Source organism: Spirilliplanes yamanashiensis, assembly GCF_016863475.1.
In the GTDB taxonomy this organism is placed as follows: Bacteria; Actinomycetota; Actinomycetes; order Mycobacteriales; family Micromonosporaceae; genus Spirilliplanes; species Spirilliplanes yamanashiensis.
The window spans coordinates 167,027-208,554 of sequence record NZ_BOOY01000029.1 but is presented as its reverse complement, the minus strand read 5'-3'; the positions used below and the strand labels follow the sequence as shown (position 1 = coordinate 208,554).

The following is a 41,528-nucleotide window of genomic DNA, read 5'->3' as shown; positions in this document are numbered from 1 at the left end:
GGGTCAGCGCCTTACTTCGGCCAGCTCGACTCGATGTCGTTGAGCGCCTTGTCGACGTCCTTCTGGCCGCCGATCCACGCGACGGAGTCCTTCCAGAAGCTGCCGGCGCCGACCGCGCCGGGCATCTGGTCGGAACCGTCGAAGCGGAAGACCGTGGCCTGGTACGCGAGCTGCGCGACCTTGCGCGTGGTCTCGTCCGGGTACTGCGACGCGTCGAACGTCTTGTGCGGCGAGATGTAGCTGCCTTCCTTCGTGCCGCCGTTGAACTGCGGGCTCGTCACGAAGGACATGACCTTCTTGGTCGCGTCGTCGTTGCTGAACGCCGCCGCGAGGTCGCCGCCGCCGAGGACCGGCTTGTCGGCCGCCGTCGTGCCGGGCAGCAGGAACACGCCCACCTCGGAGTCGAGGCTCTCCCGGATGCGGTCCGGGAAGAAGCCCTTCTGCGTGATGAAGTTGCCCTGCCGGTGCAGGAAGCACTTCGGCGGGTTGTCGAACATGGGGTTGGCGGCGGTGCTGAACGCGTTGCTGATCATCGAGGAGCGCCCGCCGAACGTGTTGCCCTCGGTAAGGGTGAGCTGCTCGAAGGTCTGCGCCGCCTGCTTGACCACCGGGTCGTTGAACGGGATCTCGTGCTTGACCCACTGGTCGTACTTCTCGGGCCCGCCGATGCGCAGGACGTAGTCCTCGATCCAGTCGGTCACCGGCCAGCCGGTGGCGGGACCGGCCTCGATGCCGACGCACCAGGGCGCGGTGCCGCTGGCCTTGATCGTGTTGGTGAGGGCGATGAGCTCCTCGGTGGTGGTGGGTTCCTTCCACCCCTTGGCCTCGAAGGCCTTCTTGGGGTACCACACGAGGCTCTTGACGTTCATCGACATCGGCGTGCCGTAGATCTTGCCGTCGGCCGAGGTGCCGGCGTCCAGCTCGCCCGGCACCAGCGTCGACTTGAGCGCGTTGACGTCGACGATCGTGCTGAGGTCCTGCAGCTTGCCGGTCTTGGCGATGTCCATCATGACGCCGGGCTGCGGGAAGAACGCGATGTCGGGCAGGTTGTTGCCGGCGACCCGGCTGCGGATGAGGGTGTCGAACGACTGCGACGCCTCGGTGTACTTGATCGTCACGCCGTTCTGCGACGCCCACTGGCCGAGCGAGGCCTGGAACGCCTTGGACTGGTCGCCGCCGAAGCCGAAGACGATCTCGACGGTGGTGTCGCCGTTACCGGTGTTGCCGCTGCCGCCGCCGCTGTCGCCCCCGCCCTCCTCGAGGCACGCGGTGCTGAGCAACAGCACGGCGGAGGCCGCCGCGACGGACTTCAGAACCTTCCGGGTGTGCATACCGGCTCCTGTTTCTGGTCTCCCGCCACGTCCTCGGGGCATGAGGCGCCGCCGCCGGGGGGTGGCGGGGAATCCGGTCTAGGGTTTGGTAGATGTCGGTCGATTAAGGCTCTGACCTGCGCTGGTAAGCAGGACCTGGTCGGCTCGGTAGACAGCCTGTGTCGATTTAGTTACTCCTATCACACAAGCTGCGCCCCGGCCCGGTGCCTGTCAAGCCCGCGTTTCAGGTTTGTTACGCACAGTCTTGAGGACGAGCCCGCGCACCGCATCTCGAGATCCGTTCCGGGCGTATCGTCACCCCATGCCCGCGGCGAGGAGCCGACGCGACGCCCGAAAGCCACGCCCCACCATGGCCGACGTCGGCCGCCTGGCGGGCGTGTCGCCCACGGCCGTCTCGTTCGTCATCAACGGCCGGGTCGGCGAGATCAGCGACGAGACCCGCGACCGGGTCCTCGACGCCGTCCGCCAGCTCGGCTACCGGCCGAACCGCGCCGCCCGGGGGCTGCGCACCCGCCGCTCGCACACCATCGGCGTGGTCACCGGCGCCCTCGACACCGACCCGGCCGTGGCGCGCACCGTCGCCGGCGCCCACGACGCGGCCGCCGAGCTGGGCAGCCGGCTGGTGCTGGCCTGCGACCCCGGCGGCCGGGGCCTGCGCGGCACCGTCGAGGACCTGCTCGACCGCCAGGTCGACGCGCTGCTCGTCGCGGTCGGGGGCGACGCCGGCGGGGACCTGCCGGCCGGCGGGCCGGTGCCCGCGGTGCTGGTCAACGTGCCCCCGCCCGCCGAGCCGGGCGCGCCCGCCGTGCTGGCCGACGAGCACGCCGCCGGGCGGTCCGCCACCGCGCTGCTGCTCGCGGCCGGGCACCGGCGCATCGCCGTGCTGTGCGGCGGGCCGCACGGCTGGCCCACCCGGGAGCGGCTGGCCGGCCACCGCGCCGCCCTGGCCGCCGCCGGCCTGCCGGGCGACCCCGGCCTCGTCGTCGCCGGGCCCGACCGGGTCGACTCCGGTCACCGGCGCGCCGCCCGGCTGCTCGCCTGCGGGTCCCCGCCGACCGCGCTGCTGTGCGGGTCCGAGCGGGTCGCCACCGGCGCCTACCTGGCGATCGCCGCGGCCGGGCTGCGGGTGCCGGACGACGTGTCGGTGGTCGCCTTCGACGACGGCAGCGGCCTGTCCGCCGAGCTGCGCCCGGCGCTGTCCACCGTGCACCTGCCGTTCCGCGAGATGGGCGCGCGGGCGGTGCGGCGGCTGCTGCTCGCCGCGCCGGACGGCGCGCCCGGCACCACCCGGCTGCCCTGCCCGGTGATCCGGCGCGCCTCCGTGGCCGGCCCGCCCGCCGCCCGCCCGGCGGGGTGACGGCGGCCCGCCGTCGCGTGCTGAGCGTGGAGATCGCGGTTACATTGAGCGCCTGTCGTCCACCCCGGCGTTCGGAGGACTCCGATGCTCGACGCCCTGGGCGCCCGCCTCGCGGCCGAGGCGGAGTCGGCGCTGGGCCGCGCCGAGGGGCGCGCGTTCCTCGACCGGCTCGCCGTGCGGGCCGTGGACATCGAGCCGCCCCTGCGGGAGCTGTACGGCGCCGGGCACGACGTCGGCGCCCTGCTCGAACGCCTGGTCCGGCTGGCCCTGAAGGCCGCCCGGCAGCGCCCCGACCCGCTGCGCGAGCTGGACCGCCGCCGCGAGATCGACCCGCACTGGTTCCAGCACCCGTCGATGGTCGGCTACGTCGCCTACGTCGACCGGTTCTGCGGCACCCTGCGCGAGCTGCCGGCGCGCCTGGACTACCTCGGCGAGCTGGGCGTGCGCTACCTGCACCTGATGCCGCTGCTGCGGGCCCGCCCGGGGGAGAACGACGGCGGCTACGCCGTGCAGGACTACCGGGCCGTCGAGCCGCACCTGGGGACCATGGCCGACCTGGAGGACGTGGCCGGCGAGCTGCACGCCCGCGACATGAGCCTCTGCGTCGACCTGGTGCTCAACCACACCGCGATGGAGCACCCGTGGGCGCGCCGCTGGCTCGCCGGCGACCCGGCGTACGCCGACTTCTACACCGCCCACCCCGACCGCGAGGTCCCCGACGCCTACGAGCGCACCATCATGGAGGTCTTCCCGGACCGGGCGCCGGGCGCGTTCACCTGGTACGACGAGGCCAACGGCGGGGCCGGCGGCTGGGTGCTCACCACGTTCTGGTCGTACCAGTGGGACCTGAACTGGACCAACCCGAACGTCTTCGCCGCCATGGCCGACACGGTGCTGTGGCTGGCGAACCGGGGCGTCGACGTGTTCCGGATGGACGCCGTGCCGTTCATGTGGAAGCGGCTCGGCACCGACTGCATGAACCAGCCCGAGGTGCACCTGCTGGTGCAGGCGCTCAAGGCGCTCACCGCTGTGGCCGCCCCGGGCGTGCTGTTCAAGGCCGAGGCGATCGTGGCGCCCGACGAGCTGGTCGGCTACCTCGGCGCGCACGAGCGCTACCGGCCCGAGTGCGAGCTGGCCTACCACAACCAGCTCATGGTGATGCTGTGGAGCGGCCTGGCCACCCGCGACGCGCGCCTGATGACCCGGTCCCTGCAGCGGCTGCGGCCGATCCCGCCCACCACGGCGTGGTGCACCTACCTGCGCGGCCACGACGACATCGGGTGGGCGGTCAGCGACGTCGACGCCGCCGCCGTCGGCTGGGACGGCTTCACCCACCGCCGGTTCCTCAACGACTTCTACAGCGGACGGTTCCCCGGCAGCTTCGCCGACGGCGCGCTGTTCCAGGAGAACGAGGTCACCGGCGACGCCCGGATCTCCGGCTCGGCCGCGTCGCTGGCCGGCATCGCCGCCGACCCGGCCACCGCCGTGCGCCGGCTGGTGCTGCTGTACGCGGTCGTCTACGCCTACGGCGGCATCCCGCTGCTGTACATGGGCGACGAGCTGGGCATGGCCAACGACCTGTCGTACCGCGACGACCCGCGCCGCGCCGACGACAACCGCTGGATGCACCGGCCGGTGATGGACTGGGCGGCGGCGGAGCGCCGGCACGACCCGGACACCGTCGAGGGACGGCTGTTCGGCTGGTTCGCCCGGCTGGCGCGAGCCCGCCGGGCGCTGCCCGCGCTGGCGTCCGGCGGGGCGAGCGCCGCCCTGGACACCGACAACCCGCACGTGTTCGCGTTCTGGCGGCGGCACCCGCGCAGCGGCGACTTCCTGTGCCTGGCCAACCTGTCCGAACAGGACCAGAGCGTCGGCCTGGCCCCGTTCGCCCGGTTCGGCTGGCTGGAGACCGCCCTGTCCAGCGACGGCCCGCTGCGCGTCGAGCACGGCCGGGCCCACCTGCCCGGCCTGGGCTTCGCGTGGCTGGCGGAGGAGTGAGCGCCGTGGCGCCCACCGTGCACCACCTGCGTGCCGCCGGGGTGAGCCTGGTCCTGGACGCCACCGGCGACGGCCTGCCACGGGTGGCGCACTGGGGCGCCGACCTGGGCGAGCTGGACCGCACCGCGCTGGCGGACCTGGTCGCGGCGGCCGAACCGCAGGTCGCCTCGAACACGATGGACGCCGTCGTGCCCGTCAGCGTGCTGCCCGAGCAGTCGGCGGGCTGGCTGGGCACGCCGGGCGTGGCCGGGCACCGCGACGGCGCCGACTTCTCCACGAGGTTCGTGGTGTCCGGCGTCGACGCCGGGCAGCCGGGCCGGCTCGTCGTCACCGCCGCCGACGACGCCGCCGCGCTGGGCCTGGTCGTCGAGGTCGAGCTGACCCCGGCGGGGCTGGTGCGCCAGCGGGCGACGCTGACCAACACCGGCGCGGGCGCGTACACCGTCGAGGCGGTCACCCTGGCGCTGCCGGTCGGCGGCACGGCCGCCGAGCTGCTCGACCTGACCGGCCGGCACCTGCGCGAGCGCAGCCCGCAGCGGGCGGCGTTCCGGGCCGGCACCTGGACCCGGGAGAACCGCCGCGGGCGCACCGGCACCGACGCCACCCTGGTGCTGGTCGCCGGCGAGGCAGGGTTCGGCTTCCGGTCCGGCGAGGTGTGGGGCCTGCACGTCGCGTTCAGCGGCAACCACCGCACCCTCGCCGAGCGCACCCCCGGCGGGGTGGCGCTGCTGGCCGGCGGTGAGCTGCTGCTGCCCGGCGAGGTGCGGCTGGCCACGGGCGAGGCGTACGCGACCCCGTGGGTGTACGGCTCCCACGGCGCCGGCCTCGACGAGCTGTCCGGGCGGTTCCACCGGCACCTGCGCGAGCGCCCGCACCACCCGCGGCGTCCCCGGCCGGTCACCATGAACACCTGGGAGGCCGTCTACTTCGACCAGCGTCTCGACACGCTGGCCGCGCTGGCCGACGCGGCCGCCGCCGTCGGCGCCGAGCGCTTCGTGCTGGACGACGGCTGGTTCCGCGGCCGCCGCGACGACACCGCCGGGCTCGGCGACTGGCATGTCGACGAGACCGTCTGGCCCGACGGCCTGCACCCGCTGGTGCGGCACGTGCGCGGCCTCGGGCTGGAGTTCGGCCTGTGGGTCGAGCCCGAGATGATCAACCTGGACTCCGGCCTGGCCCGGGCGCACCCGGAGTGGATCCTCGGCACCGGCGGCCGGCTGCCGCCCGCGTCGCGCCACCAGCAGGTGCTCGACCTCGGCCACCCCGCCGCCTTCGCGCACCTGCTCGACCGGCTCGACGCCCTGCTCACCGAGTACGACATCGGCTTCCTGAAGTGGGACCACAACCGCGACCTCGTCGAGGCGGGCACCGCCGTCACCGGCGGCGCCGGCGTGCACCGGCAGACCCTGGCCGTGTACGCCCTCATGGACGAGGTGCGCCGCCGCCACCCGCGCCTGGAGATCGAGTCGTGCAGCTCCGGCGGCGGCCGCGTCGACCTGGGCGTGCTGGAGCGCGCCGACCGGGTCTGGGCCAGCGACTCCATCGACGCCCTGGAACGCCAGCAGATCCAGCGCTGGACCACCCTGCTGCTGCCGCCCGAGCTGCTCGGCGCGCACGTCGGGTCGCCCGTCGCGCACACCACCCGGCGCACCCACCCGCTCGACCTGCGGGCCGGCACCGCCCTGTTCGGCCACTTCGGCATCGAGTGGGACCTGACCACGGCCTCCGCGGCCGAGCTGGCCCGGCTCACCGAGTGGGTGGCCGCGTACAAGGAGCTGCGCGCGCTGCTGCACACCGGCACGGTGGTGCGCGCCGACCACCCGGACCCGGCGCTGCAGGTGCACGGCGTCGTCGCCGCCGACCGCTCCCGCGCGGTGTACGCGCTCGTGCAGCTCGCCACCGGCGTGCACGCTCCGCCCGGCCGGGTGCGGCTGCCCGGGCTCGACCCGGCCGCCCGCTACCGGGTGGCCCCGCTGCCGCCGGGCGACCGCGTCGACGGGCCCGGCATGACGCCGCTGCGCTGGTGGGCCGAGGGCGTCACGCTGCCCGGCGCCGCCCTGGCCGCGGCCGGGCTGCAGGCGCCGATGCTGTTCCCCGAGCGGCTCGTGCTCGTCGAGGCCGCCCGACTCCCGTAACCGTGCCACGGTCGGGTCGCCGACCCCGCCGGAGGCCGCGGCGTGCTTCGATGTGCCCACATCGTTCTGGGGAGGATCGAGTGGGTGTTTCGAGACGGCTCGCCGCCACCGCGGCGGCTGCCGTGATGGGGGCGGGCCTCGGCGCGGTCGTGGTCGCGCCGGGCACGGCGTTCGCCGCCGCGTGCCCGAAGGGCGAGTACCAGAAGGCCGTCGAGGCCAACCTGAAGAAGCTCGGCGGGTTCGGCAAGGTCACCGTCGACGGCAAGCAGTCCGCCGCGGACTGCGCCGCCATCAAGAAGTTCCAGACGCGCTACGGCATCAAGCCCGTCCAGGGCCGCGCCGGGCCCACCACCAACGACGTGGCGAAGCGGCTGGCGAGCACCAGCACCGCGGCGTGCAAGGCGCCCAAGAAGGGCACCACGTTCTGCGTCGACCTGACGCACCAGACCACGTTCGTGATGCGCAACGGCAAGGTGCACCTCAAGCCGACGGTCACCCGCACCGGCATGAAGGGCTACCGGACGCCGACCGGCACGTACAAGATCAACAAGCGGACCATCAAGGAGTGGTCGAACCCCTACGAGGTGTGGATGCCGTACTGGCAGCGCTTCGTGCGGGGCATCGGCTTCCACCAGACGACCACCTACCTGCACGACGGGTGGCGCGGCTCGCACGGCTGCGTCAACCTGCTGCCCGCCGACGCCAAGGCGTACTACGACCTGGGCAAGATCGGCTCCACCGTCAAGGTGTTCGGGCGCCGTCCCGGCACCTGACCGGCGGCGCCGCCCGCCCCGGCCGCCCGCAGGCGGCCGGGGCCGGGCGCTGCCGGCCCCCGTTACGCTACGGCCGGCAGCCGGTGGGCCAGCCGCGCGAACGTCTGCAGCACGTCGTGCACCGGGAAGGCCTTCTCGTCCCCGGTCGCGGTCACGATCCGCAGCCCGGCCCGGTCCAGCGCGTACGAGACGTCCTCGAACTGGCTGATGGTGTCGTCGTGGTGCACCACCGTCAACGCATCGGCACGCAACATGTCCCGGGTACCTCCTCGTCGGCGGTGCAACGTGACCTGGATTACGTTCCGTGAGCGCAGGCAGTTCACCGCCCGTGATAAATCGGCCGTCCGGCCGAGTCCGCCGGACTGCCGGTCAGGGCGCCGTCCGACGGGTAGCCTCGCTGTGAAACCACTGCTCAGGTGACCGGTGCGGGCGACGAACGACGGGTGTGATGAAGAGGACCGCGATGCATCCGCGCGACCGCCACGCAGCCTCCCGCGCGGTCGCGTACCTCTGCCTGGCGGCCATCCCGTTCATCATCGTGTCGCTGCTGCTGGTGCCGGAGTTCCTCGGCACGGGCGTCGCCGCCGCCGTCAACGTCGTCGTCCTCAACGCCCTGCTCGGCGCCGCCGCGTTCGCCTGCTGGCGGATGCCCGACCGGCTGCCCGAGTGGTTCTGGGTGGCCATCCCGGTCGGCGCCGCCGCCGCGATCATGTGGATGGATCTCGTCACCAAGGACGCCGGCGTCACCGGCCAGCTGTTCTTCCTGTGGCCGGTGCTGTACGCGGCCACCTTCCTGCGCCGCCTCTACGTGTACATCGTGCTGGTCGCGGTGCTCGTCGCCGAGTGCGTCGTCACCTTCGTGATCCTCACGCCCGCCAAGGCGGCCGCCGACGTCGTCGGCCTCATGACCACGCTGGCCATGTCCGCGGTCATCATCGTCTTCCTGCGCGAACGCCGCGACCAGCTGTTCGAGGTGCTGGAGTCGCAGGCCCTGGCCGACCCGCTGACCGGCCTGCCCAACCGCCGCTCGTTCGACCGCGACCTCGCCCAGCACGCCGCCTGGGCCCGCCGCCACGGCGGCCCCATCGCGCTGCTCACCGTCGACCTCGACAACTTCAAGACCATCAACGACACGTGGGGACACGCCGTCGGCGACCAGGCCCTGCAGTCGGTGTCCCGGGCGATGCGCGAGGTCGTCCGCGAGACCGACGTCGCCGCCCGCCTCGGCGGCGACGAGTTCGTGGTGCTGCTGCGCTCCGACATGCGCGGCGCCACCCGCGTCGCCGAGGCCCTGGCCGCCCGCGTCGCCGCCGCCACCGACGTCCCCGGCGGCGCGCCCACGCTCAGCATCGGCATCGCGGTGCTGCCGGACAACGCCGACACCGTCGACGGCCTCGTCGCCGCCTCCGACGCCGCCCTCTACGAGGCGAAGGTGCACGGCCGCAACCGCTACGCCTGCGCCCGCCCGGCCGCCCGCGGCCCGGTCAGCGACCACGCCCGCTGAGCGCGGGGTCCGGTCGCCCCGCCGTCATCCCGCCGCGCGGGCCGCGTCCGCGTGGATCTCGGAGCTGAGCCGCGGCGACGGGCCCCACCCGTCCCGCAGCACCCGGATGTACACGGCGTCCAGGCACACCTCGAGCCGCCCCACCAGGTCCAGATCCTCGGGGTCCGCCAGCCGCATCGCCCGCCCGAAGTGGTCGAACGCCTCCAGGTAACGCCCCTGATCGACGCAGCACCGGCCCGCGTTCTCGTGCGCCACGCTACGCACCGTGTCCGGCACGTCGGCCGTGACGATCGCGTCGAACAGCGCGTCCGCCTCCGCGAACTCCCCGCGCAGCCGCAGCACCTGGGCCAGCTCCGCCTGCGCCAGCGCCACGGCCTGCGGCTCCCCGCCGGCCTCCCCGTGCGCCAGCGCCAGCCGGGCCGCCGCGGCCGCCCGGTCGACGTCGCCGAGCAACCGGCACACCTCGGCCCGCAGGCACAGCACCCGCGCCCGGGTCATGTTGTCGTGGGCGGCGGTCAGCGGCACGGCGAGCCGCTCCGCGACCTCCCGCAGGTGCTCCTGGTCGTCGACGACCTCGCGCAGCGTGGACACGTCGAGCCGCCACCGGATGTCCCCGACGATCTCGGCCGGATCCGGCGCGGGCGGCTTCACCGGCTCGGGCTCCGGCTCGGGCGCTGCCGCCTCGGGTTCGGCCTTGTCGGGGGCGGGCTCGGTCTTCGTGGTGAACCAGCCGTCGCCCGTGCCCGCCGTCTCCGGCCGGTCGTCGACGGGCCGCGGCGCGGGCACGGCCCCGTCGGCCGCAAGCGCCGCCCCGAGCCCAGCGGGAACCTCGTCGCCGTCGGCCACGGGCGCGGCCACAGGCGCGGCCAGGGGTGCGGCCACGGATGCGGCTGGCGCGGCCTCGGGTGCGGCCTCGGGTGCGGCCTCGGGTGCGGCCACGGTTGCGGCCTCGGGTGCGGCCACGGTTGCGGCCGGTGCGGGCTCGGCGGGCTCGGCGGGCTCGGCGGGCGGGGCGACGGCGGGTGACACCGGCACCGGCGCGGGGGCCGGTGGGGTGGGCAGGGTCGCCGCGCCCGGGCCGGCCGCCTGCCCCGGGATGCGCGGGGCGAACGCGGGCGCGTTACCGCCGCGCAGTTTGCTCGGCTCCTCGCGGATGTCGTCCCGGGTCCGGACCGCCTCACGCGCGGTCTGCGGGGCGGCGGCCGCCCACGACGTGCCGGCCACCCCCGCGGCCCAGTCCTCGGGCGTCAGCGGCCCGCGCGGCGCCGGCACGGCGGCGCCCGCCGGGCGCGGGGCGAACGCGGCGGGCCGCTCCTCGACCCGGGCGCCGCCCGGGGGAGTGCCGGCGAAGGCGGCCGGGGCCTGTGGCGGGGCCGCGGGGCCGCCGGAGGCCGGCCGCGCCCCGGGGGTGAGCGGGACACGGGCGGCGGGGCCGTGCTGCTCGAACGCCTCGCCGGTCACCGCGGGTGAGACCGGCGCGGGGGAGACCGGCGACGGAGACACCGGGGCGGTCGGCGAGTCCGAGACCGGCGCGGCCGCCGCGGGCGAGACCGGGTAGGTCCCACCCGCCGCGGGCGAGACCGGGTAGGTCCCACCCGCCGCGGGCGAGACGGGGAAGGTGCCGGGCCCACCCGCCGCGGGCGAGACCGGGTGGGTGCCGGGCCCGGCGGGCGCCGGCGAGGTCGGAACCGGCGCAGCCGTGGCCGGAGGGGCCGAGGCCGGCGCGACCGGTGCGGCCGGTGCGGGCGCGGAGACCCGCGCCGCGGGCACGGCCGGCGCGCCGGGCGCCGGGCGGGGCGGGGGTGGCGCCACGACCGGCTTGCGCGGCGGGCCGGTCGGCGACTGGGCGATGACCCGGGCGACCTGCGGGGTGTGCGACGCGATGACCTTGGGCACCGGGGGCGTCGTGGGGGTGGCGGTGACGCGCAGCCCGGCGGCCGGGGCGGCGCCGTCCTTGACCCTCGGGGCCGGGGCGGCGTCCTCGACGGCGACCACCTTGGGCTTCACCGGGCCCTCACTGGCGACGACGCGCGGCACGACCGTGGGCTCGGCCGCGGCGGGCTTGGCCGCGGCGGGACTGGGCGGCGGCACGGGCGAGACCGGCGCGGGCAGGACAGGCGCAGGGCGTTCGTCGTCGCGGACCCAGCGGGCCGGGGAGTCGGCGTCGCGGTCGTAGCGCGTGTCGAGGTCGGCGGGTTCGTCGCGGTACGGGTAGACGTCGTCGAGCGGGTCCCGGTAGGCGGCGGGCGGCCGGTACGCGACGTCGTCGTCGGCAGGCAGGTCGTAGGGCAGGTCGCCGGTGAGCGGGTCGTACGCGGGGTCGGCGGACCGGGCGTCGCGCAGGTTCCGCAGGTCGCGCAGGTCGTGCAGGTCGCGGGCGTCGGCGTACTCGGCGTCGCGGTCGCGGGCGTGCCGGCCGCGGGCGGCCGGGGGCGGGACGGGGCGCAGCCGCGGCACCTGGGCGCGGCCGGTGACGGGCAGGCTGGGGACGCGGGCGCGGCCGGCGGGCGGCGGGTTGCGCCGGCGGCGGCGTTCCGGGTCGGGGTCGCGGGCGCCCCAGCGGGAGTCGACGGCGGCGTGGACGTCGCTCCAGTCCTCGTAGTCGTCGCCGTACATCTGCTCGTCGAAGCCGAGCTCGTCGTAGCCGCTGTCGTCCCAGGCGCCGCGGTGGTCGTCGGCGCGGTCGTAGCGGCCGGCGCGGGGTTCGTCGTAGGCGCCCGGCGGGTCCATCGGCCAGTAGGCGTCCTCGTCGAGGCCGTCGTCGTCGTAGTCGTCGTCGGGGGAGGGCAGCGATTCGGGCGGCAGGGCCCAGGTGCGGCGCACTCCGGCGGCGTAGTCGGCGGCGGGGTCGCCGGCGGGGCGGTCCCAGCCGCCGCGGGCGGCGCGGCGGCGGTCGCGGCGGGCGGCGAGCTCGTCGGGCGGGCCGGTGACGGTGCTGGTGAGGTCGATGTCGGCGGGCGCCCAGCGGGGGGCGGGTCCGGCGAGGCCGTCGGCGGTGCGGTCGTCCGGCTCCCAGCCGTCCCGCCGGGGGCTCACCGCGCCCCCGCCGTGTACGCGGGCGCGGGGACGCGTGCGCTTAAGGAACGCACACCGTGGAGCTGCACCGTCGCATCACCCTCGTCGCGTGTCGTCAACCGTCAGTTACGTCATGCCGCCGTTTCCGCGTGGGGGTTGGAAGGCTAGCCGCGCGATTGGGGCGTCCGCCACACCTGAGCGGGCCGTTCCCGCCATCGGACGAGGACAGATGGGGACCGACAGTCCCGAAAGCCGCATGCCGCCGCCCGGTTCCGGAACCGTTTCTCACGGTGGGTAGCCGCAACGGGCGCGTAACACCGGCCGGTCACCCTGCGCCGGGATCTCGACGGCGATGGATACCGCGGGTGGGCCGGGGCTGCCGGTCGGTGACACTTAAACCGCAGCTAAGGCTACCGAAAAGAGTCTTGTCAAATAGACACCGGCAAGATCTGGACATCGGTCGTAAGTGGTCTTAATAATTACCCGACCGTCGATGTCTCTGTGGAGGACGTCATGCGCCGCTCCCGTTCCCTGATACTGTCCGTGGCCGTCGCGGTTGCCGCCGCCGGCACGGCCCTCTACGTCGTCAGCCCGGCCTCCGCCGCGGCCACCACCGCCACCTTCAGCAAGGTGAGCGACTGGGGGTCCGGCTGGCAGGGCGAGTACACCATCACCAACGGCGGCACGTCCGCCCTCACGTCCTGGCAGGTCGAGTTCGACCTGCCGTCCGGCAGCTCGGTCGGCTCGTACTGGGACGCGCTGCTCACGTCCAGCGGCCAGCACTTCACCTTCACCAACCGCAACTACAACGGCACGATCGCGCCGGGCGCGTCGGTGAAGTTCGGCTTCCTGGGCAGCGGCTCGGGCACGCCGTCCGGGTGCAAGCTCAACGGGGTGAGCTGCTCCGGCGGCAGCGGCCCGACGACCGCGCCCACGACCACCGCGCCGACGACCCCGCCGACGACGAAACCGACGACCGCGCCGACCACGCGCCCGCCGACGACCCCGCCGGTCACCACCAGCCCGCCGACCGGCACGCCGGTGTCGCGGAACGGCCAGCTGCGCGTCTGCGGCCGGCAGCTGTGCAACGCGCAGGGCAAGGCGATCCAGCTGCGCGGCATGAGCACGCACGGCATCCAGTGGTACGCGGGCTGCGTCACCGACGCGTCGCTCAACGTGCTGGCGAACGAGTGGCGCGCCGACGTGCTGCGCATCTCGATGTACATCCAGGAGGGCGGCTACGAGACCGACCCGGCCGGGTTCACCGCGAAGGTGCACGACTACATCGAGAAGGCCACCGCCCGCGGCATGTACGCGATCGTCGACTGGCACATGCTGACCCCGGGTGACCCGAACTTCAACCTGGCCCGGGCGAAGACGTTCTTCACCGAGATCGCCTCGCGGCACAAGAACAAGAACAACATCATCTACGAGATCGCCAACGAGCCCAGCGGCGTGAACTGGAACTCGATCAAGTCGTACGCCGACCAGATCATCCCGGTGATCCGGGCGCAGGACTCCGACGGCGTGGTGCTGGTCGGCACGGAGGACTGGTCGTCGTTCGGCGCGTCGGGCGAGAACAAGGGCGTCGAGCGCATCAAGGCGAACCCGGTCAACGCGTCCAACATCATGTACGTGTTCCACTTCTACGCCGCCAGCCACGACGACTACTACCTGAACACCTTCCGCAACGCGATCGCGAACCTGCCGGTGTTCGTCACCGAGTTCGGCACGCAGAAGGCCAGCGGCGACGAGGAGAACAACTTCGCCCAGTCGCAGAAGTACCTGGACCTGATGAGGGACAACAAGGTCAGCTGGGTCAACTGGAACTACTCCGACGACCAGCGCTCGGGTGCCGTGTTCACGCAGGGCACCTGCGCGGCCGGCGCGTTCTCCGGCACCTCCCGGCTCAAGCCGGCCGGTGCCTGGATCCGCGAGCGGATGAGCACGCCGGACGACTTCTAGGCCCGTACCGCACGGCGGCCGGTCATCCCCGCGGGGTGGCCGGCCGCCGCCGCGTCTAGAGGGTGTCCGCCGCCGCGGGCAGGACCAGGCCCGCCGCGGCCAGGGCCCGCAGCAGGGCGCCGAGCTCGTCGCGGCTGAGGCGCCCGTCGGGCGGGGGTACGGGGTGCGGCACGCCGAGGGCGTCGGCGGCCTCGATCGCCCGCGCGCCGATGGCCGCCTCGACGGCCCACATGCGCTGCGCCCGGGTGCCGAGGTGGGCGGTGCCGGCGAGCTGGCCGTGCAGCCGGACGAGCCGGCGCAGGTCGGCGGCGAGCTGCTCGATGGGCCGGCCGAGCGGCTGCGGGCCGCGCGGCTCGCGCCGGTCGGGCAGCCGGCCGGCCAGGGCGGCGAGCCAGCGCGGCGCGGTGAGGAACGCGGCGCCGATGAGCGTGGGCGCCGTCACGATGAGCAGGAACAGCGCGGCTCGGCCCAGCGTCATGACCCGCTCCCTCCGGCCGGCCGGGGCGTGCCGGGCGCACGCCGCTCCCTTCCGACGATCCGCGCTCGGGCCCGGCCGGTCAAGCCGGATCGACGCTCCGGCATAGATCATGTGCGCAGGTCAGGACCACGGCGGCAGGTCGCGGACGCGGCCGCGGGGAGCGAGCCGGGTGGCGGGCATGGCCGGGGCGGGCAGCGGCGGCCCGGCGTAGCCGTGCACCGCGCCGAACCGGGCGCCCGCCGCCCAGTCCGCGCGGGCGGCGACGATCTCGTCGTGGTCGCGGCCGACGAAGTTCCACCACATGACGATCCGCTCGTCGAACGGCTCGCCGCCGATCAGCACCAGGGTCGCCGGGCCGTCGGCGGCCACCCGCAGCGCCGTGCGCCCGGCGCCGAGGTAGAGCAGCGGCCCGGCGGTCAGCTCGTGGCCGTCGACGCGGGCGCCCGGGCCGTCCACGACCAGCAGGGCGTACTCGAAGCCGGGCCGCAGCGGCAGGGTGCCGGCGCCCCCGGCGGTCAGCCGCAGCTCGGCGCCGACCAGGGGGCTGTGAGTGGCGGCGGGCGACGCGGCGCCGTCCAGCTCGCCCATGATCACGGTGGTGCTGAGCCCGTCCGCGGCGAGGACGGGCAGGTCGGGGTGGTGGGCGAACGCCGGGTCGGTGTGCCGGGCGCCGTCGGGCAGCGCCACCCACAGCTGCACCCCGTGCAGCACGCCCGAGTGCGCCGCCGGGGTCTCCTCGGAGTGCGCGATGCCCCGCCCGGCCGTCATGAGGTTGAGCTGGCCGGGCTCGACCTGGCGCAGGCTGCCGACGCTGTCGCGGTGCAGGATCTCGCCGCGCAGCAGCCAGCTGACCGTCTGCAGGCCGATGTGCGGGTGCGGCCCGATGCGCATGCCCGGCGCGCCGGGGGCGATCGGCTGCGGCCCGTACGCGTCGAGGAAGCACCACGCCCCCACCATCCGCCGGCCGCGGTCGGGCAGGGTGCGGCGCACGGTCATGCCGCGCGGGCCGCCGAGGGCGACCTCGTGGCCGGGCAACAGCTCGGGCCCGCCCGGGGCGTCGGTGTCGTCCACGCCCGAAACGTACCGCCGTCCGGCCTCAGGCGGCGAGTGACGCGGGCACGGCGACCGGCGTCGTGGCCGGCGTGATCCGGTCACGTCCCGCCCGCTTGGCCGCGTACAGGGCGGTGTCGGCGCGGGCGACGAGCGCCTCGGCGGTCTCCGCGCCGTCCCACAGCGCCAGCCCCGCCGAGAACGTCTGCCCGCCCGGGGTGGCGCCGCGCAGCCGCTCCATGATCTCGGTGGCCTCGCCGAGCAGGGCCCCGGGCAGCAGCACCGCGAACTCCTCGCCGCCGTAGCGGGCGATGAGGTCCTGGGTGCGCAGCCGGCCGGCCCACGCGTCGGCGGCCTCGCGCAGCAGCCGGTCGCCGGCCAGGTGGCCGTGCCGGTCGTTGTACTGCTTGAAGTGGTCGAGGTCGAGCAGCGCCACCACGACCGGCTCGTCGCGGCGCCGCGCGTGGGCGAGCGCGGCGGCGATGCCGGTGTCCCAGGCGCGGCGGTTCGGGGCGCCGGTCAGGCCGTCGCGGTTGGCGATGGCGGCCAGCTGCGCGGCCTGGCGCTGCACGTGCATGACGAGCCCGCGCATCCGCAGCACCACCAGGATGAACAGGACCATCGCGCCGGCGGCGATGGGCAGCCAGTCGATGCGGGTGGGGTCGGTCAGCCCCTGCTGGAACAGCACCGCGGGCGCCAGCAGGGAGGCGAGCGCCAGCACGGTCAGCCGGCCGGGGCGCACGCCGGGCGTGGTCCGCAGCCCGGTCGCCTGCCGCGTCGCCGCGGCCGTCCGCGCCGCCGAGCCGTGCCACGCCGCGGCGGCGAAGCCGAAGTACGAGCTCATCCACAGCATCTCGGCGACGAGGTTGAACACGCCGGAGTCGGTGGTGATCAGGCCGGTGAAGATGGCGTCCGCGCCGAGCACCGCGACCACCGCGAACGACATCAGCCAGTAGCTGACGGTCCGGGCGCCGCGCGAGGTGTACAGCCGGATGAGCAGCACGATGAGGACGAGGTCGCCGCCCGGGTACGCCAGCGAGATCCCCTTCTGCAGCGCCGGCACGCCGCTCTCCTGCGTCATCGGCATGATCACGTAGACCCAGGCGAGCAGGCTGACGCCGGTGGACACGATCGCGGCGTCGATGAGCCCGCCGCGGTCGCCTCCGCGGGTGCGCCGCCGCACCAGCAGCAGGATGCCGGCCCCCAGCAGCGGGTAGCCGGCCAGGTAGACGACGTCCGCGGGGGAGGGGAACGGGTCCAGCCCCTGCGCCTCGTACCAGGAGAACAGCAGGTCGCCGCCCGCCCAGGCGAGCTGCCCGGCGCCGATCAGGTACCAGACGGCGCGGGTGCCGGGCGCGGCGCGGCGGGGCGCGGCGACGCCGATCGCCAGCACGCAGGCCAGCACGAGGACGTTGTAGTAGGTGGTGCTCGCGGTCGACTCGGCCGGGAGCAACGGGTAGCCGGCGATCGCCGCGACACCCGCGGCGGCCCACCAGCGCCACGCGCGGTTCTCCCTACCCACGTCCGGTAGGTCGGCAGGCGCGCCGGTCACCTGAGTGATGTCGGCGCCACCCGCGCCACCCGGGCCGGACGGCCAGCAGCGCCCAGCCCACCGCCAGCACCGCCACCGACCCGGCCGCCGTGACCGGCACCACGACCAGGGTGGCGGTGCGCCCGGCCAGCACCCCGGCGAACCCGACGGCCGACAGCCCCAGCACCCCGGCGGTGCACAGCGCCATGCCGGCGGCGGCCACCGCCGTGCCGCCGCCGCGCAGCGGCCGCACCCGCGGCCGGTCGGCGCCGCCGAACAGCGCCACCAGGCCCGCCGTGATCAGCGCCAGCGCGCCCAGCCACAGCGGCCGCGACAGCCACCACGCCCCGGTGCCGGGGGCCGGCAGGTCGGCGTGCAGCGCCAGCACCACCGTCAGCAGCAGCACCAGCGCGCTCAGATGCCACAGGAACGCCGTCATCGCCGCCCCGTTGGCCGCCACCACCGCCCGCCACACCCGCCGCCGCGCCAGCAGCCGCCGCGCGGCCGGACCCGCCAGCACCGCCACGCCGACCAGCCACAGCGCGTGGCAGTACAGGGCGAACGTCGGCGGGGACATGTTCGACACCGGGGCGCCGGGCACCCCCACCATCGACACCGGGTACGGGCCCAGCACCGTCAGCGCGGCCACCGCGGCCAGGCCGCCGAGCGCCAGCGGGCCCGCCGCCCGGCGCAGCCCCGCCGAGCCCCAGAAGAAGCCGAGCTGGTGCACGGCCACCCAGACGAACGCCACGTTCAGGTACGCCGCCGCGCCGTACCCGCCCGCGAACCGCAGCACGTCGACGGCCAGCGCCGCGGCGCCCAGCGCGGCGGGCACCGCCCACGCCCGCCGGCCGAGCCGCTCGTGCAGCCGCCACAGCGCCGGGGCCAGCGCCACCAGCCCCAGGTAGACGCCGAGGAACCACAGCGGCTGCGCCACCGTGCGGGCGGCCGTGCGGACCAGCCCCTCGTCGTGGCCGGCCAGCTCCAGCCACGCCGCCGCGGCCAGCCACACGCCTGCGAACACCGCGGTCGGCCGCAGCAGCCGGTCGGCGCGGGACCGGGCGAAGTCGGCGTACCCGCCGCCGCGCCGGCGCACCGACCGCCACGCGGTGGCGTGCGAGAACCCGCCGACCAGGAAGAACAGCGGCATCACCTGCAACAGCCAGGTCGCGGCCTGGGTGGCCGGCACGATCGCCAGCAGGTTGCCGACGCGCTGGCCGGGCAGGATCGAGATCATCAGCCAGTGGCCGCCGACGACCACGGCGAGCGACAGCACCCGGAGCAGGTCGACGTAGCGGTCCCGGGTGTCGGGGGTGGCGTCGGCGAGGACGGCGGCACGCTGCATGACCGCCAGCCTCGTCGCCCGGCGGCGGCGCCGACAGGGTGCGCGTACTCAGATCCGCCCGGTGCGCGTAACCTGACCCGGTCCGTGCCCCCGCACGACGAGGAGTCACCCGGTGCGCCCCCTCCGCCCCGCGCTCGCTCTCGCCGCCGTCGCGGCCCTGCTCGCCGCCGGCTGCGACGCCGGCCCGGAACCGTCCCCGGTCGCCGCGTCGGCTGCTCCACCGTCTGCTGCTGCGCCGTCCGCCGCACCGCCGCCGGCGAGCGCTGCGCCCGCGCCGGAGAGCACCGCCAGGCCGGCCGAGCTGCCGCTCGGCGGGCGGCAGATCTTCCCCCGCTACCGCGTGGTCGCCTACTACGGCACCGCCGGCAACGCCGCCCTCGGCGTGCTCGGCGAGGCGTCGCCCGACCGGATCGTGCCCCGCCTGCGCGCCGCGTCCGCGAAGTTCAAGGGCGACCGCACCGTGCAGCCCGCGTTCGAGCTGATCGCCAGCGTCGCGCAGGCGAAACCGGGCGGCGACGGCGACTACAGCCAGATGATCCCCATGGACCAGATCCAGCGCTACGTCGACGCCGCCCGCCGGCACAAGCTGCTGGTGATCCTCGACCTGCAGCCCGGCCGCGGCGACTTCCTGCCGCAGGCCAAGGCGCTCGAACGCTTCCTCGTGCAGCCGCACGTCGGCCTCGCGCTCGACCCGGAGTGGCGGATGGCGAAGGGCGCGGTGCCCGGCCGCACCATCGGCTCGGTGCGCGCCGCCGAGGTCAACCGGGTCTCGGCGTACCTGGCCGGGCTGGTGGCCGAGCACGACCTGCCGGAGAAGCTGTTCGTGCTGCACCAGTTCCGGGCGTCGATGCTGCCCGACGTCGCGAAGATCACCGAGCGGCCGGGGCTGGCCATGGTGCAGCACGTCGACGGCTTCGGCACCCGCGCCGAGAAGGACGCCACGTACGCGCGGCTGCGCCGCCCGCAGCAGTTCCACCTGGGCTACAAGCTGTTCTACGACGAGGACGTGCGCCGCTACGGCCCGGCCGACGTGCTGCGGTTCAAGCCGGTGCCCGAGCTGATCAGCTATCAGTGACCAGCGTCATCGACCCGATCACCCGGGTCACGCGCACCTCGATGACGACGCGGCGCGGGTTGGGGCGCGGCACCCGGTAGCGCTCGGCGTACCGGCGCTCGGCCTCGGCGACCGCCTCCGGCTCGGCGCGCACCACGGCCAGGCCCTCCACGGTGGCCCAGCGCCGCCCGTCGACCTGGCAGATCGCCACCGGCGCGCCCTGCGGCCCGGCGGCGGCGACGTGCCGCGCCTTCCACGACTCGCCGGAGGTGATGACCCGGGCCAGGCCGGCCTCCGGGTCGAGGGTCGCCCCGACCGCGACGACATGCGGGGTGCCGTCGGCGCGCAACGTGGTCAGCGAGCAGAGGTGCCGCTCGGCCCAGAAGGCCACCAGGCCGGGGTCGCCGAGGTCGATCGTGTGCCGTCCCATCAGTACGCATGCTCCCGGTCGCAGGGCAGGACGCCGGCGTCGACCGCCCGCAGCAGCGCCGCGTGGTCCGACTCCACCTGATCCGCGTAGGACCGGGCGAACCGGCACAGCGCCTCGTCCAGCTTGTCGCCCGAGCCTACGTACCCGGCGATCATCGACGCACCGCTGGTCCGGGCGTGGCTCTTGGCCAGCAGCGAGCCGCAGATCCCGGCGTAGTCGGCCAGCGCGTCGGCGGAGATGCCCTCGACGGTGATGGCGCCCTTCATGTCGCGGAACTGGCGCACGTAGTACTGCGTCTCGCCGACGGCGGTCCAGCCCAGCAGCGGGTCGCTGACGGTCTGCAGCGCCTGCTGGTACTCCACCACCCGCTGGCCCTGGTGCGAGTGCCGGGCCTGGTCGCCGTGCTGGAACGGCGCGACCACCGACCGGCGGGCCTGCTTGAGCTGCAGGAACAGCACGTCGTCGGCGCTGGAACCTTCGAGCAGCGCCACGTAGGCGCGCAGCCCGACCGAGCCCACGCCGACGACCTTGTGCGCCACGTCGACCAGCGTGTAGCCGCCGAGGATGCGCGCCCAGTGCGGCGGCAGCGTGCGCAGGTAGGAGTCGAGCGCCTCGGCCAGCCGCTCGGCGTCGTGCGGCTGCGGCCGGGTGATCAGCGGCGGCTCCTGCACGATGCGCAGCCGGCCGTCGTGCTGCTCGGTGAACCGGGGCAGCGCCCGGTCGCTGGTGCGCCGGCGGGCGCGCCGCTCGGCCCGGCCGATCTCGGCGCGCAGCTTGGCGCTCTCGGCCGCGCTGCGCATGCCCTCGACGTCGAGCCGGTCGAACGAGCGGGCCAGCAGCGGCTGCTCGCTGAGCGTGGCGAGCTGCACCCGGTACGACGACACGCACTCCTGCACGGCGTTGGCGCAGTCCTTCTCGGCCGACCCGTTCTGCCGGCCGGCCACCCACACGCTGACCACCAGCCGCCGCAGGTCCCACTCCCACGGGCCGGGGTGCGCCTCGTCGAAGTCGTTGAGGTCGAAGACGAGCTGCCGCTCCGGGGACGCGTAGAAGCCGAAGTTGCCCAGGTGGGCGTCGCCGCAGATGATCGGCGTGATGCCGGTGTACGGCAGCGCCGCGAAGTCGGCGGCCATGATGTTGGCCGAGCCGCGCAGGAACGCGTACGGCGACGCCGCCATCCGGGCGATGCGCACCGGGATGAGCCAGTCGACGCGGCCGGCGTGGGCCGAGCGGATCAGCTCGACCGGGTCGGCCCGCCCGGCCGGCGGCGACCAGTCGGCGAGCGACGTCCGCGGGGTGGCGTCGCGCAGCGCGCGGCCCATCTCGTAGCGCTCGCGGCGGGGGCGCCCGGCGCGGCGCAGCGTCACGTAACCGGCGTGGTCGCCCGTCGCGAAGACGGTGTGGCCGGAGTCGGGGCGGGTGTCGGGGCGGTGGGCGGCGTCCATCACCGCCGAGCGTACGGCCCGGCGGCGGCGGCCGGGCCGCGCGGCGCGTCAGCGGGCCGCGGCGAGCCCGAACGAGGTGGGCGTGACGCCGGGGAACACGTCGGTGAGCGCGCCGACGCCGCACCGCTGCTGCAGGATCTCGCCGATCACGGCGCGGTAGTCGGTGGTGGCGGCCAGGTCGCCGGCCACCAGCCGGTCCGGGGCGAGGCCGGGCCACGTCCCGTACACCTTGCCGCCGCGCAGGCCGCCGCCGAGCAGCAGCATGGCGTTGCCGTACCCGTGGTCGACGCCCTTGGAGCCGTTCTCGGCGACCCGGCGGCCGAACTCGCTGACGGTGACGACGGTGACGCTCTTCATGCCGTCGGCGCCGAGGTCGGCGGCGAACGCGGCGAGGGCGGTGGCCGTGGCGGTCAGGTTGTCGAACATGCGCTGGCCCTTGACGGCGGTGCCGAGGCCCTCGTGCATGTCCCAGTCGCCGGAGTCCACGGCGGCGGCGCGCAGGCCGACGCCGCCCTTGATGAGCCGGGCGACGTCCTTGAGGGCGCCGCCGAGCGGGGTGGCGGGGTAGACGGCGCCGTTGGCGGGGGTGTACCCGGCGGCGCGCAGGGCGCCGGTCCCGGCGAGCGCGGCGTCGGCGGAGCGGGCCACCGCCGCGAGCGGCTCGGGGGCGTCGGCGTAGAGGCCGCGCAGGGCGGCGGCCATCTTCCGCTTGCTGCTCTCGCCGGCGAGGGTGAACCCGTCGACGGACGGCAGGGCGATGTCGGGGGCGGGCCCGGCGAGCAGGCGGCCCGGCATGGCGGAGCCGACGGAGGCGCCGGACAGCGGGTCGGTGGCGCCGGTGGCGGTGAGCAGCCGGTCGAGCCAGCCGGTGCGCACGGACGTGCCGGCGGCGGCGCGCTCCATCTCCTCCATGGCGGCGAAGTGCGAGCGGCTGGGGTTCGCCTGGCCGACGGCGTGCACGGCGGCGAGCTGCCCGCCCTGCCACAGCGGCAGCAGCGGCGCCAGCGCCGGGTGCAGCCCGAACATGCCGTCGCCGGCGATGGCCTGGGCCTTGGGCAGCGCGATGGTGGGCCGCGCCGCGTAGTAGGCGGGGTCGCCGATCGGGGCGATCGCGGTGAGGCCGTCGAAGCCGCCGCGCAGCGACACGACGACGAGCACGTCGCCGGGCGGGGTGCCGGCGTCGGCGAAGGCCAGCCGGGTGGACAGGCCCTCGCCGGCCAGGCCCGCGAGGGCGCCCGCGGCGCCGGCGGTGAGTGCGCGGCCGAGCAGGCCGCGCCGGGACATGGCGGTCATCTCTTCGCAACAGGTCACAGGATTCACCTAACGGAGAAGGCGGGCGCGTCCAGGACGAGCGCGATCAGGTACGGCAGGTGGCCGGCGACCGCGGTGTCGGTGCTGCTCAGAGAACTGGTCGGCAGCTTGCCGGTGACACTGAGCACCGCGGCGGTCTGGGCCGGGGGCAGCTTGACGCCGATCAGCCGGACGGCGAGGGCGTCGACGAGGCCGCCGTAGGTGACGGGCCGGACGGGCACCAGCGCCTTGAGCAGGTCCGCGGGGCGGGTGAGCTGCTTGGGGTACCAGCCGGCGGCCAGGTTGAGGTGGCTGTTGCAGCGCAGCAGGAACGCCGACGGCGACGCCCACGCGGCGGCCACGTCGGGGAAGCCGTTCGGCGGGCTCCACCGCATCGGCGCGTGCCCGGCGTTGACCAGGCCGTTGTACAGGGCGTCGAGGCCGGCGGTGCCGGTCGCCTCGGGGCCGAGGCCGAGGGCGCGGACGGTGGCGGCCAGGTCCTCCAGCGGCGTGCGGGTCTTGGCGCCGACGGACGCGGCGAACTCCGACGAGGTGAACAGGGCCCGCAGCACCGGCACGATCGCGGTGCGGTTGTCGAGGTACACCTTCGCGAGGGCGTCGACCAGCGTCGCCGGCGGCTCGTCGGCGACGAAGCGCACGACCAGCTTGCGGGCGATGGTGCGGGCGGTGGCCGGGTGCATGGCGAGGTGGTCGAGGTACGCCAGGGCGGCGCTCTCGCCGTCGGCGACGGCGTTGGCGTGGCTGAAGCCGAGGATGGACACGGCGCCGGTGGCGTGCCGCGCGGTGTCGTAGACATACGTGCCGGCCGACGAGACGGTCATGCCGGACAGCAGCCGGGCGCCGTGCTTCACGTCGTCCTCGCTGTAGATCAGCCCGACGGTGTGCAGCTCCAGCAGCTCGCGGGCGTAGTTCTCGTTCGGCTTGGACCGGGTCGACGAGCGGTTGTCGAGGTAGGTCAGCATGGCCGGGTGGCGGGCGCTGGCCTTGAGCATGTCGGCGAACCGGCCCAGGGCGTGCGCGCGCACGACGGTGCGGTCGTAGTCGCAGCGGCTGTCCCACACGCCGCTGGACGGGGCGGCGACGTGCAGGTGGTTGCGCCAGAACTCGACGACGGTCTCCAGCAGCTGCCGGTTGCTCCAGATCGCCCGGGCGACGGTGGCGCGGCCCAGCTGCTTGAACCCGTCGTAGGAGTTCTTGGCCAGCTGCGCGCGGGTCCGGGTGATGTCGAGGCCGACGAGCGGCAGGCGGGCGAGCAGTCCGTCGCAGGCGGGGTCGGCGATGGCGGCCGGGTTGAGCTGGCGGTCCAGCCAGGCGCTGACGCCCAGCGCCTTGAGCTCGGCGATGCTCTGCGGGGTGGGGCCGTAGGTCGCCCGGCGCAGCAGGTGCAGGGCCTGGTCCTCGCCGACCAGCGAGCGGTTGGTCACCTCGGCGGTGGCCGTGGCGGCGGCGGCCGGCGCGGCACCCAGCAGGCTCCCGGCGAGGGCGGTGGCGCCGACGGCGGCGGCACCGGCGAGGACGTGGCGGCGGGTGGTTTCGGCGACCGTCATGGCGCTCCGATCGGGGTGCCCGGCACCCCGCTGAGCGGTACCCGGGCGGCGCAACCCACCCGCCACCGGTCCACGCCCGGCCGGCACCCGGCCGGGCGCGGTTCCGGTTTCGCGCAGCTGTCGCCGGGGGCGGGGCGCGGCCGTAGAGTCGGCATCGTGACTCTCACGGTGCGCACGCCGGCCAGCTGGGTGGTGGTCGGCCTCGACAACGGCGGCACCTGCAACAACGCGACCGTGCTCGACGCCACGGGTCGCTATCTGGTGGACCGCCTGGTGGAGAACCCCAGCCGGGTGCTCGAGGGACCCGCGGTGGCGGTCGAGTCGCTGGCCGAGGCGTTCGAGAACATCCTGGAGCTGACGAGCACGCCGCGCACGCTGGTGCGGGCGGTGGGGCTGGACACGCCCGGCCCGGCCAGCGCCGACGGCGTCATCTCGTCGAAGGGCTCGACGAACTTCTCGGCCCCCGAGTGGTTCGGCTTCGACATCCGCACGGCGCTGGAGACCCGCATCGGCCTGCCGGTGGTCTACCACAACGACGCCAACGCGGCCGCGCTCTACGCCCACCACGCGCACTTCGGCGAGGACGCGGCGGTGCGCTCGTCGGTGGCGGCGATCGTCGGCACCGGGCTCGGCGGCGGCGTCGTCGAGCAGGGCCGGGTCATCAGCGGCGTCGCGGGCATGGCCGGCGAGCTGGGCCACGTGCAGATCCCGCTGCACGGGCTGCTGGAGGACGACCAGCCGGTGCCGCGGTGCAACTGCGGCTTCCTGGGCGACGTGGAGAGCATCGCCTCGCTCACCGGCATCGCCAACAACCTGCTGCCGTACTGGCTGACCCGGTTCCCGGACCACGAGCTGGCGGCGCAGCCCGTCGCCCGGGCGGCGAAGCTGCTGCGCGGCTACGGCGAGCGCGGCGACCCGCTGGCCCGGGCGGTGTTCGGCCAGCAGGCGCAGGCGATCGGGCGGCTGTTCACGATCGCGGCGAACTTCACCGACCCGGCGGCGTACTTCCTCGGCGGCGGGGTGGTGGAGGCCGAGCCGGCGTTCCGGCAGTGGTTCCTGACCACCGTGCAGGAGCACACGCAGCTGCGGCTGGAGCAGGCGCGGGCGGCCGCGTTCGCCCTGGTGCCCGACCTGGACATGGCGGGCGCGCGGGGCGCGGCGGTGGCGGCGCTGAGCTCGGTCGCGGCCTGACACTGTGGACGGGCATGCGACATCGAGACGGGTAGATTTCGTCCGCGCCCTTCAGTAGCGTTCCCGTTGCCGTCCGTGGCGGGAGCCCGGATGAGGCTGAAGGGGGACACTTCATGCGCCGAACCGTCGCGACTCTGGGAGCCTGCCTGCTGGGCTTCGTCGCGCTGACACCCGCCGCAGCGGCCACCGCCGCGCCGGCGGGCGGCTCCGCACCGAGCGCCGCGGACGCCGCCGCGCTCGCCGCGGGCATCCCGGTCGCGCCCAAGGCCGCGGCCGGCGCCGCGCCCGCGGGCCCGAACCCGTTCCTGGCCCTGCTGCCCGACCCGGCGAAGGCCGACTACTCCGGCTGGGTCAACCGCCTGGAGAAGCAGGCCGCCGCGGAGGCCAAGCAGCGCGCCCGCGCGTCGCGCGCCGTGGCGCTGCCGCCGCTCGTCGTCGACGAGGACGAGCCCGCCGGCACCTGGGGCGGCAACGACGAGCCGTCCGCGGGCCAGCTCGTCCGCGACTTCGGCACCGCCGCCGGCAAGAACCCGAAGGCGCGGGTGCTCGGCGCCCTCAGCCCGCAGCGCCCGAGCCCGGCCAGCCGCACCCCGTTCAGCGAGGACAACGGGTCGATCACCCTGGCGTCCGACCTGGGCCTCGGCGGCAGCACGAACGGCGTGCGCATCCCCGGCTCCACGATCGGCGACGGCCCACACGGCACCGCCGGCACCGGCACCGGCGACTTCGACTTCTACCGGATCGCGGCCACCGCCGGGCAGGTGATCGTCGTCGACGTCGACACCCCGGCCAGCGACCTCGACTCCATCGTGGTGCTCTACGACGCGGCGGGCGCGCCCGTCGCCCGCAACGACGACGTCGGCCTCGACCGCGACAGCTACCTGCGCTTCCCGGTGCCCGCGCCCGGCCCGTACTTCCTGGTCGTCGCCGGCTACGGCAACCTGCCCGCCGACCCGTACGACCCGGCGAGCGGCGACCGCAGCGGCAGCACCGGCCTGTACGACGTCACGATCAGCGCGACCGTCGACGACCGCGACTTCTACGCGGTGAAGCTGCGCAAGGGCGACGTGCTGGGCGCCAGCGTCAAGGGCGCCGCCACCCAGCTCGACATCTACGACACGCTGCCGCGCCTGGCGCACGGCTCCGGCCAGGACGCCAGCGCCCTGTACCCGATCGAGTCGCCGCTGCCCGGCGGCGGCAACGCCGTCACCGAGCACGTCGCGGAGGAGGCCGGCTGGCACTTCGTGGCGGTCAGCGCCGCCACGGCGGGCAGCTACGACATCACGGTCGAGGCGTACCGCCCGGTGCTGGAGAAGAACAAGCCGGTGCAGACGCTTTTCCTCGACTTCGACGGGGCGCGGGTCAACACGGCGGTCTGGGGCGGCCCGGGCGTCGTGCAGCTCAGCCCGTTCGCGGGCTTCCTGTCGCGGTGGGGCCTGACCCGGCTCGACGAGGACGCGGTCATCGACGCCGTCGTCGCCGCGGTGGAGGAGAACGTCCGGCAGGACCTCATCGACTCCGGCCTGAACACCCGGTTCAAGATCAAGGTGACGAACAGCCGCGACCACGCCGACACCTTCGGCAAGCCGAACGTCAGCCGGGTCATCATCGGCGGCACCGTCGACGAGTCCGGTGTGGACACCATCGGCATCGCCCAGACCATCGACCCGGGCAACTTCAACACCCAGGAGACGGCGCTGGTGCTGCTCGACTACCTGAGCGAGCCGGCCGGTGAGTCGTACACCCTGAACACCTACCTGACCCCGGCCAGCGACCGGATCGCGTTCGTCGGCCGGGCGTTCGGCAACGTCGTCAGCCACGAGGCCGGGCACTTCTTCGGCAACTGGCACGTCGACCAGTTCAACCCGCACCCCGACCTCATGGACCAGGGCGGCAACTTCCCGAACATGTTCGGCGTGGGCCCCGACGGCGTCGGCGGCACCGCGGACGACATCGACGTGGACTTCGGCCACGACGACTTCAACCCCGGCGAGGGCTTCACCGGCGTGGAGAACACGCTGGGCCGGGTGGTGTTCGGCGTCACCAGCTGACACCCCGCACGCACGAGGCGCCGCGTCCCCGCAGCGGGGGCGCGGCGCCTCGCGGTGCCGGAGGGTTACGCCTGGGCGGTGCCCGTGCCGGCGCCGGCGATGGCCGCGTCGACGTCCGGGTACAGCTCGAGGTGCTCGCCGAGACCGAGGGTGTCGAGCAGGCGGCGCAGGAACGACGAGGGCCCGGCGAGCCGGACCCAGCCGTTGTGCTCCATCGCCCGGCTGTGGCCCGTGACCAGCACGCCGATGCCCATCGAGTCGACGAAGTCCAGGCCGGCGACGTCGACGACGACGTGCGGGGCGGGGCGTTCGACGAGGCGGCGGAGGTTGGCGCGCAGGGCGGGCGCGGTGTCGATGTCGAGGGAGCCGCGCAGCGTCAGTACGGCCGTGTTCGGGGGGCGGTGCGCGACCGAGACCTGCATGGTGTCGCTTCCGGTGAGAGGGGTGAACGGGGAGGGGGTCGGAGCGGACGGGGGTCCCTTCACCCTAGGCGCTCCCGGCGATTCCGCTGTAATCGACACGGATTGATCTTGCGCGGCGGCCCGGTAGGGTCGACGGGCGGCCGGCCGAACGGTGGCCGGGGGAGGGGTGGTCCGGTGCGCGTCGGCGATCTGGTGGAGGACTTCGAGCTGGCGGACCAGACGGGCACCCCCCGCCGGTTGACCGACCTGCTGCGGGACGGACCGGTGGTGCTGTTCTTCTACCCGGCGGCGATGACCACCGGATGCACCAAGGAGAGCTGCCACTTCCGCGACCTGGCCGCCGAGTTCGCCGCCGTGGGCGCCCAGCGGGTCGGGATCAGCCGCGACGCGGTGGAGCGGCAGGCCGAGTTCGCGGACCGGCACGGCTTCGACTACCCGCTGCTGTCCGATCCTGATCAGGCGGTGGCGGAGCGGATGGGGGTCCGGCGGCGGCTGCCGCTCGGCGCGCTGAGCAGCCGCCGGATGACGTTCGTGATCGGCACCGACCGGCGGGTGGTCGACGTCATCCACAGCGAGCTGAACATGACCGACCACGCCGACCGGGCCCTCGCGGCGCTGCGGGCCCGGCCGGCGCGGCAGGCCTAGAGGTTGTTGCGCCAGCTGCGGCCGCTGCGGTTGATCAGCCGGTCCGCGTCCGTGGGGCCCCAGCTGGCCGCCTCGTAGGTCGGGATCGGCGAGTCGTCGTTCGCCCAGCGGTCGATGATCGGGTCGACGATGCGCCAGCACTGCTCGACCTCGTCGGTGCGGATGAACAGCGTCGGGTCGCCCATCAGCGCGTCGAGCAGCAGCCGCTCGTACGCCTCGGGGCTCTCCTCGCGGAACGTCGCGTCGTACGAGAACTCCATGCTGGCCGTGCGCACCCGGAACGAATGGCCGGGCACCTTCGCGCCGAAGCGCAGGCTGATGCCCTCGTTCGGCTGGATGCGCAGGATCAGGGCGTCCGCGTCCAGCTCGGTGAGCTGCGCGCCCGGGATCGGCAGGTGCGGCGGGCGCTGGAACTGCAGCGCCACCTCGGTGACACGGGCCGGCAGCCGCTTGCCGGTGCGCACGTAGAACGGCACGCCCGCCCAGCGCCAGTTGTCGACGTTGAGCCGCATCGCCGCGTACGTCTCGGTCCGGCTCAGCGGGTCGACGCCCTGCTCGTCGCGGTAGCCGGCCATCAGGTTGTCCCGGGTGCCGCCGCGGGTGTACTGGCCGCGCACCGCCAGCTCGTCGATGTCGCGGTGGGTGGGCAGCCGGATCGCCTGCAGCAGCTTGACCTTCTCGTTGCGCACGGCCTCGGCGTCGAACGACGCGGGCGGCTCCATCAGCGCCAGCGCCAGCACCTGCAGCACGTGGTTCTGCACGATGTCGCGCATCGCGCCGGCGGTCTCGTAGAACGAGCCCCGGGTGCCCACGCCGAGCGTCTCGGCCACGGTGATCTGCACGTGGTCGACCCAGGACCGGTTCCAGATGGGCTGGAAGATCGCGTTGGCGAAGCGCAGCGCCAGCACGTTCTGGACGGTGTCCTTGCCCAGGTAGTGGTCGATGCGGAAGACCTGCGGCTCGTCGAACGCGGCGTGCACGGTGGCGTCGAGCGCGCGGGCGGTGGCCAGGTCGCTGCCGTACGGCTTCTCGATGACCAGCCGGGCGAAGCCCTGCTCGTGCGTGCGGTTCAGCCCGGCGCCGGCCAGCCCCTCGATGACGTGCGAGAACGCCTGCGGCGGGGTGGACAGGTAGAACACCCGGTTGCCGGACGTGCCGCGCTGGGCGTCCAGCTCGTCGAGCAGCACCGCGAGCCGCTTGTAGGTCTCCGGGTCGTCGTAGCCGCCGGAGACGTAGCGCAGCCCGCCGTCGATGCGGGCCAGGTCGCCGAGGCCCTTGTCGCCCAGGACGGTGCGCTGGAACTCCGCGTCGTCCATCGGGGTGCGGGCCACGCCGACGACGGCGAACTCGCGCGGCAGCCGGTTGTGCCGGGCGAGGTTGGCGACCGCGGGGATCAGCTTGCGCCGGGTCAGGTCACCGGAGGCGCCGAAGATGACGATCGTCGCCGGCGGGGCGTTACGGGCGTCACTGTTCTCCGGCTGGAACTGAAGGGCCTGGTCCATCGTGCGTCGTCCTCCGAGCGCGGTCGGTCACCGTCGAGCAAACCTTACGCAGACGGGTGGGCGGCGGGCACACGCCCGTCCCAGCATCTGCCATGATCTTGCGTGACCCTGATCGCTCCTGCGGGCGGGTGTGGGTCATGCAGCGCGGGGCGGGGAGCCGCCACTCCCCGCCCCGCCCCTGCCGGGCCGACGGTCCTGTTGCCGCAGTTGGCCGTCGTCGCCCTCCTCCCGCTCCGGTCAGGGACCGTCGCGGTAGCTCCAGGACGTCACGCGGGGGCCGGCCACCGCCGGCTCACGCGCACCGTCGTCGTCCTGGACTTCCTTACCGACCGGCGCCGCCCCCGGCGCCGGGTCGTCCGTGTGCCGCCATTCGCGGCGGGCCCGCAGCGTCGCCACGACGCCGAAGGCCGCGAAGACCGCCGCGGCGATCCAGCCGGACACCGCCCACGCGCCGGTGCCGGGCTCCTGCACGGTCGGCGTGATGGCGGCTTCGTCCACCGGGTCGAGCGGCGCCACCACGGCCGGGGTCAGCTTCATCGCGACCCGGGTGGCCCCGAAGTCGGTGGCGCCGTTGCCCGTGGCCGGGCCGGTGCTGCCGTCGGCGTACGTCGGCTGCACCGTGAACACGATGTGGTCGGCCTCCGGCAGCGGACCCATCGCGATCCGCAGGTCGGCCTTCTTCCCGGGCTGCAGCGCGCGGCCGGGCATCGCCGTCCACACCACGGTGGCCGTGGCCTGGTCGATCATGCTGCCGTGCAGGCCCGGCACCGGCGGGTCGAGCCGCCGCGTCGTCAGCCGCGGCGCCCAGTCCTCCGCCGACAGCGGGTAGACCTCCGGGATCGGGTGGTTCGCCGGCAGGGTCAGCGTCACCGTCGTGATCGCCGACGACGGGTGGTCGTTGGTGATCGTGAAGTCGCCGTTGACGCCCGTGCCCTGCACGGCCGTGTTCGGCGAGATCGTGACGCCGGCGGAGGCCGGGGCCGCCAGGCCGATCAGCACGGCCGTGGCGGCGCCGGCCAGCACGCCTGCCCGAGAAGCGATCCGGTGCACCCTCACGGCAGATAGTTCGTACCGCGGCCGGGAATGGTTCAGCCGCGGCGCGAGAAATTTCCGCGCCCGGCATGATGGGCCGATGCGCGACGTGCCCATCGACGGCGAGATGATCCGCCTCGGCCAGTTCCTCAAGCTCGCCGACCTCATCGACACGGGCGGCGAGGCGAAGTGGCGCATCGGCGCGGGCGAGGTCCGGGTCAACGGCGAGGTGGAGGACCGGCGGGGCCGCCAGCTGTTCCCCGGCGACGTGGTGAGCCTCGGGGACGCCGCCGCCCGCGTCGCCTGAACCGATCACCCGGCGTGTCCGACATGCCCGCCCATTGATCCCCCGCGCCGTCACGCAGTGCCGTCGCGAGCGAACACCTGGCATCCTTGAACCCGTCGCCACCTGCGCGGACACGGGGGTGGCGGGGTTCCGGGGAGGGTCATGGCGAAGCACCGCGCCGGCCGGCGCACCGCCCGCCGATGGCTGACCGTGACGGCGGTCCTGATCGTCGCGGCGGCCGCGGCCGGCGTCGCGCTGCTGCGCCGCGACGGCGGCCGGGACGGGCCGTCCGCGGCCGCCCCGTGCACCCCGCTGACCGTCGTCGCCGCCACCGCGTACGCGCCGGTGCTCACCGCGCTGGCGCCGGGCCTGGCCGCCGGGACGGACTGCGTGGCGCTCGCGGTGGTGACCGCCGACGGGCGCACCGCCGGTGACGCCGCCGCCGCGGCCCCGGCCGACGTGTGGATCCCCGACGACGGCGCCTGGGCCACCGAGGCGGGGGCGTTCACGCCGGCCCGCGACGCGGCGGGCGCCGGCACCGTCGTGGCGACCAGCCCGGTGCTGATGCTCGCCCGCGACGCCGAGCCGCCCGCCACCTGGCTCGCGCTGGCCCGGGCCGTCGCCGAGGGGCGGCGCACCCTCGCGCTGACCGATCCGGCCCGCTCCGGCGCCGGGCTGGTCGGCGCGGGCGCGGCCGCCGCCGCCATCCGGGCGGACGCGGGCGCCGACGCCGCCGCCATGTGGCTGCAGCGGGCCCGGCGCACCGCCCGCAGCACCGCCGGGCCCGCCCTGCCCGCCGCCGGCCGCGAGGTGGGGCTGGTCGCCGAGCACGCGCTGGGCGCCGCCGGCCCGGGGATGCGCGTCCGGCCGGGCGGCGACGCGTCCGCCCTGCTGCGCTTCACCTACCTGCCGAGCGCGGCCGCCGCCGCCGACCCGCTGCGCACCGGCGGCCTGGCCCGGCTGCGGGCGGCGCTCACCGGCCCGCCGGCCGCGCCCGCCCTGGCCGCGGCCGGGCTGCGCACCCCCGACGGCGCCGTGCCCGCCGGCGGCCGGGCCGCGGCCGACCTCGCCGCCGCGCCCGCCGCCGACCTGGACGGCCCGGCCGTCGACCGCGTGTTCGCCGCCTGGTACGCCGCCGACCGCCGCGCCGACGTGCTGGTCGTGCTGGACACCGCGGCGGGCACCGCGCGACCGGCCCCGGGCGGCGACGAGCCGCTGCTGACCGACGCGCAGCGCTGCGCCCAGGAGGTCGTCGACGCGCTGCCGGCCGACGCGCGCGCCGGGCTGTGGACGCTGGCGGGCCGGCGCCACCGGGTCGTCGTCCGGCCCGGCCCGCTCGACGCCGGGCGCCGGGCGGCGCTGGCCGGCGGCCTGCACGCGCTCGCCCCGGCGGGCCGGGCAGGACCGCCGGACGCGGCGGTGCTCGCGGCGTACACCGCCGCCCGCGACGGCTGGCGCCCCGGCGTGCCGCAGCGGGTGCTGGTGGTGCTCGACGGGCGCGGCGCGGGCGCGGCCGGCCCGGCCGACCCGGACCGGCTGGCCGCGGACCTGGCCGGGGCGCGCGCCGATGACCGGCCGGTCGACCTGGCGATCGTGGTGTTCGGCGGGACGAACGCGGCGGTCGCCGCGCTGGAGCGGGCCGTCGCGCCGGTCGGCGGCTACGTCGGCGCGCCGCGCACCCGCCCGGACCTGGCGGCGGCCTTCGCCCACCTGGCCACCGGCGGGCTGCGCGGCTGAGAGACGGCCGATCGCCGGGGTGACCTGCGGCGATTCCATCACGTGGTACGACTGTGACGCTCTGTTGACAGGCGTCGATCTCAGGCATGTACTGATGACCGGATTGTTTCCGGGGCAATAACGGCACCCGGCGACAGCCTCACCGAGGAGGCGGCATGGTCCTCGCACGATTGCGCCCCGCGCTCGCGGCGGCAGCGGCATTCCTCACGATGGGCGTCACGGGTTGCGCCGGCTGGGGCGGCTCGGACGCGGGCGCCGGCGGCGCCGAGGCGATCGACGTGCTCATGGTCAACAACCCGCAGATGATCGACCTGCAGAAACTCACGGCGCAGCACTTCACCGCCCGCACCGGCATCCCGGTCAACTTCACCGTCCTGCCCGAGAACGACGTCCGCGACAAGATCAGCCAGGAATTCTCCAGCCAGGCCGGCCAGTACGACGTGGCCTCGCTGAGCAACTTCGAGATCCCCATCTACGCCAAGAGCGAGTGGATCGCCCCGCTCGACGGCTACATCGCCGCCGACCCGGGCTTCAACCAGCAGGACGTCCTCGAGCCGATGCGCCTGTCGCTCACCGCCGAGGACGGCAAGGTCTACGGCCAGCCGTTCTACGGCGAGTCGTCGTTCCTCATGTACCGCAAGGACGTGCTGGAGCAGCAGGGCGTGCAGATGCCCGCGAACCCCACCTGGCAGCAGGTCGCCGACATCGCCGCCCGGGTCGACGACAAGGTGCCCGGCATGAACGGCATCTGCCTGCGCGGCCAGCCCGGCTGGGGCCAGGTCTTCGCCCCGCTGACCACCGTCGTCAACACGTTCGGCGGCACCTGGTTCACCGCCGACTGGCAGGCGCAGGTCAACGCCCCCGAGTTCAAGCGGGCCGTGCAGTTCTACGTCGACCTGGTCCGCGCCCACGGCGAGGCCGGCGCGGCGCAGGCCGGCTTCACCGAGTGCCTCAACAACACCGTCCAGGGCAACGTCGCCATGTGGTACGACGCGACCAGCGCCGCCGGCTCGCTCGAGGCCGCCGACTCGCCGGTCAAGGGCAAGATGGGCTACGTCGCCGCGCCGGTCGAGAAGACCAAGAGCTCCGGCTGGCTGTATGCCTGGTCGTGGGGCATCCAGCAGGCCAGCGACAAGAAGGACAACGCCTGGAAGTTCATCTCCTGGGCGTCCAGCGCCGAGTACGAGCAGCTGGTCGGCCGGGAACTCGGCTGGTCCCGGGTGCCGGCCGGCAAGCGCGCCTCGACGTACACCAACCAGGAGTACCTGGCCGAGGCGTCGGCGTTCGCCGAACCCACCCGCGCCGCGATCTCCAGCGCCGATCCCCGCAACCCCGGCGTGCAGCCGCGCCCGGCGATCGGCATCCAGTTCGTCGACATCCCCGAGTTCACCGACCTCGGCACCCAGGTGTCGCAGGGGGTCAGCTCGGCGATCGCCGGCCAGATGAGCGTCGACGAGGCACTCGACCGGGGTCAGGAGCTCGCCGACGACGTCGCCGAGCGCTACCGGTCCCGGCTGTAGCCGCCGCGATCGAGAGGAGAGACGCCATGACGCTCGCGGTCGAGAAGCCCGGGCCCGGCACGGCCACCCCACCCGAACGCCCGTCCGGCGCCCGCCGCGCGTCCGCCTGGGCCCGCCGGGCGCCGCTGCTGCCCGCGCTCGTGTTCATGATCGTCGTGACCCAGCTGCCGTTCGTGGCGACGCTGGTCATCTCGTTCATGGACTGGAACGCGTACTACCCCGACGAGATCGGCTTCGCCGGCTTCGACAACTTCCAGCGGGTCCTCACCGACGTCAACATGCGCGACGCGGTGTGGACCACCATCCTGCTCACCGCCAGCGTGGTCATCATCAGCCTGCTGCTCGGGCTGGGCATCGCCCTGCTGCTCGACCGCTCGTTCCGCGGCCGGGGCGCCGTGCGCACCATGATGATCGCGCCGTTCCTCGTCGTGCCGGTCGCGGCGGCGCTGCTGTGGAAGCACGCCCTCTACAACCCCGAGTACGGCCTGTTCAACGGCGCGCTGACGTGGCTGTGGGGCCTGTTCGGCGCCGACCCGCCGCAGCCCGACTGGATCTCCAGCATGCCGCTGAGCGCCATCGTGGCGTCGCTGGTCTGGCAGTGGACGCCGTTCATGATGCTGATCCTGCTGGCCGGCCTGCAGAGCCGCCCGCTGGACGTCATCGAGGCGGCCCGCATCGACGGCGCGACCAGCTGGCAGATCTTCACCAACATGACGCTGCCGCACCTGCGCCAGTACCTGGAACTGGGCGGCCTGCTCGGCTCCATCTACGTGGTGCAGAACTTCGACGCGGTCTTCACCATCACCTCCGGCGGCCTGGGCACGGCGAACCTGCCGTACGCGGTCTACCAGACCTTCTACAACGCCCACGACTACGGCCGCGCCTCCGCGGCCGCCGTGGTCGTCGTCATCGGCACCATCATCATCGCGACGTTCGCCCTGCGGACGGTGTCGTCGCTGTTCCGAGAGGAATCCGGCCGATGAGCGTCACCGATACCGCGCCCGTTCCGGCCACCCGCACCGAGGCCGGCGAGCCGCGCAAGCCCCGCAAGCCCCGCAGCGGCGCGCTGCTGAGCCTGCTCGCCTGGGTCGTCGGCATCCTGTTCGTGCTGCCCGTGGTGTGGATGGTGCTGACGTCCTTCCACAGCGAGGCCGCCGCCGCCACGAACCCGCCGTCGGTGTTCGCCCCGCTGACCCTGGAGGGCTACCGGTCGTTCTTCACCGGCGGCGCCAGCCCGTGGCCGCCGCTGCTGAACTCGCTGACCGCCAGCGTCATCTCCACGATCATCGTGCTGCTGCTGGCGATCCCGGCCGCGTACGCCCTCAGCATCCGGCCGGTCAAGAAGTGGACCGACGTCCTGTTCTTCTTCCTGTCGACCAAGATGCTGCCAGTCGTGGCGGGCCTGCTGCCGCTGTACCTGTTCGCCCAGAACACCCGGCTGCTCGACAACATCTGGCTGCTGATCGTCTTCTACACCTCGATGAACCTGCCGATCGCGGTCTGGATGATGCGCTCGTTCCTGTCCGAGGTGCCGGTCGAGATGCTGGAGGCGGCGTCGGTCGACGGCGCCGGGCTGGCCAAGACGCTGCGGTCGGTCATCGCGCCCGTCGTCATGCCGGGCATCGCGGCCACCGCGCTGATCTGTTTCATCTTCAGCTGGAACGAGCTGCTGTTCGCCCGGGTCCTCACGGCGACGGTGGCGCAGACGGCGCCGGTGTTCCTCACCAGCTTCGTCACCAGCCAGGGCCTGTTCCTGGCGCAGCTGTGCGCGGCGGCGTTCGTCGTCTCGCTGCCGGTGCTGGTCGCGGGCTTCGCCGCCCAGGACAAGCTGGTGCAGGGCCTGTCGCTGGGCTCCGTCAAGTAGGACAGTGTGGTGATGACCGAGACGATGGCCGGGGTACGCCTGCCCGGCGACAGCACCGTCGAGCACGTCACCGTGGCCGTGCCCTCCCCGGGGCACGGCCAGGTGCTGCTCGCGATGAAGGCCTCGTCCATCTGCGGCAGCGACATCCGGGCCATCTACCGCGAGCACCTCGGGCACGGCGCCGAGGCGTACCGCGGGGTGATCGCCGGGCACGAGCCGTGCGGCGAGGTCGTCGCCGTCGGTCCGGGCGTGCACCGGATCGGCGTGGGCGACCGGGTGGCGGTCTACCACATCGCCGGGTGCGGGCAGTGCGACGAGTGCCGGCACGGCTACCTGATCGGCTGCACCGCGCCGACCCGCGCCGCCTACGGCTGGCAGCGCGACGGCGGGCACGCCGAGTACCTGCTCGCCGAGGAGCGCACCTGCCTGGTGCTGCCCGACGAGCTGTCGTTCGCCGACGGGGCGCTGGTGTCGTGCGGGTTCGGCACGGCGTACGAGGCGCTGCTGCGGCTGCGGGTCTCCGGCCTCGACCGGCTGCTCATCACCGGCCTGGGCCCGGTCGGCCTGGCCGCCGCCATGCTGGGCCGGGCGATGGGCGCCGGGCCGATCATCGGCACCGACCTCTCGCCCGACCGGCTGAAGCTCGCCGCCGACCTGGGCCTGGTCGACCACGCGGTGCCCGCCGGCGACGGCGCGGCCGAGGCGATCGCCGAGCTGACCGGCGGCCGGGGCGCCGAGGCGTCGATCGACTGCTCCGGCAGCGCCGCCGCCCGCGAGCTGGCCCTGGCCAACACCCGCACGTGGGGCCGGTGCGCGTTCGTGGGGGAGGGCGGCACCGTCAGCTTCGCCGTGTCCGAGCTGCTGATCCACAAGCAGATCACGCTGTACGGCTCGTGGGTCACCTCGGTGCGGCACATGGCCGACCTGCTCGCCAACCTGGCCCGCTGGGGGCTGCGCCCGGACGTCGTGGTGTCGCACCGGTACCCGCTGGCCGAGGCGGCGGAGGCGTACCGGGTGGCCGCCGAGGGCGCCGGCGGCAAGGTGTGCATCGTCTTCTGACTTTTCTCGGATCTCCGGGGAACCCGCCGCCCGTGACCCGCGTCGGACCACCTATGACCAGACTCCGCGGCATCAGTGCGGCCGCCGCCGTGTTCCTGCTCCTGTTCGGCGCCGCGTGTGCCGGCTCCGCCGGCGACGCCGAGAGCACCGGCGCGCCGTCCCCCGACGGCTCCACCGGGTCCGACCCGGCCGCCGCGGGCGAGGCACCCGTGCTGCGGGTCGCCCACGTGGGCGGCTTCATCACGCCGGAGGTCACGCTGAGCCGCATCCCGCTGGTCAGCCTGTACGACGACGGGCGGCTCATCACGCCCGGCCCGCAGATCATGATCTACCCGGCGCCCGCCCTGCCCAGCGTGCAGGTCACCACGGTCAAGCCCGAGGTCGTGCAGGACCTGGTGCGGCAGGCCACCGCAGCCGGGGTGAGGAACGGCACCGACTTCGGCCGCCCCAACGTGGCCGACGCGCCGAACACCCGCGTCACCGTCGTCACCGCCGAGGGCACCCAGTCCGTCGAGGTGGTGGCGCTCGGCGAGGCCATGCCCGACGACCCGGCCCTCACCGCCGCGCAGCGGACGGCCCGGCAGAAGCTGTCGGCGTTCGTCGAGCAGCTGGGCGCCCTGCAGGGCACGGCCGGCGCCCCCTACGAGCCGGCCGCGCTCGCCGCGATCGCCGTGCCGTGGAAGAACACCGACGAGCCCGGCATCAGCGCCCCGCCCGCCCGCGAGTGGCCCGGCCCGCAGTTGCCCGGCGACGTCGGCGCGGCCGGCCTGGGCTGCGCCACCGTCACCGGCGCCGACGTCGGCGAGGTGCTCGCCGCCGCGAAGGACGCCAACGCCCTGACGCCGTGGACGTCCGGCGGCAAGCAGTGGACGGTCACGCTGCGCCCGCTGCTGCCCGACGAGGCGTCCTGCGCCGCCCTGGGGAGCCAGGGATGATCCCGCTCGGCCCCTCCGTGGAGGAGGCCCTGGCCGAGCACGCGACGTGCTGCGCCGGCGCGGCTCCCCCCGCGCCGGCGCGGCCCGGCCACCCGTCCGGCGCACCGGACGCCGCATCGCCGGCCGCGCCGGCCGCGACGCCGCCCGGTGCGGGCCGGCACCACTGCGTGTGCCGGCCCGTCCCGGCGGCCCGGGTGCTCGCCGCGCGGCTCAGCGCACGCCGAGCAGATCCACCACGAAGATGAGCGTCTCGCCGGGCTTGATGACCCCGCCGGCGCCGCGGTCGCCGTAGCCGAGGTGCGGCGGGATGGTCAGCTTGCGCCGCCCGCCCACCTTCATCCCGCTGACGCCCTGGTCCCAGCCCTGGATCACCTGACCGGCGCCGAGGCCGAACTCGAGCGGCTCGCCGCGGTCGTACGACGCGTCGAACTGCGTGCCGGCCGAGTGCGAGACGCCGACGTAGTGCACGGCCACGTACGAACCCGGCTTCGCCTCCGGGCCGTCGCCGACCGTGATGTCCTCCACGACCAGATCCGCGGGCGGTGCGCCCTCGATCGGGCCGACGTCGGGCTTCTCCATGTCGTCCTCCTGACGTTGGTGTGCCCCGCCACTCAACCACAGCCGCCCGCGCGGCCTGCCCGGGCGCACCGCGACGGGCTGCCCGGGAGGGCACACATCGATCTCTGACGCAGCGTGGTGAACGCCTCACAGTCGATCTCCGTACGAGATCACACGGAGGCGTTCCGCCCCGGGGGGTGGAACGCGCCCGCGAGCCGAGGAGGGCACATGCAGGTCCGGCAGCAGGCGACCAGGGCCGTGCGGCAGGCGGCTGTGGCGGGGGTCCTGGCCGCGGTGGCGCTCGGGCCGGCGGCGCCCGCGGCGGCGCACGGGGCACCCAGCAGCCCGGTGAGCCGCTCGTTCGCGTGCCGCCCCGACATGCCGACGGCGGCGTCGGCGGCGTGCCGGGCGGCGCTGGCCGCCAACGGGCGCCCGTTCGGCTCGTGGGACAACATCCGGGTGCCGTTCGTCAACGGCAAGGACCGCCAGTTCATCCCCGACGGCCAGCTGTGCAGCGCCAGCCAGCCCGACTTCCGCGGCCTCGACCTGCCCCGGGCCGACTGGCCGGCGACCGGCGTCACCGCGGGTGAACCGCTGCAGATCCACTACCTGGCGCCGATCCCGCACGCCGGGCAGTTCCGGGTCTACCTGACCCGGCAGGGCTACGACCCGGCCCGCCCGCTCACCTGGGGCAGCCTCGACGCGGCCCCGTTCATCACGGCGAGCAACGTGCCGCTGACCGGCGACAACTACACGTTCAGCGGCCGGCTGCCCGCCGACCGCAGCGGCCGGCACGTGCTCTACACCGTGTGGCAGAACTCCTCGACGCCCGACACCTACTACTCGTGCTCGGACCTCGACATCCGGGCCGCGGGCGGGCAGCAGCCCGCGGTGCCGCCGGCCGCCCCGCCCGCCGCCCCGCCCGCCGGGGTGCGTCCGCCGGCGGTCAAGGGCGGGCGGCCGCCGGGCGCGTCCGCCCCGGCCGCGCCCGCCACCTCGGTCGCCCCGTCGCCGGGCGACAGCGCCGGGCTCGCCGAGGTGCCGCCGCCCCCGCCGGCCGACGGGGCCGACTCCGGCGGCGGGCAGTCGTGGCTGAGCAGGGCGGAACCGGTCGGCGACCGGATCGCGCTCGGGCAGCAGATCATGAGCGCCGCGCTGATCGTGCTGTTCGGTGTCACGGGCGCCCTGGCGCTCATGCGGATGCGGGCGGCGCGCAACGCGCAGGGCATCCACCGGCGGCCGCAGAACCGTTGAACGAAGCATCTGCCGACCCCGTACTGATGGGCGTCCCGACCCCGTCAGGCGCGCCCCCCGAGCAGTTCGCGCCGTGCCAGGAAGGCAGACCATGACCCGAATCCCGTACGGCAACCGGTTCCCGCGGCTGACCCGCCGTCGCGTCCTCACCGTGGCGGCCACCGTCGGCGCCGGAGCGGCCGCCGCGAGCGTCGCCGGGATCGGCCTGGCCCGGGAGAAGACCGCCGCCGGCGCCGGGCCGCTGGTCGTCTCGCTGCGCGACGCGGAGGGCACGTGGGACGTCTTCCACGGCGCGAAGCGGGTCACCGTCAAGGACGCCGACCTGATGAACCGGCTGCTCGCCGCCGTCGACCGCTGACCCTCGCCGCCCCCCGCTCCCCAACGTCGTGAGGTTTGCCCCAGATGTCTTCGCACCGTGAAGCGCCGGAGATCAGCAAGGACCCCGTCGCCGACAGCTCCGACCTGTACGCGTTCGTCAGCCCCGACAAGCCGGACACCGTCACGCTGATCGCCAACTACGTGCCGATGCAGCTGCCCGCCGCCGGGCCCAACTTCTTCGAGTTCGGCGACGACGTGCTCTACGAGATCCACATCGACAACAACGGCGACGGCCGCCCGGACCTGTCGTACCAGTTCCGCTTCCGCACCGAGCTGGCCAACGACCGCACGTTCCTCTACAACACCGGCCCCATCGAGAGCCTCGACAGCGAGAACTGGAACCGCAAGCAGTTCTACTCGGTGACCCGGGTCGACGCGCACGGCAAGAGCACCGTGCTGGCCAAGAAGGTGCCCTGCCCGCCGTGCAACATCGGCCCGGCGTCCATCCCCGACTACGGCAAGCTGGCCCGCGACGCCGTCTACAGGCTGGGCAACGGCGAGCGCGTGTTCGCCGGGCAGCGCGCCGACGGCTTCTTCGTCGACCTGGGCGCCATCTTCGACCTGGGCACGCTGCGGCCGCTGCAGAACCTGCACGTCATCGGCAAGACCCTGGCCGAGGAGGGCGCCGACGCCGTCAACGCCCTGGACCGGATGAACGTGCACAGCATCGCCCTGCAGATCCCGCTCGCCGAGGTGCGCCGGGGCGGCCGCCGGGAGGTCGGCGCCGACGACGCGGGCGCCGTCATCGGCGTGTGGACCTCGGCCAGCCGCCGCCAGGTGCAGGTGCGCCAGAGCGACAACCTGGAGGACGTCTTCGTCGGCCCG

The 41,528-nt window shown here is 74.7% G+C and carries 35 protein-coding genes (1 of these 35 cut by a window edge); 20 read left to right on the top strand and 15 right to left on the bottom strand.

Going from position 1 to position 41,528, the window contains the following annotated elements; translation table 11 throughout:
- Positions 1–11: 11 nt before the first annotated feature.
- Complete coding sequence (locus Sya03_RS20915) at positions 12–1,331, bottom strand: ABC transporter substrate-binding protein (RefSeq protein WP_203940032.1); 1,320 nt, start codon at positions 1,329–1,331, stop codon at positions 12–14.
- A 349-nt stretch (positions 1,332–1,680) separates the two neighbouring features.
- Between Sya03_RS20915 and Sya03_RS20910 the strand changes: the two genes are divergently transcribed.
- From Sya03_RS20910 to Sya03_RS20895, 4 genes are all read left to right on the top strand, one after another.
- Positions 1,681–2,688 (top strand): LacI family DNA-binding transcriptional regulator, encoded by a 1,008-nt coding sequence (locus Sya03_RS20910; protein WP_203940031.1) that lies wholly within the window; start codon positions 1,681–1,683, stop codon positions 2,686–2,688.
- 84 nt (positions 2,689–2,772) lie between these two features.
- Positions 2,773–4,686, top strand: coding sequence for an alpha-amylase family glycosyl hydrolase (locus Sya03_RS20905; RefSeq protein WP_203940030.1), 1,914 nt, complete (start codon positions 2,773–2,775; stop codon positions 4,684–4,686).
- Positions 4,687–4,691: 5 nt separating this feature from the next.
- Positions 4,692–6,821, top strand: a complete 2,130-nt coding sequence (locus Sya03_RS20900; RefSeq protein ID WP_203940029.1) for an alpha-galactosidase — start codon at positions 4,692–4,694, stop codon at positions 6,819–6,821.
- Positions 6,822–6,946: 125 nt separating this feature from the next.
- On the top strand, positions 6,947–7,594 hold the full coding sequence (locus Sya03_RS20895) for a L,D-transpeptidase family protein (protein ID WP_239107726.1): 648 nt from the start codon (positions 6,947–6,949) through the stop codon (positions 7,592–7,594).
- A gap of 62 nt (positions 7,595–7,656) precedes the next feature.
- On the opposite strand, the gene Sya03_RS20890 is transcribed toward Sya03_RS20895, so the two are convergent.
- A complete protein-coding gene (locus tag Sya03_RS20890; RefSeq protein ID WP_203940027.1) occupies positions 7,657–7,848 on the bottom strand; it encodes a hypothetical protein in 192 nt (63 codons plus the stop codon).
- A gap of 209 nt (positions 7,849–8,057) precedes the next feature.
- Here Sya03_RS20890 and Sya03_RS20885 point away from each other — a divergent pair, with 209 nt between their 5' ends.
- A complete protein-coding gene (locus Sya03_RS20885; RefSeq protein ID WP_203940026.1) occupies positions 8,058–9,098 on the top strand; it encodes a GGDEF domain-containing protein in 1,041 nt (346 codons plus the stop codon).
- Positions 9,099–9,122: 24 nt separating this feature from the next.
- Here the strand turns inward: Sya03_RS20885 and Sya03_RS20880 are convergent, their stop codons facing one another.
- Entirely contained in the window at positions 9,123–12,134 is a 3,012-nt protein-coding gene (locus Sya03_RS20880; protein ID WP_203940025.1) for a hypothetical protein, read from the bottom strand.
- Between the two features lie 492 nt (positions 12,135–12,626).
- Here Sya03_RS20880 and Sya03_RS20875 point away from each other — a divergent pair, with 492 nt between their 5' ends.
- Positions 12,627–14,078, top strand: a complete 1,452-nt coding sequence (locus Sya03_RS20875) for a cellulase family glycosylhydrolase (protein ID WP_203940024.1) — start codon at positions 12,627–12,629, stop codon at positions 14,076–14,078.
- 55 nt (positions 14,079–14,133) lie between these two features.
- Here the strand turns inward: Sya03_RS20875 and Sya03_RS20870 are convergent, their stop codons facing one another.
- From Sya03_RS20870 to Sya03_RS20855, 4 genes are all read right to left on the bottom strand, one after another.
- Complete coding sequence (locus tag Sya03_RS20870; RefSeq protein WP_203940023.1) at positions 14,134–14,556, bottom strand: hypothetical protein; 423 nt, start codon at positions 14,554–14,556, stop codon at positions 14,134–14,136.
- A 120-nt stretch (positions 14,557–14,676) separates the two neighbouring features.
- Complete coding sequence (locus Sya03_RS20865) at positions 14,677–15,627, bottom strand: pirin family protein (RefSeq protein WP_239107720.1); 951 nt, start codon at positions 15,625–15,627, stop codon at positions 14,677–14,679.
- Positions 15,628–15,652: 25 nt separating this feature from the next.
- Positions 15,653–17,128: a GGDEF domain-containing protein gene (locus Sya03_RS20860; RefSeq protein ID WP_203940022.1), complete on the bottom strand. Its 1,476-nt coding sequence runs from the start codon at positions 17,126–17,128 to the stop codon at positions 15,653–15,655.
- On the bottom strand, positions 17,121–18,482 hold the full coding sequence (locus tag Sya03_RS20855) for an acyltransferase family protein (protein WP_203940021.1): 1,362 nt from the start codon (positions 18,480–18,482) through the stop codon (positions 17,121–17,123). The genes Sya03_RS20860 and Sya03_RS20855 overlap by 8 nt, the downstream gene beginning before the upstream one ends.
- Before the next feature lie 112 nt (positions 18,483–18,594).
- Between Sya03_RS20855 and Sya03_RS20850 the strand changes: the two genes are divergently transcribed.
- Positions 18,595–19,557 carry a hypothetical protein gene (locus Sya03_RS20850; protein ID WP_203940020.1) on the top strand — a complete coding sequence of 321 codons (963 nt, stop codon included), beginning with the start codon at positions 18,595–18,597 and terminating at the stop codon, positions 19,555–19,557.
- Here the strand turns inward: Sya03_RS20850 and Sya03_RS20845 are convergent.
- The 4 genes from Sya03_RS20845 to Sya03_RS20830 are packed head-to-tail and all read right to left on the bottom strand — an operon-like array spanning position 19,544 to position 24,269.
- Complete coding sequence (locus Sya03_RS20845; RefSeq protein ID WP_203940019.1) at positions 19,544–19,966, bottom strand: TIGR03618 family F420-dependent PPOX class oxidoreductase; 423 nt, start codon at positions 19,964–19,966, stop codon at positions 19,544–19,546. The genes Sya03_RS20850 and Sya03_RS20845 overlap by 14 nt on opposite strands.
- Positions 19,966–21,411, bottom strand: coding sequence for a DUF2252 domain-containing protein (locus tag Sya03_RS20840; protein WP_203940018.1), 1,446 nt, complete (start codon positions 21,409–21,411; stop codon positions 19,966–19,968). Before Sya03_RS20840 ends, Sya03_RS20845 begins: the two co-directional genes overlap by 1 nt.
- Before the next feature lie 48 nt (positions 21,412–21,459).
- Entirely contained in the window at positions 21,460–22,695 is a 1,236-nt protein-coding gene (locus tag Sya03_RS20835; protein WP_203940017.1) for a DUF1501 domain-containing protein, read from the bottom strand.
- Between the two features lie 32 nt (positions 22,696–22,727).
- On the bottom strand, positions 22,728–24,269 hold the full coding sequence (locus tag Sya03_RS20830) for a DUF1800 domain-containing protein (RefSeq protein WP_203940016.1): 1,542 nt from the start codon (positions 24,267–24,269) through the stop codon (positions 22,728–22,730).
- 156 nt (positions 24,270–24,425) lie between these two features.
- On the opposite strand from Sya03_RS20830, the gene Sya03_RS20825 reads away from it, so the two are divergent.
- Both Sya03_RS20825 and Sya03_RS20820 read left to right on the top strand, forming a co-directional pair.
- Positions 24,426–25,460, top strand: a complete 1,035-nt coding sequence (locus Sya03_RS20825; protein ID WP_239107719.1) for an ROK family protein — start codon at positions 24,426–24,428, stop codon at positions 25,458–25,460.
- 113 nt (positions 25,461–25,573) lie between these two features.
- Entirely contained in the window at positions 25,574–27,511 is a 1,938-nt protein-coding gene (locus Sya03_RS20820; RefSeq protein ID WP_203940015.1) for a PPC domain-containing protein, read from the top strand.
- 65 nt (positions 27,512–27,576) lie between these two features.
- Here the strand turns inward: Sya03_RS20820 and Sya03_RS20815 are convergent, their stop codons facing one another.
- Positions 27,577–27,933 (bottom strand): STAS domain-containing protein, encoded by a 357-nt coding sequence (locus tag Sya03_RS20815; RefSeq protein ID WP_203940014.1) that lies wholly within the window; start codon positions 27,931–27,933, stop codon positions 27,577–27,579.
- A gap of 174 nt (positions 27,934–28,107) precedes the next feature.
- Here Sya03_RS20815 and Sya03_RS20810 point away from each other — a divergent pair, with 174 nt between their 5' ends.
- Entirely contained in the window at positions 28,108–28,578 is a 471-nt protein-coding gene (locus Sya03_RS20810) for a peroxiredoxin (RefSeq protein ID WP_203940013.1), read from the top strand.
- On the opposite strand, the gene zwf is transcribed toward Sya03_RS20810, so the two are convergent.
- Together zwf and Sya03_RS20800 are read right to left on the bottom strand one after the other, a co-directional pair.
- Positions 28,575–30,080: a glucose-6-phosphate dehydrogenase gene (gene zwf, locus Sya03_RS20805; protein WP_203940012.1), complete on the bottom strand. Its 1,506-nt coding sequence runs from the start codon at positions 30,078–30,080 to the stop codon at positions 28,575–28,577. The two genes, Sya03_RS20810 and zwf, sit on opposite strands and share 4 nt — an antisense overlap.
- Before the next feature lie 237 nt (positions 30,081–30,317).
- Positions 30,318–31,136, bottom strand: coding sequence for a DUF1775 domain-containing protein (locus Sya03_RS20800; protein WP_203940011.1), 819 nt, complete (start codon positions 31,134–31,136; stop codon positions 30,318–30,320).
- Positions 31,137–31,212: 76 nt separating this feature from the next.
- On the opposite strand from Sya03_RS20800, the gene Sya03_RS20795 reads away from it, so the two are divergent.
- The 7 genes from Sya03_RS20795 to Sya03_RS20765 all read left to right on the top strand — a co-directional run bounded on the left by Sya03_RS20795 (position 31,213) and on the right by Sya03_RS20765 (position 38,513).
- On the top strand, positions 31,213–31,419 hold the full coding sequence (locus Sya03_RS20795) for an RNA-binding S4 domain-containing protein (RefSeq protein ID WP_203940010.1): 207 nt from the start codon (positions 31,213–31,215) through the stop codon (positions 31,417–31,419).
- A 141-nt stretch (positions 31,420–31,560) separates the two neighbouring features.
- Positions 31,561–33,135 (top strand): substrate-binding domain-containing protein, encoded by a 1,575-nt coding sequence (locus Sya03_RS20790; RefSeq protein WP_203940009.1) that lies wholly within the window; start codon positions 31,561–31,563, stop codon positions 33,133–33,135.
- A 155-nt stretch (positions 33,136–33,290) separates the two neighbouring features.
- Positions 33,291–34,655, top strand: a complete 1,365-nt coding sequence (locus Sya03_RS20785; RefSeq protein ID WP_203940008.1) for an ABC transporter substrate-binding protein — start codon at positions 33,291–33,293, stop codon at positions 34,653–34,655.
- A gap of 26 nt (positions 34,656–34,681) precedes the next feature.
- Entirely contained in the window at positions 34,682–35,638 is a 957-nt protein-coding gene (locus Sya03_RS20780) for a carbohydrate ABC transporter permease (protein ID WP_203940007.1), read from the top strand.
- Positions 35,635–36,519 carry a carbohydrate ABC transporter permease gene (locus Sya03_RS20775; RefSeq protein ID WP_239107718.1) on the top strand — a complete coding sequence of 295 codons (885 nt, stop codon included), beginning with the start codon at positions 35,635–35,637 and terminating at the stop codon, positions 36,517–36,519. Before Sya03_RS20780 ends, Sya03_RS20775 begins: the two co-directional genes overlap by 4 nt.
- Positions 36,520–36,531: 12 nt before the next feature.
- Positions 36,532–37,578 carry a zinc-dependent alcohol dehydrogenase family protein gene (locus Sya03_RS20770; protein ID WP_239107717.1) on the top strand — a complete coding sequence of 349 codons (1,047 nt, stop codon included), beginning with the start codon at positions 36,532–36,534 and terminating at the stop codon, positions 37,576–37,578.
- A 53-nt stretch (positions 37,579–37,631) separates the two neighbouring features.
- Positions 37,632–38,513 carry a hypothetical protein gene (locus Sya03_RS20765; RefSeq protein ID WP_203940006.1) on the top strand — a complete coding sequence of 294 codons (882 nt, stop codon included), beginning with the start codon at positions 37,632–37,634 and terminating at the stop codon, positions 38,511–38,513.
- Between the two features lie 210 nt (positions 38,514–38,723).
- Here the strand turns inward: Sya03_RS20765 and Sya03_RS20760 are convergent, their stop codons facing one another.
- Positions 38,724–39,092: an FKBP-type peptidyl-prolyl cis-trans isomerase gene (locus Sya03_RS20760; RefSeq protein ID WP_203940005.1), complete on the bottom strand. Its 369-nt coding sequence runs from the start codon at positions 39,090–39,092 to the stop codon at positions 38,724–38,726.
- A gap of 207 nt (positions 39,093–39,299) precedes the next feature.
- On the opposite strand from Sya03_RS20760, the gene Sya03_RS20755 reads away from it, so the two are divergent.
- The 3 genes from Sya03_RS20755 to Sya03_RS20745 all read left to right on the top strand — a co-directional run.
- Complete coding sequence (locus tag Sya03_RS20755) at positions 39,300–40,325, top strand: lytic polysaccharide monooxygenase (protein ID WP_203940004.1); 1,026 nt, start codon at positions 39,300–39,302, stop codon at positions 40,323–40,325.
- 91 nt (positions 40,326–40,416) lie between these two features.
- Positions 40,417–40,683: a hypothetical protein gene (locus Sya03_RS20750; RefSeq protein WP_203940003.1), complete on the top strand. Its 267-nt coding sequence runs from the start codon at positions 40,417–40,419 to the stop codon at positions 40,681–40,683.
- A gap of 44 nt (positions 40,684–40,727) precedes the next feature.
- Positions 40,728–41,528, top strand: the 5' portion of a protein-coding gene (locus tag Sya03_RS20745) for a DUF4331 domain-containing protein (protein WP_203940002.1). Its footprint extends 591 nt past the window's final position; only the first 801 of its 1,392 coding nucleotides appear in the window; the start codon lies at positions 40,728–40,730; the stop codon falls past the right edge of the window.

What these genes read in the sequence shown, in the direction of transcription:
- Sya03_RS20915 (WP_203940032.1), bottom strand. Translation starts at nt 1,331, where the DNA reads ATGCACACCCGGAAGGTTCTGAAGTCCGTCGCGGCGGCCTCCGCCGTG.
- Sya03_RS20910 (WP_203940031.1), top strand. Translation starts at nt 1,681, where the DNA reads ATGGCCGACGTCGGCCGCCTGGCGGGCGTGTCGCCCACGGCCGTCTCG.
- Sya03_RS20905 (WP_203940030.1), top strand. Translation starts at nt 2,773, where the DNA reads ATGCTCGACGCCCTGGGCGCCCGCCTCGCGGCCGAGGCGGAGTCGGCG.
- Sya03_RS20895 (WP_239107726.1), top strand. Translation starts at nt 6,947, where the DNA reads ATGGGGGCGGGCCTCGGCGCGGTCGTGGTCGCGCCGGGCACGGCGTTC.
- Sya03_RS20890 (WP_203940027.1), bottom strand. Translation starts at nt 7,848, where the DNA reads ATGTTGCGTGCCGATGCGTTGACGGTGGTGCACCACGACGACACCATC.
- Sya03_RS20885 (WP_203940026.1), top strand. Translation starts at nt 8,058, where the DNA reads ATGCATCCGCGCGACCGCCACGCAGCCTCCCGCGCGGTCGCGTACCTC.
- Sya03_RS20875 (WP_203940024.1), top strand. Translation starts at nt 12,627, where the DNA reads ATGCGCCGCTCCCGTTCCCTGATACTGTCCGTGGCCGTCGCGGTTGCC.
- Sya03_RS20870 (WP_203940023.1), bottom strand. Translation starts at nt 14,556, where the DNA reads ATGACGCTGGGCCGAGCCGCGCTGTTCCTGCTCATCGTGACGGCGCCC.
- Sya03_RS20855 (WP_203940021.1), bottom strand. Translation starts at nt 18,482, where the DNA reads ATGCAGCGTGCCGCCGTCCTCGCCGACGCCACCCCCGACACCCGGGAC.
- Sya03_RS20845 (WP_203940019.1), bottom strand. Translation starts at nt 19,966, where the DNA reads ATGGGACGGCACACGATCGACCTCGGCGACCCCGGCCTGGTGGCCTTC.
- Sya03_RS20840 (WP_203940018.1), bottom strand. Translation starts at nt 21,411, where the DNA reads ATGGACGCCGCCCACCGCCCCGACACCCGCCCCGACTCCGGCCACACC.
- Sya03_RS20835 (WP_203940017.1), bottom strand. Translation starts at nt 22,695, where the DNA reads ATGTCCCGGCGCGGCCTGCTCGGCCGCGCACTCACCGCCGGCGCCGCG.
- Sya03_RS20830 (WP_203940016.1), bottom strand. Translation starts at nt 24,269, where the DNA reads ATGACGGTCGCCGAAACCACCCGCCGCCACGTCCTCGCCGGTGCCGCC.
- Sya03_RS20820 (WP_203940015.1), top strand. Translation starts at nt 25,574, where the DNA reads ATGCGCCGAACCGTCGCGACTCTGGGAGCCTGCCTGCTGGGCTTCGTC.
- Sya03_RS20815 (WP_203940014.1), bottom strand. Translation starts at nt 27,933, where the DNA reads ATGCAGGTCTCGGTCGCGCACCGCCCCCCGAACACGGCCGTACTGACG.
- zwf (WP_203940012.1), bottom strand. Translation starts at nt 30,080, where the DNA reads ATGGACCAGGCCCTTCAGTTCCAGCCGGAGAACAGTGACGCCCGTAAC.
- Sya03_RS20795 (WP_203940010.1), top strand. Translation starts at nt 31,213, where the DNA reads ATGCGCGACGTGCCCATCGACGGCGAGATGATCCGCCTCGGCCAGTTC.
- Sya03_RS20790 (WP_203940009.1), top strand. Translation starts at nt 31,561, where the DNA reads ATGGCGAAGCACCGCGCCGGCCGGCGCACCGCCCGCCGATGGCTGACC.
- Sya03_RS20785 (WP_203940008.1), top strand. Translation starts at nt 33,291, where the DNA reads ATGGTCCTCGCACGATTGCGCCCCGCGCTCGCGGCGGCAGCGGCATTC.
- Sya03_RS20780 (WP_203940007.1), top strand. Translation starts at nt 34,682, where the DNA reads ATGACGCTCGCGGTCGAGAAGCCCGGGCCCGGCACGGCCACCCCACCC.
- Sya03_RS20775 (WP_239107718.1), top strand. Translation starts at nt 35,635, where the DNA reads ATGAGCGTCACCGATACCGCGCCCGTTCCGGCCACCCGCACCGAGGCC.
- Sya03_RS20770 (WP_239107717.1), top strand. Translation starts at nt 36,532, where the DNA reads ATGACCGAGACGATGGCCGGGGTACGCCTGCCCGGCGACAGCACCGTC.
- Sya03_RS20765 (WP_203940006.1), top strand. Translation starts at nt 37,632, where the DNA reads ATGACCAGACTCCGCGGCATCAGTGCGGCCGCCGCCGTGTTCCTGCTC.
- Sya03_RS20760 (WP_203940005.1), bottom strand. Translation starts at nt 39,092, where the DNA reads ATGGAGAAGCCCGACGTCGGCCCGATCGAGGGCGCACCGCCCGCGGAT.
- Sya03_RS20755 (WP_203940004.1), top strand. Translation starts at nt 39,300, where the DNA reads ATGCAGGTCCGGCAGCAGGCGACCAGGGCCGTGCGGCAGGCGGCTGTG.
- Sya03_RS20750 (WP_203940003.1), top strand. Translation starts at nt 40,417, where the DNA reads ATGACCCGAATCCCGTACGGCAACCGGTTCCCGCGGCTGACCCGCCGT.